Raw genomic sequence first — 55,383 nt, forward strand, 5'->3', positions numbered from 1 at the left:
ACCTGCAGGTCGGATCGATCGCTATCGCGGGGCAAGCCCGCTCCCACGCAGCCGCGTTCACGTAGTCACCCTCACGTAGTCGCGTTCACGTAGTCGCGTTCACGGAGCCGCTCCCACGCAGTCGCCTTGATCGCTACAGATCAGATATCCAGCACCTGCGATGCAATCCCGAAGTAGATCAACACCCCCACCGCATCGGCAATCGATGTCACCAGCGGTCCACTGGCCGTAGCCGGATCGAGCTTGAGCCGGGTGAACATGAACGGCAGGCTCATGCCAATCAAGCTGCCGATCAACACGATCACCAACATGCTGCTAGCCACGATCAGCGCGATCTCCGGTCCGCCGCGCAGTACCCCCAGCGATGCCACCGCCACGGCCATGGTCGCACCCAGCGCCAACGCCACACCGCACTCACGCCCGAGCATGCGCAACCAGTCGCGCATCATCACCTCGCCCGTAGCGATCCCACGCACCATCAGCGTCGCCGACTGCGCGCCAGCATTGCCGCCGCTATCGACCAGCAGCGGCAAGAAGAACACCAGTGCGATATGGGCTGAGATAGTTTCCTCGAACGCCGCGATGCCTGCACCCGAGAACAGGTTGCCGAACACCAGCAACACCAGCCACAACACCCGCTTGCGATAAAGCAGACCGACGGTGGCATCGCGCAAATTGCCAATGTGGGTGGTGATCAACGCGCCTTTATGAAAGTCTTCGGTCGCCTCTTCCACCACCACATCCAACGCATCGTCGCAGGTGACGATACCCACCAGCCGCGCCAGTTCATCGAGCACCGGCACAGCCAGCAGGTCATGCTCACGAATCAGCCGGGCGACTTGCTCCTGGGCGGTACCGGTGGCCACGCAGATGACCCTGCGCTGCATGATCTGCTCGATGGGTTGGTCTGGGGCGGCCAGAATCAGCTCACGCAGCGAAACCGTGCCCAGCACGTTGCGCCGCTCATCGAGCACATACGACTGATAGATGGTTTCGGCATCGGCCGCCTCGCGACGCAGCATGTCGATTGCCTGACTGGCGCTCAGGCCATTGTCCAGGCTCGAATATTCGCTGGTCATCAAGGCCCCGGCGGTGCCTTCGTTATACAGCCCAGCCTGCAACAGGCCGTCTCGCCGAGCCTGGGCGGCTTCGCGCAGGTGGGCGTGTGCAGCGAGAAAATCAGATGAATAGTGCATAAGGTTCTCCAGGCGCCGACGCAGGCGCCCGCAAACCTCAGCCGCGTGGGCTCAAGCCTTCGGATGCCCTGGCGACAGCGCGCTCAGTGCCAGCGTGCAAGTTCGTGATGAACTGAAAACTGGGAAGGTCCATTGAGGATGTATCTCGTCAAGCCGCACATGCGGCGCGGGGATAATAGGCAGCGCGGGGGCAGGCGTCAGCAGGAAAAACGCGCCAACGAGGTATTTGGGAAGCGTCCTACGACAATTCGGCCATGCCAGGCTTACATCCCACCGGGCACATCAGCATTCCCTCGCGGCGCCAGCGGTGTAGAATCGGCGTATTCATCGCCAGACATCCCCCGGCGGGTTTATGAGCTCTGGTCGAGCCTGCGGCGATCCCGCAGTGTGTTCGACCTCATCCGTGCCAGCGGCAACCGGCCTAGGGCACTAAGGACAAGAGAAGCTCACTTCCCTATTTGTTACTGACCTGATTCAGCCGCCAGGAGTGCTTCATGCCTGATTATCGTTCCAAGACTTCCACCCACGGCCGCAACATGGCCGGTGCCCGAGCCCTGTGGCGCGCTACCGGGATGAAGGACGACGACTTCAAGAAACCGATCATCGCCATCGCCAACTCGTTCACCCAGTTCGTCCCAGGTCACGTGCACCTGAAGGACCTGGGCCAACTGGTCGCCCGCGAGATCGAACGCGCCGGTGGCGTGGCCAAGGAATTCAACACCATCGCGGTCGACGACGGCATCGCCATGGGCCACGACGGCATGCTCTACTCGCTGCCAAGCCGCGAGATCATCGCCGACGCCGTGGAATACATGGTCAACGCCCACTGCGCTGACGCCATCGTGTGCATCTCCAACTGCGACAAGATCACCCCCGGCATGCTGATGGCCGCCCTGCGCCTGAACATCCCGGTGATCTTCGTTTCTGGCGGCCCGATGGAAGCCGGCAAGACCAAACTGGCCAGTCACGGCCTGGACCTGGTCGACGCCATGGTCATCGCTGCCGACTCGTCGGCCTCCGACGAGAAAGTCGCCGAGTACGAGCGCAGCGCCTGCCCGACCTGCGGTTCGTGCTCTGGCATGTTCACTGCCAACTCGATGAACTGCCTGACCGAAGCCCTGGGCCTGGCCCTGCCGGGCAACGGCTCGACCCTGGCCACCCACTCCGACCGCGAGCAGCTGTTCCTCACCGCTGGGCGGACCATCGTCGAGCTGTGCAAGCGCTATTACGGCGAAAACGACGAATCGGTGCTGCCGCGCAACATCGCCAACTTCAAGGCGTTCGAAAACGCCATGATGCTCGACATCGCCATGGGCGGTTCGACCAACACCATCCTGCACCTGCTGGCCGCTGCCCAGGAAGCCGAGGTCGACTTCGACCTGCGCGACATCGATCGCCTGTCGCGCAAAGTGCCGCAGCTGTGCAAGGTTGCGCCGAACATCCAGAAGTACCACATGGAAGACGTCCACCGCGCTGGCGGCATCTTCAGCATCCTCGGCTCGCTGGCCCGTGGCGGCCTGCTGCACACCGACCTGCCGACCGTGCACAGCGCCAGCATGGAAGAAGCCATCGCCAAGTGGGACATCACCCAGACCGACGATGAAGCGGTGCACACCTTCTTCAAGGCTGGCCCCGCCGGTATCCCGACCCAGACGGCCTTCAGCCAGTCGACCCGTTGGCAAACCCTCGATGACGACCGCGCCGAAGGCTGCATCCGCAGCGTCGAGCACGCCTATTCGCAAGAAGGCGGCCTGGCGGTGCTGTACGGCAACATCGCCTTGGATGGCTGCGTGGTGAAAACCGCTGGCGTCGACGAGTCGATCCACGTGTTCGAAGGCAACGCCAAGATCTTCGAGAGCCAGGACAGCGCGGTGCGCGGGATTCTTGCCGACGAAGTGAAGGCCGGCGACATCGTCATCATCCGCTACGAAGGTCCGAAAGGCGGCCCGGGCATGCAAGAGATGCTCTACCCGACCTCGTACCTGAAGTCCAAAGGCCTGGGCAAGGCCTGCGCCTTGCTCACCGATGGCCGTTTCTCAGGTGGTACCTCGGGCCTGTCGATTGGTCATGCCTCGCCGGAGGCCGCAGCGGGTGGTGCCATCGGCCTGGTGCGCGATGGCGACAAGATCCTGATCGACATTCCCAACCGCTCTATCAATCTGTTGGTCAGCGACGAAGAGCTGGCGCAGCGTCGGGTTGAGCAGGACCAGAAAGGTTGGAAGCCGGTTGAAGTGCGTCCGCGCAAGGTCACCACCGCGCTGAAGGCCTATGCCCTGTTGGCGACCAGTGCTGATAAAGGTGCTGTGCGTAACAAAGCGATGCTCGATGGGCTGTAAGGCTTAGCGAGAGATAGAAAACGGCGCCTGGTGCGCCGTTTTTTTATGCCTGGGGCGACCTCATCGCGGGGCAAGCCCGCTCCCACGCAAGCCGCGACTGGCCGCGCCGTTGAGCAATCACCCACGGCCTCGTGGGAGCGGGCTTGCCCCGCGATTGACCCTTACTGAATCTGCTCAGGGGTAACGATCACCCAGTTCTTGTCGGCCGTCACCGGCAAGCCTTCCTTGGCCTGAGCCGCCGCATGCTTGGCGATCATGCCGTTAAGCTGATCCAGGTACTTGGCCTTGCGATTTATCCACAGGTGAATCCCGCCCTTGCCGACATCGACCCCATGGAACTGCATGTAGCCATCGCTGGTAGGGGTATCGCCCCCCACCAGCACCGGTTTCTTCCATTCATCGATATAGGTCAGGATCGCCGCCTGCTTGCCGGCCATCCAGGTCGCCGGGGTCCACAGATAAGGGGTCAGCTCCAGCGACTCATTGGCCTTGGGATCATAGTGCCCAGCCGAGATCTGCTTACGTGCCGTGGTCAGCTGACCGCTGTCGCGATCCTTGAGCAGCAAACTGACGCCAATGACGTTCTCGGGCTTCACGTTGTAGCCGTACCTGGGATCGGCAGCGACCATGCGCACCAACTCTTCGGAAGCGGCGGAAATCACATAGACCTCGATGCCGTTCTCCATCAACTTGTTGAAAAGCTCGGTCTGGCCAGTGAACACCTTGGGCGGCTGCACCTCGATCGCCTTGACCTGATCCCCCTCAAAATAGGTGCTAGGCACCGGCTTGCCCGAGGCCATCAGCGCATCGACCTGCACCTTCAGCTCCTTGAGGGTAAAGCCCGCGAACACCTGGGCGACCCAGGGATAGCAGACCATGTCGTCGATCTCACAGAGCCGGTAGTAATAGCTGAACAAGCTCTCCTTGTGCTCGGCGGTATCTTTGAACGGCATCAGCTTCAACGAAGGGTCGAGCTTGTCCCGACTGAGCAGGCCTTTGTTCTCCATGAACGGCAGCAAAGCTTCTTCGAGGTCGAAGCGGTAGCTGGTGTTGTCCATGTCGAACACCGCGTAATTACCCTTGTGGGCATTGGCGGCGATCATGCTGTCCAGTTGCTTGGCGGCCTCAGTGGGCCAGTGCTTGAGCTCGGTGGCCCAGGTGTCGAGGCTCAGGGCCAGGGCCAAGCCTGCCGCGAGCATCTTCGCAGCGTTCGTCATGTGCAACTCTCCTGAAAGGTTGGCCCAACAACGCTAGCCAACAATCCGCGCAGGGGATGGCCCACAACGACCTCAAGACAGCTCGAAGCGCCGCCTTGATTGCTCAATAGCGACAGCGCGTTATTCCAATAACGACTAAGCACATTCCATTTGAATATAAATTCGTTTGTTTTCAGGCTGTTAGCATTTGCGTTCGCAATCGCGCACAGACGCGACGCCTTGTATTCGATTCTGGAGCTTCAATGAACCTGCCGCTGTCACTCAATCTGCTGGCATTGCTGGCCCTGTTGCTGGGCCTGGCACAAACCCGCCGCACCCAGTGGAGCCTGGCCAAGAAAGTCTTGCTCGGTCTGGTGCTGGGCGTGGTGTTCGGCCTGGTCCTGCACACGATCTATGGCGCCGGCCATCCGGTGCTCAAGGCCACCATCGGCTGGCTCGACTTGATCGGTAACGGCTATGTCGGCCTGTTGCAGATGATCGTCATGCCGCTGATCTTCGCCTCGATCCTCAGCGCCGTCGCCCGTCTGCACAACGCCTCCTCGCTGGGCCGGATCAGCGTTCTGAGCATTGGCACCCTGCTGCTGACCACCGCCATTGCCGCGCTGATCGGTATCGTCCTGACCAACCTGTTCGGCCTCAGCGCCGAGGGGCTGGTAGCGGGCGTGCCGGAAGCGGCGCGCCTGCAAGCGATCCAGAGCGACTACGCCGGCAAGGTCGCCGACCTCAATATCCCGCAGCTGCTGCTGTCGTTCATCCCCAGCAACCCGGTAGCGGATCTGGCCCGGGCCAAACCGACCTCGATCATCAGCGTGGTGATCTTCGCCGTGTTCATGGGCCTGGCCGCGCTGCAGTTGATCAAGGACGACAAAGACAAGGGCGAGCGCGCCCTGTCGGCCATCGACACCCTGCAAGCCTGGGTGATGCGCCTGGTGCGCCTGGTGATGACGCTCACTCCTTACGGCGTGCTGGCCTTGATGACCAAGGTGGTCGCCAGCTCCAACCTGGACGACATCCTCAAGCTGGGCAGTTTCGTGCTGGTGTCCTACCTCGGCCTGGGGCTGATGTTCGTGGTTCACGGGGTGATCCTGGCCGCTACCGGCGTCAGCCCGCTGCGCTTCTTCCGTAAGGTCTGGCCAGTGCTGACGTTCGCCTTCACCAGCCGCTCCAGTGCGGCGAGCATTCCCCTGAACATCGAAGCGCAAACCCGCCGCCTGGGTGTGCCGCAGTCGATTGCCAGCTTCAGCGCCTCGTTTGGCACCACCATCGGCCAGAACGGCTGCGCCGGTCTGTACCCGGCCATGTTGGCGGTGATGGTTGCCCCAGCGGTGGGCATCAACACCTTCGACCCGCTGTGGATCGCCACGCTGGTGGCCATCGTCACCTTGAGCTCGGCAGGGGTCGCCGGGGTTGGCGGGGGTGCGACCTTCGCTGCGCTGATCGTGCTGCCGGCGATGGGGCTGCCGGTTGAACTGGTGGCGCTGTTGATCTCGGTAGAACCGCTGATCGACATGGGCCGCACGGCGTTGAACGTGAGTGGGTCGATGACCGCGGGCGTGGTGACGAGCCAGTTGCTCAAGCAGACCGATCATCACGTGCTGGGTGATGATCAGCATGCGCAGCTGAGTCATTCCTGAGCATTTTGGGGCCGCTTTGCGGCCCCCTGTCTCAACGCTTGTCCCACACCTCGAAATGATAAGCCGGCTTGTCGCCTTCGCTTGTCTGCGCCTGGCTGGAGGCCAGCGCCCACTGCGCCTGGTCGAACTCAGGGAACCAGGCATCACCTTCTGGCGACAGCTCGACCCGCGTCAGGTACATGCGGCTGACCAACCCCTGCTCCAGCGCCAGCGCGTACAGCTGCGCGCCGCCAATCAGCATCAGCTCATCGACGCCCTGCTGCTTGGCCCACTGCTCGGCGCGTTGCAGTGCCTGCTCCAGCGACGCGAACACTTCAGCGCCTTCAAGCTGCAACCCCGGCTGACGGCTGACGACGATGTTCAGCCGGCCTGGTAGCGGCCGGCCCAGCGAATCCCAGGTCTTGCGACCCATGATGATCGGCTTGCCCAAGGTGGTAGCCTTGAAGTACTTGAAATCCCCCGGCAGGTGCCAGGGCATGGAATTGTCGATGCCAATCACGCGGTTCTCGGCGCACGCCGCGATCAGGCTGAGGGGGAGTGATGTATTCATGTCGGCGAGGATAGCAAACCAAGCCTGGGTTAAGCTTGTGCCCTGACCTGTGCAATGGAAGACCTTGTGACTGCACCGACTCCACTCGACAAGCGCTGGCTCACCGAAGCGGTGCGCCTGCGCGAGGAACACGCCGGGCCCCTGGAAGACCAGGAAGCCAACCGCCGTGCCCGCCAGCTGGGCGGCGACCTGGCGGCACGCATCGAGAGCCGCGCCCTGTGGCTGGCCGAGCGCGATGGCATGGCCGAGGCCCTGCGCCACTGGAAGCAGGGCGCGCGCCTGGCCTTGCTGGCGCTGCTGCTGTTTGCCCTGTTCAGCGGCGCAGGCCTTGGCCTGGCGGCTTTGGGCGATGGCCAACGACCGGTGAATGTGTTCTGGGCACTGGGCAGCCTGCTTGGGCTGAACCTGCTGATGCTGATCGGCTGGGCCGTCAGTTTCATCACCGCAGGTGAACAAGGCGCAGTGCTGGGCCGCCTGTGGCTATGGCTCAGCGAGCGCTTTGCCCGCGATGCCAAGGCCGCACAACTGGCGCCGGCGTTACTGATTCTGCTGCAGCGCCAGCGCCTCAACCGCTGGCTACTGGGCGCGCTGGTCCATGGCTTGTGGCTGCTGGCGATGATCGCCGCATTGCTGATGCTATTGGCGTTGCTGGCGACTCGGCGCTATGGCTTCGTCTGGGAAACCACCCTGCTCGCCGCCGAGCCCTTCATCAGCCTCACGCATGCCCTCGGCGCCCTGCCCTCGCTGCTGGGCTTTGCCGTGCCCGATGAAGCCATGATCCGCGCCAGCGGCGACACGCTGCCGGCCCTCGACCTGGCGCGTCAGGCCTGGGCCAGTTGGCTGCTCGGGGTAGTGCTGGTGTACGGCCTGCTGCCGCGCTTGTTACTGGCGCTGCTGTGCCTGTGGCGCTGGCGCCAAGGTCGCGAGCGCTTGACGTTGGACTTGAGCCTGCCCGGCTATGCCCAACTGCGCGATGCATTGATGCCGCGCAGCGAACGCCTTGGCGTACAAGATGCGGCGCCAGATGCCCTGCCGCATTTCCAGCCGGGACAACTGGAGTCAGGTGCCAGCGGCGCGTTGCTGGTAGGGCTTGAACTGGACGACCAGCGCCCCTGGCCGCCCAAGCTTGCCCCAGGCGTAACCAACGCTGGCATCCTCGACAGCCGCGAGTCTCGCAACAAGCTGCTCGAACAACTGAGCCGCTTTCCACCGGCGCGCCTGGCCATCGCCTGCGACCCACGCCGCTCGCCGGACCGCGGCAGCCTGGCGCTGCTCGCCGAGCTTGCCCGCAATGCCGGCGCCACGCGTATCTGGCTGCTCCAGGCGCTTCCCGGCCAAGCACTGGATGCGGCGCGCCTGGGTGACTGGCACGAAGCCCTCGACCGCCTCGGCCTGCCTCACGCCGATACCTCGCCCCTGACCTGGTTGGAGCATGGCCATGACTGAGCCGCTGAAACTGGCCGTGGTCGGCCACACCAACGTCGGCAAGACCTCGCTGCTGCGTACCCTGACCCGTGACGTCGGTTTCGGCGAGGTGTCGCACCGCCCCAGCACCACCCGCCATGTCGAAGGCGCACGGCTGTCGGTGGACGGCGAGCCGCTACTGGAGTTGTACGATACGCCAGGGCTGGAAGACGCCATCGCCCTGCTCGATTACCTGGAACGGCTGGAGCGCCCTGGTGAACGGTTGGACGGGCCGGCGCGTCTACAGCGCTTTCTTCAGGGCAGTGAGGCGCGCCAGCGCTTCGAGCAGGAAGCCAAGGTGCTGCGCCAGCTGCTGGCGAGCAATGCCGGGCTGTATGTGATCGATGCCCGTGAACCGGTGCTGGCCAAGTACCGCGATGAACTGCAAGTGCTGGCCAGCTGTGGCAAGCCGCTGCTGCCGGTGCTCAACTTCGTCGCCAGCGGCCAACACCGCGAGCCCGAATGGCGCGAAGCCCTCGCCCGCCTTGGCCTGCACGCGTTAGTGCGATTCGACAGCGTTGCCCCTCCTGAAGACGGTGAGCGGCGGCTGTATGAAAGCCTGGCCCTGTTGCTGGAGGATGCGCGCCCCTCGCTCCAGCGCCTGATCGACGACCAGCAGGCTCAGCGCCTGGCCCGCCAGCACAGCGGCAAACGCCTGATCGCCGAATTGTTGCTCGACTGCGCCGCCTGCCGACGCAGTGTCGAGGCCGAGCCTGCGGCTGAAGCCAAGGCCATCGAAGCGCTGCGCCAGGATGTACGTCAGCGTGAGCAGCGCTGTGTCGAAGCATTGCTCAAGCTGTATGCGTTTCGCCGCGAAGACGCCAATGCCGGCGACCTGCCGTTGCTGGACGGGCGCTGGGGAGATGATCTGTTCAACCCGGAAACCCTCAAGCTGTTGGGCGTGCGCCTAGGCAGCGGAGTTGCCGCAGGTGCTGCGGCCGGCGCCGGTGTGGATCTGTTGGTCGGCGGCCTGACCCTTGGCGCTGCCGCGCTGGCCGGGGCCATCGCTGGCGGCGCATTGCAGACCGCGCGCAATTACGGCTCAAGGTTGATGGGCAAGTTGAAGGGCCAGCGCGAGCTGACCGTGGATGACAGCGTCTTGCGCCTGTTGGCGCTGCGCCAGCAGCAGTTGGTGCAAGCCTTGGAAAGCCGTGGGCATGCGGCGCAGGACAGCATTCGCCTGGGCGCAGCGGATGAAAAAGCCTGGCGCGAAGGCAAGCTGCCTGAGGCGCTGAACAAGGCCCGGGCGCATCCGCAGTGGTCGACGCTCAACCCTGGGGCGCGGGTCAACCAGGCGGAGCGCCAGGAGCAGTTGGAGGTGTTGGTTAGCCAGTTGTGATGGCGTCTTCTATGCCGGCCCCATCGCGGGCTCGTGGGAGCGGGCTTGCCCCGCGATAGGGCCGGCACAGCCCCCGCCCCCTTTCACAGCAACGCCAACGCCTTGCCCTTCAACACCTGCAAATCGATCACCGGCACGCCCACCTCCTTGGCCTGCTCATCCCACAGCACGGCGCCGACGACTACATCGGCGAGGCCATCACTCAGCTCGAACATTCTCCTGGGCAATTGGTTATTGGGGCCGCTTTGTGGCCCCAGGCACCTTTACTGCTGGGCCACTTTCTCCGACTTGCCGTCATAGCGCTTGCGCCATTCAGCCAGGATCTGGTCGCGGTTCTTTGAGGCCCAGGCAAAGTCATTCTTGATCAAGCGCTGCTCGTAGTCCGCTGGCAGCTCGGTCTGTGGCTTGGCGATCCCTGGCGCGGCCAGCACTGCAAAGTTTTCTTTGTACAGCTCCATTGCCGCGGGGCTTGCGGAGAAGTCAGCCAGACGCTTGGCCGCCTCTGCCTTCGGCGTGCCCTTGATCACTGCAGTCGCTTCGATTTCCCAGCCTAGACCTTCTTTGGGCAGGATGATGTCCAGCGGCGCCCCTTGGCGCTTGAGCTGCACCGCCGGGTACTCGAAGGAAATACCAATCGGGAATTCACCCGAGGCTGCCAGCTTGCAGGGCTTGGAGCCGGAATGCACATACTGGCCGATGTTCTGGTGCAGCCCGTCCATGTAGGCCCAGCCCTGCGGCTCGCCAAAGGTTTGCAGCCAGGCGCTGACGTCCAGGAAGCCGGTGCCGGAGGAGGCCGGGTTGGGCATGACGATCTTGCCTTTGTACTCAGGTTTGGTCAGGTCCTGCCAGCTGACGGGCTTGCTCAGGCCCTGCTTTTCGGCCTCGACGGTGTTGAAGCAGATAGTCGCGGCCCACACGTCCATGCCCACCCAGGCTGGCGGGTTGGCGGCGTCGCGGTAGTTCTTGGCGATCTTCTCCAGGTCTTTTGGCGCATAGGCTTCAAGCATCTGGTGCTGGTCGAGAATGGCCAGGCTGGAGGCCGCCAGCCCCCACACGGCGTCGGCCTGCGGGCGGTCTTTTTCCGCCAGCAGCTTGGCGGTGATGATGCCGGTGGAATCGCGCACCCACTTGATCTCGATGTCCGGGTTGGCCTTTTCGAAGGCCTGCTTGTAGCTCTTGAGCTGCTCGGCCTCCAGGGCGGTGTAGACCGTCAGCTGGCTCCCGGCGGCCGTAGCCTGCAGGCTGAATACAGCGGATACGGCAGCGGCAAGTGCAAAGGGCTTGAACATGTTGCGGTTCCTTTCAGGGTTGGCAGTCGGTCAATGGCCGGGGGCGCGTTGGCGCCAGGCCTGGGAGCGGCGCAGCAGGCCGCGAGAAGCTGCGGCTAGCAGCAATGAGGCGGTCGCACTGGTTAGCAGGATCAGGGTCGACATGGCGGCAGCGCCGCCGACGTTGCCGGCGTCGTCCATGTTCAGCACGGCGACGGCCGCAAGGATGGTGTCGGGGCTGTAGAGGAAGATCGCCGCCGACACCGTGGTCATCGCCGAGACGAACAGGTAGCGAATGATGTCCAGCAGCGCTGGCAGGCAGATCGGCACGGTCACCCTCAAGAAATGCCGATAAAGCGGCGCCTTGAGCGACAGCGCTGCCGCCTCGAACTCGCCGTCGAGCTGGCGCAAGGCGGTGGTCGCGGTCATCTGCGCGGTGGTCAGGTAGTGGGCGATGGTGCACACCACCAGCAGCGCCATGCTGCCGTAGAACACATGCAGCGGGTTGCCATTGAGATTGAAGAAGAACACGTAGCCCAGGCCCAGGACCAAGCCCGGCACCGCCATCGGAATGAAGCTCAGCAGCCGCAGCGATTGGTTGAGCAGGCGCTGGCCTTGGGTCTTCTCCATCAAGTAGGCACCAGCGAAGATCACCACGCTGCCGATCAACGCCGCGCACAAGGCCATGGTCACGCTGTTGCGGTAGGCCAGCCAACCGCCGCCAGCGGTGTCCTCGAACCTGTAGTGCTTGAGCGACAGCGACAGGTTGTACGGCCAGAATTTGACCAGCGACGAGTACACCGCCATGCCGACGACCGCCAGCAGCACCGCACAGATCAGCAGCACGATGGCCAGGAACACGCCGTCACGCAGCCGCGATGGCTTGGGCTCGAACACCTGCGCACGGCCACTCAGCGCCTCGCCCTGGTGCCGACGCAACCAGGCATCGACGGCAAAGCTCAGCAGCGCTGGCACCAGCAGGACCATGCCAATCAGTGCGCCACGGCCGAACTGTTGCTGGCCGACCACCGCCTTGTAGGCCTCCAGCGCCAGCACCTGATAATCGCCGCCGACGACGACTGGCACGCCAAAGTCGGTGATGGTCAGGGTGAACACCAGGCAGAACGCGGCGAACACCGCCTGACGCGTGGCCGGCCAGGTGATGCTGAAAAACGCCCGCACCGGGCCTGCGCCCATGCTCGATGCCGCATCGAACAAGCGCGCATCTGCCAGTGACAGCGCCGACAGCAGAATCATCAGGGCATGTGGAAAGGTGTAGATGGCCTCACCCAGGACGATGCCCCAGAAGCCATAGATATTGTCGCTAAGCAGCCCGCGCAGCAGGCCTTGGTTACCGAACAGATAGACCAGGGCGATGGCCGGCAGCATCGACGGCGCCAGCAGCGGCAGCAGGGAAACCCCTCGCCACAGGCCTTTGCCGGGGATCAGCGTGCGCTGCAAGGCGTAGGCGAACAGATAGGCCAGCGGGATGACGATCACCGCCACCGTGAATGCCACCGACAAACTGTTGCCGAGCAGCCAGTGGAAGTTGTCGCTGGCAAACAGCTCGCGCGCCGCCAGCAGGCCGCCGCCTTGGCCTGCGTCAGCGCTCAAACCTCGCCAGAAGATCGCCAGCAGCGGCATCAGTACCGCCAGTACGAGCAGAACCAGCAGCAGGCTCTTGCCGCCGACCACGAACAACCGGTCACCCAAGGCGACGCCATTGCCCGGCGCCGCCTTGGCTTGCTTGAGCGGCAAGGAGATTGGCGCGGCCATCTTAGGCAAACACCTGCAGGCTCTGTGGTGGCAGGGCCACCCAGATGTCTTGCGAACCCAGGCGCGGCATGGCTTCTGGGGCAATTTCCGCGAGCAGGGTATGCCCTGGCAGGGTTTTCAGCTCGAAGCTCATTCGGCAGCGGTTGCCGAGGAAGGTGATCTCCTGGACCTTGGCCGCGAACAGGTTTTCCTCATGCACCAGCGGGTTGACCGTGATCGCCTCCGGGCGGCAGAACAGCCGACCGCTGCTGGCGCGGGCCGCGTTTGGCCCCAGGCGCATGTTCATCCCGCCAACCTGGGCGTGGCTGTCGCCGCTGCGCTGGAACGGCAGCCAGTTGCCCTGGCCGACGAACTCGGCAACGAACGGCGTCGCGGGTTTGTCGTAGATTTCTTGCGGCGTGGCGTACTGCTCGACCTGACCGTTGTTCATCACGGCGATGCGGTCGGCCATCAGCATGGCCTCGTCCTGGTTGTGGGTAACCATCAAGGTGGTAATGCCGAGCTGGCGCTGCAACTGGCGTAGCTCAGTGCACAGATGCTCGCGAACGCGCGCATCCAGCGCCGACATCGGCTCGTCGAGCAGCAGCAACGAAGGGGCCGGAGCCAGGGCGCGGGCCAGGGCCACGCGCTGCTGCTGGCCACCGGAAAGCTGCCCGGGGTATTTCTTCTCGCTGCCCAGCAGGCCAACCAGTTCGAGCATCTCGGCCACGCGCTGGCGGGCTTGCTCACGGCTGGAGCCGGTCAGGCCGTAGGCGATGTTGGCTTCGACCGTGAGGTTGGGGAACAACGCGTAGGACTGGAACAGGATGCCGTAATCACGCGCCTGCGGTGGCAGCTCGGAGATGTCCCGATCACCGATGTACAGCGCCCCACGGTCCTGCCGTTCGAGGCCGGCGATGCAGCGCAGCAGGGTGGTCTTGCCACAGCCCGACGGGCCGAGCAGGCAGACCAGCTCGCCAGCGGCGATATCGAGGGAGACATCGTTGAGCGCGGTAAACGCGCCGAAGCGCTTGTGGATACCGCGCACTTTCATCTGTGCGCCTGGGGTGGCGATGGCGTGGGTCATGACAGGGCCTCGTCGAAGAGATGCAGGCCATGCTAAGAACCCAATGCGAAGCTTATGTGGCTTTAGGGCAAAAGCCGGTGATAGTGGTATTGGTGGATTTTGTAGTGGCCAAGTTCAGTGTCGACTGCAGGCGCGATTGCGTGGGATTGGGCTTGCCCCGCGATGACGTCCTTGTGCTCACCATCGCCATCGCGGGGCAAGCCCGCTCCCACGAGGCCCGTGTGTAGCTCGCAGACGCCCCGATGGCGCGGCATCGCCTACAGCCCCGCCACCTCTTGCGCCACCCCGAGAAACGCCGCCGGTAACCTGGCCTGGCGCCGCTCCTTCAGGCAGTACAGGTACTCATGCATCACCGGCGCATTCTCCAGCACCAGCACCCGCAGTTCAGGGTTATGCGGCACCTCATGGCGAGCAATGATGCTGATGCCGATGTTGCGCAACACCGCCTCGCGAATCGACTCGCGGCTGCCAATTTCCAGCAACGCACCGATCTTGACCCCGGCATCGGCGAGCATCTGCTCGGTCAGCTTGCGGGTGGTCGAGCCCTGCTCGCGCATCAGCAGGCAATGCCCGGCCAAGGCGTCGATGGCCACCACCTGGCGATTGGCCAATGGATGATTGCGGTGCACCGCCACCACCAGCGGGTCAGTGCCGAGCACGCGGCGAATCAGGCGCGCATCTTCGAGCAGCTGCGATGACGCAGCAATGTCCACCCGATAGTCTTCGAGCATCTCCAGCACCTGCTGGGAGTTGCCGATCTCCACCGCCACGTCCACTTGCGGCAGGCGCTCGCGGAAGATCTTCACCAGGTCGAGGATGTAGTACGGCGCCGTCGCGGCAATGCGCAAACTGCCCTGGGCCTGGCCACTGTTGCGCAGCTCGAATTCGATGTCGGCTTCCTGCTGCAGCAAGGCCTTGACCATCGGCAACAGCCGCGCGCCCTCCTCGCTCAACACCAGGCGCCGACCGCCGCGGTAGAACAGCTCAACCGCGTACTGGCTTTCCAGGTTGCGAATCTGCGTGGTCACCGTCGGCTGGCTGAGCCCGAGCTTCTTCGCCGCCAAGGTAATGCTGCCCAGGCGGGCCACCATGTAGAAGGCTTTGAGCTCGGCACTCAGCATGCAGGTTCCTTATTTGCGCAAAAGGCGCAGGCCGTTGAACACCACCAACAGGCTGACGCCCATGTCGGCGAACACCGCCATCCACATGGTGGCCATGCCGGCAAAGGTGATCGCCAGGAAAATCGCCTTGATCCCCAACGCCAACACGATGTTCTGGGTGAGGATCGCCGCACTTTGCCGCGACAGCCTGACGAAGGCCGGGATTTTGCGCAAGTCATCGTCCATCAGCGCCACGTCGGCGGTCTCGATCGCAGTGTCGGTGCCCGCCGCGGCCATGGCAAAGCCGATTTCGGCGCGCGCCAGGGCCGGCGCATCGTTGATCCCGTCGCCGACCATGCCGACCCGGTGTCCTTCGGCGTACAGCGCCTCGATGGTGTTGAGCTTGTCACTGGGCAGCAAATTGCCTTCAGCTCGGTCGATACCGACCTGGGCGGCAATCGCCTGGGCGGTGTGCGGATTGTCGCCGGTGAGCATGACCGTCTTGATGCCCAGCTCATGCAACTCGGCGATGGCCTGACGGCTGCTGTCCTTGACCGTGTCGGCGACGGCGAACAACGCCAACGGGCCGCTGCGGTCGAGCAGCAAGACTACGGTTTTACCCTGGCGCTCCAATGCATCGAGCTCGGCTTCCAGTTCAGGCGAGCACAACCCCAGCTCCTCGACCAGGCGATGGTTGCCCAGGTGATACAGCTCCCCGTCGATCTCGCCACGCACGCCACGCCCAGCCAATGCGGCGAACGCGCTGACCTCGCTCAGCGCCGTACCCTGTTCCTTGCCGAACTGGGCAATGGCACGGGAAACCGGGTGATCAGAACGCTCGCCGAGGCTTGCCGCCAGCGCCTGGGCACGGCCTTCGAACAGCGGCTCAAGCAGCTTGAAGTCGGTCTGTACCGGCTTGCCATAGGTGATCGTGCCGGTCTTGTCCAGGGCAAGGAAGTCCAGCTTGCGCCCCCCTTCGAGGTACACGCCGCCCTTGATCAGAATGCCCTTGCGCGCAGCGGCGGCCAGGCCACTGACGATGGTCACCGGCGTGGAGATCACCAAGGCGCATGGGCAGGCCACCACCAGCAGGACCAGGGCGCGGTAGATCCAGTCGAACCAGGCACCCGCCATGAACAGTGGCGGGATGATCGCCACAGCCAGCGCAACGGCGAACACCACCGGGGTGTAGATGCGCGAGAAGCGATCGACGAAGCGCTGGGTCGGAGCGCGGGCGCCCTGGGCCTCTTCCACGGCCTTGATGATGCGCGCCAGGGTCGATTGCCCGGCTGCAGCGCTCACCCGATACTCCAGCGCCCCCTCCTGGTTGATGGTGCCAGCGAACAACTTATCGCCTTTGTTTTTCTCCACAGGCAGGCTTTCGCCGGTGATCGGCGCCTGATCGACGCTGGACTGGCCATTGACCACCTCGCCATCCAGACCGATCCGCTCGCCGGGACGTACCCGCACCACCGCACCGAGGGCCACCTCACGGACATCGACCTCACGCCACTGGCCGTCCTCCTGCTGCACGGTGGCCATGTCCGGGCTGAGCTGCATCAGGCCACTGATCGCGTTGCGGGCGCGGTCGAGCGAGCGCGCTTCGATCAGCTCGGCAACGGTGAACAGCACCATGACCATGGCCGCTTCTGGCCATTGGCCGATCAGCACGGCGCCGGTCACGGCGATGCTCATCAGCGCGTTGATGTTGAGATTGCGATTTTTCAGGGCGATCCAGCCCTTTTTGTAAGTGCCCAGGCCACAGCCAAGGATCGCCGCCAGCGCCAGCGCAGCGACCAGCCAACCAGGCGCAAGCGCAGTGAAATGCACCACCTCGGCAGCGATCGCCGCCACCCCGGACAGCGCCAGCGGCCACCAACGGGTCTTGGCTGCGGGGGCCGGGGCGGCTTCATCGGCATCGGTCAGCGGCTCGGCCTGCATGCCAAGGCTAGCGATGGCTTGCTCGATTGCGTGGGTACCGCTCAAGGTGTGACGCACACCGAGCACCCGGTTGATCAGGTTGAACTCCAGCTGCTCGACGCCGGCCATCTTGCCCAGCTTGTCCTGGATCAGGGTCTGCTCGGTAGGGCAGTCCATAGCCTGGATGCGGAAGCGGCTGAGCTGCGCATTGCTGCTAGCCTTCTCGGTCAGTTGCACCAAGGCTGGCGCAGCGGCAGCAGAGCCACAGCAGCTGTGCGCGTGGGTGTCGTGGCAAGAGGCTTTGCCGCCATGCTCATGGTCGTGAGCATGGGCGTGGTCGTGCGAGTGATCGGGGCTGACAGGCTGGTTCATGGATTCGTCCTTAAAGAGAGCCTGTTGCCAAGTGAACACCCTATAGCCACTATAGGGTCAAGCCATCTGCTGGAGATTCGTCATGAAGATCGGAGAATTGGCCAAAGCCACCGATTGCGCCGTCGAGACCATCCGCTACTACGAACGCGAGCAGCTACTGCCAGAGCCTGCCCGTAGCGAGGGCAACTACCGGCTGTATACCCAGGCACATGTCGAGCGGCTGACCTTCATTCGCAATTGCCGAACACTGGACATGACCCTCGATGAGATCCGCAGCCTGCTGCGCCTGCGTGACAGTCCGCAAGGCCAATGCGGCAGCGTCAATGCCTTGATCGATGAGCATATCGCGCACGTGCAGGCGCGCATCGATGGCTTGATGGCCCTACAGGCACAATTGGTGGAGTTGCGCCAACGCTGCACGGCACCCGGCGCTGAGTGCGCGATCTTGCAGCAGTTGGAAGTGAATGGGGCGGTATCGGTGCCGGAAACCGAGCATTCACATGTGGGGCGCAGCCACGGGCATTAGCTTCGGAGCCGCAAAGCGGCCCCGAAATTGTTGGATCAAACTGCCATCGGCGCAGTCATCGGCGCATGGTGTTCATACCCTTCCAGGCTGAAATCACTCGGCTCGATCTTCTCCAACCACTCAGGCTCATACTTGCCGGTCTTGGCAAACTCCGGCACGCGACCACTGATCACCAGCTTCGGCGCCGCCAGCGGCTCGCGCTTGAGCTGCTCGTTGAGCATGTCCAGGTGGTTCTCGTACACATGGGCATCGCCGATGAAGTAGGTGAACCAGCGCGGGGTGTAGCCCGTCAGGCGGCCGAACAGCGACAGCAACGCGGCGCCTTCGGTGAGGTTGAACGGCGTGCCCAGGCCCAGGTCGTTGGAGCGGATGTAGAGGGTCAGGGAGATTTCCTTGGTCTCGACATTGGGGTGGAACTGGTACAGCAGATGGCACGGCGGCAGGGCCATTTCATCGAGCTGGGCGCAGTTCCAGCCGTGGAACAGGATGCGCCGGCTGCCTGGATCGTTGGCGATGGTGTCCAGGCACTGGCGCACCTGGTCGATGGCCTTGTAGAGGATGACGAACGCCTGGCCGTCTTCCTCGTCCTGGGCAATCTTGCGAAAGCCTTGCTTCTCAGCCATCTCGATGGCGGCCGGGTTGCTCAGCGGCACGCGCTTGTAACCTGGCCACTGGCGCCACTGCACACCGTAGATCTCGCCCAGGTCGTCATGCCCCTGGCGGAACGGGTTGGCCAGCCACTGGGCGTTCTCGTTGGCGTTCTGGTCCCAGACCTTGCAGCCCAGTTCGCGGAACTCACCGGCGTTCTTCACCCCACGCAGGAAGCCGACCATCTCGCCAATCGCCGACTTGAACGCCAGCTTGCGGGTGGTGATGGCCGGGAAGCCCTTCTGCAGGTCGAAGCGCAGCATGGCGCCGGGCAGGCTGATGGTGCGGATGCCGGTACGGTTACCCTGCAGGGTGCCGTTTTCGATAACGTCGCGGACCAGATCTAGATATTGTTTCATGGCTTACCTGTAACAAGAACGGCAGGGGGATCGCCCCTGCCGTGAAAATCAGACGGTGGCCTTGGCCGTTGGTTTACGGTTGTAGGCCCACCAGATCAAGAAGATGCCCGCAGCGATCATCGGCACGCAGAGCAACTGACCCATGGTCAACCAGCCGAAGGCAATGTAGCCAAGCTGGGCATCGGGTACCCGCACGAATTCGACGATGAAGCGGAAGATGCCGTAGAACAGCGCGAACATGCCGGAAACGGCCATGGTCGGGCGCGGCTTGCGCGAGTACAGCCAAAGGATGACGAATAATGCCACACCTTCCAGGGCGAACTGGTACAGCTGCGACGGGTGACGCGGCAACTGCGCCGGGTCGCTGAACGGCGGGAAGACCATCGCCCAAGGCACGTCGGTGGCCTTGCCCCACAACTCGGCATTGATGAAGTTGCCGATGCGCCCGGCACCCAGGCCAATCGGCACCAGCGGGGCGACGAAGTCCATCAGTTCGAAGAACGACTTGTTGTTGCGCTTGCCGAACCACAGCGCCGCCAGCATCACGCCGATGAAGCCGCCGTGGAACGACATGCCGCCTTTCCACACCTCGAAGATCAGCGTCGGGTTGGCCAGGTAGGCCTGCAGGTCATAGAACAGCACGTAGCCCAGGCGTCCACCGACGATCACCCCCATCGACAACCAGAACACCAGGTCGGAGAGTTTCTCCCGGCTCCAGGTGGCATCGAAGCGGTTCAGCCGGCGCGAGGCCAACAGCCAGGCGCCGCCGATGCCGATCAGGTACATCAGGCCGTACCAGTGAATTTTCAGCGGCCCGAGCGCTACGGCGACGGGGTCGATCTGCGGGTAAGGCAGCATTGCGGTTCCTCTCGATCAAATCAGGAAGCTAAGCCCGACGCAAAACAGCAGCGCGGCGAACAGACGTTTAAGCAGGCGCGGCGACAGCTTGTGCGCCAGCCGCGCGCCGTAGCGGGCGAAGAACATGCTGGTCACGGCGATGCCGAGCAGCGCCGGCAAGTACACATAGCCCAGGCTGTGCGCCGGCAGGTGGCTTTCGTGCCAGCCCAGCAGCATGAAGCTCAAGGCGCTGGCCAGGGCGATCGGCAGGCCACAGGCCGAGGACGTTGCCACCGCCTGCTGCATGGGCAGGCTGCGCCAGGTCAGGAACGGCACGGTCAGCGAGCCACCACCGATGCCGAAGATTGCCGAGGCCCAGCCGATCACCACGCCGGCGCCGGTTAACCCAGGTTTGCCAGGGATGCCGCGACTGGCCTTGGGCTTGAGGTCCAGGGCCATCTGCACGGCGATCACCAGGGCGAACACGCCGATGATCTTCTGCAGCATCGGCCCCTGGATCAGCGAGGCGGTCTTGGCACCGATGCCGGCACCGATGAGGATGCCGAGGGTCATCCAGGCGAAGATCGGCCAGCGCACCGCGCCCTTGCGCTGGTGTTCACGCACGGCATTGATCGAGGTGAAGACGATGGTCGCCAGTGAGGTGCCCACGGCCAGGTGGGTCAGCACCGAGGGATCGAAGCCTTGCAAGGTGAAACTGAACACCAGCACCGGCACGATGATGATCCCGCCGCCCACGCCGAACAGCCCGGCCAGGACGCCGGCGCAAGCGCCCAGCAGCAGATAGAGTACGAACTCCATTCGTCGACCCCTTGAAATTCAATCCGGCATGGTAACGGAAGCCGGGGTCTGGGCTCTAGTGAACTCTATGACAGACACTGGTGAACACTGTGACAGGATGGATCAACCGCCCCCCAGTGGGTAGAGTGAGGCAAAACACAGAGGCCAACCTATGTGTCTGATCGTATTTGCCTGGCGGCCGGGGCACGCCCTGCCGCTGATCGTCGCGGCCAACCGCGACGAGTTCCACGCTCGACCGACCCAGGCGCTGGCGGCTTGGGAAGATGCGCCAGGCGTCTATGCCGGGCGCGACCTGGAAGCGGGCGGGACCTGGCTGGGTGTCGGGCCGGGCGGACGCTTTGCGGCTTTGACCAATATCCGCGACCCACGCCAGCCGCTTGGGCCGCGTTCGCGTGGCGAGCTGGTGGCGGCGTACTTGCGAGGGGAGCTGGCGGTCGAGGCTTACCTAAATCAGGTGGCCAGCCGCAGCGCCCAGTATTCAGGGTTCAATCTGTTGGTGGGCGATGCTGAGCAGCTGGGCTACTTGCACGCACATGAGCCCGCGCCGCGCCTGCTGGAGCCTGGGGTGTACGGGCTGTCCAACGCAGGGCTGGATACGCCATGGCCGAAGCTGGTGAAAACCCGTGAGGGGCTGGCGCGGTTACTGGATGATCCTGATCCACGGCAACTGCTGGGCTTGCTTGCCGATGGCGAACCTGCGGCGGATGCCGAGCTGCCGGACACCGGGGTTGGCTTGGCGACCGAGCGGCTGCTGTCCAGTGCGTTTATCGCCAGCCAGAACTACGGGACGCGGGCGAGTACGGTGCTGATTGTCGACAAGCAGGGCCGGCGGCGGATGGTCGAGCGCAGCTTTGGGCCGTTTGGCGGGCATCTGGGGGAAGTCGAGCTGACAACCTGAGACCCCAGCGAGGTACGGGCTGGTTGGGAGCGGGCTGCGTGGGAGCGGGCTTGCCCCGCCATAGCGATGCCGAATGCACTTGGCGCTAGGGGGGGCCCCCCCCGCTCCCACGAGTCGATCACGAATCGATCACGAGTCGATGTCTTTCCAGGCTGACTCAGAGGGTCTTGTTCGCCCCAGGCCCGATCATCCGCGCTAGCCCCAGGTTCTTCAGCGCCAGCTGCAGCGAGCTGTGGATAACTTGCGGGTTGTCATGGCTCATGGCATCGGCGAGCAATTCCTTGGCCTTGCTCATGTTGATCTGGCGCAGCATCCACTTCACCTTCGGCAGGTTGGTGGCGTTCATCGACAGGCTGTCGAAGCCCATCGCCATCAGCAGGATCGCCGCCGCCGGATCACCGGCCATCTCGCCGCAGATACTCACCGGCTTGCCCTCGGCATGGGCATCGCGGACCACAGTCTGCACCGCCTGCAACACCGCTGGGTGCAGGTAGTCATACAAATCGGCGACCCGCGGGTTGTTGCGGTCGACCGCCAGCAGGTACTGGGTCAGGTCGTTCGAACCGACGGAAAGGAAATCCACCTGCCGCGCCAGCTCCTTGGTCTGGTACACCGCAGCCGGAATCTCGACCATCACCCCCACCGGTGGCATCGGCACGTCGGTGCCCTCATCGCGCACCTCGCCCCAGGCCCTGTGGATCAGGTGCAGCGCCTCTTCCAGCTCATGAATACCGGAAATCATCGGCAGCAGGATGCGCAGGTTGTTCAGGCCTTCGCTGGCCTTGAGCATGGCGCGGGTCTGCACCAGGAAGATTTCCGGGTGGTCCAGCGTCACGCGAATACCGCGCCAACCGAGGAAGGGGTTTTCTTCCTTGATCGGGAAATACGACAGCGACTTGTCACCGCCGATATCCAGGGTCCGCATGGTCACCGGCAGCGGATGGAACGCCGCCAGTTGTTCGCGGTAGATCGCTAGCTGTTCTTTCTCGCTGGGGAAGCGCTGGTTGATCATGAACGGCACTTCGGTGCGGTACAGGCCGACGCCTTCGGCGCCGCGCTGCTGGGCGCGGGCGACATCGGCGAGCAAGCCAGTGTTGACCCACAGCGGCATGCGATGGCCGTCCGGGGTCACGCAAGGCAGCTCGCGCAGCGCGTCCAGGCCCTGGGCCAGCTGGCGCTCCTCCTCGACGACGTCGCTGTACTGCTTGCGCAGCACGTCGCTGGGGTTGGTGAACACCTCGCCCTTGTAGCCGTCGACGATCATCTCGATGCCGTCGACCTTCGAATACGGCAGGTCGACCAGGCCCATGACCGTCGGGATACCCATCGCCCGGGCCAGAATCGCCACGTGCGAGTTACCCGAACCCAGTACGGACACCAGGCCCGCCAGCTTGCCTTCCGGCACTTCGCCGAGCATCGCCGGGGTCAGCTCTTCGCTGACCAGGATGGTGTTTTCAGCGTACACCAGCGACTGCGAGCGGGCCTCTTGCAGGTAGGCCAGCAGTCGCCGGCCGAGGTCTTTGACGTCCGAGGCGCGCTCACGCAGGTAGTCGTCGTCCATCAGTTCGAAGCGATTGACGTGCTCGCCCACCACTTGGCGCAGGGCGCCCTGGGCCCATTGGCCAGTCTTGATGACTTCGACCACTTCGCCACCCAGGGCGGCGTCTTCGAGCATCATCAGGTACACGTCGAACAATGCCCGCTCTTCCGGACGCAGCTGGGTGGCGAGTTTGGCCGACAGCTTGCGCATGTCGGCGCGCACCCCTTCCAGGGCGTTGTTGAACAGTTTCAGCTCGGCGTCGATGTCATCGACGGTTTTATCGGGCACCACTTCCAGGTCGGCCGGCGGCAACATGACCACGGCGCGGCCGACCGCAGCGCCGGGCGAACCCGGCACGCCGACGAAGCGCGCCTCCTGGATGCCCTTGCCTTGGCGGCCCAGGCCACGAATCGAGCCGGTCGCCTCGGCATGGGCGATGACCCCGGCGAGCTGAGCGCTCATGGTGACTAGAAACGCTTCTTCACCTTCATCGAACTGGCGGCGCTCTTTCTGCTGGATGACCAATACCCCGACCACTCGCCGGTGGTGGATGATCGGTGCGCCGAGGAAGGAGGCGAAGCGCTCTTCGCCGGTTTCGGCAAAATACCGGTAACGCGGGTGATCGGCGGCGTTTTCCAGGTTCAGCGGCTCTTCGCGGGTACCGACCAGGCCGACCAGACCCTCGTTGGGCGCCATGCTGACCTTGCCGATCGAGCGCTTGTTCAGACCCTCGGTGGCCATCAGCACGAAGCGGTTGCTTTCCGGGTCGAGCAGGTAGACCGAGCAGACCTGGCTGCCCATGGCCTCCTTGACGCGCAAGACAATGATCCCCAACGCCGTCTTGAGATCTTTGGCGGAGTTCACTTCCTGGACGATCTTGCGCAGCGTATTGAGCATGGCTCGGGGTCGAACTCCGTCGTCAGTCGCGCGTCAGCAGGCGCGGTGCTAGCTCTTTCAGGGCGCGACGGTAGACCTCGCGCTTGAATGTCACCACCTGGCCCAGCGGATACCAATAGCTGACCCAGCGCCAGCCGTCGAATTCCGGTTTACCGGTCAGGTCCATCCGTACCCGCTGCTCATTGGTGACCAGGCGCAGCAGGAACCATTTCTGTTTCTGGCCGATGCACAGCGGCTGGCTGTGGGTCCGCACCAGACGCTGGGGTAAACGATAACGCAACCAGCCACGGGTGCAGGCAAGAATTTCCACATCGTCGCGCTCAAGGCCGACTTCTTCATTCAGCTCGCGGTACAGGGCGTCTTCTGGCGTCTCGTCGGGGTTGATGCCCCCCTGGGGAAACTGCCAGGCATCCTGGTTGATCCGCCGAGCCCATAGCACCTGCCCGGCATCATTGGTCAGAATGATGCCGACATTAGGGCGAAAACCATCCGGGTCGATCACGGCAGCAACCTCGCAAACGCATGTCACCGCATTGTTCCACAAAGCTCACAAGCGCAGCAACGCGCCCGCCACGCTTATGTGCAGCGAGGTGAAAACTCCGTATTCTGCGGGGCCACCCTGTGCCTTAAGCGAGTGACCTTGATGCGCCTGGCTTTATTCGACCTGGACAATACCCTCCTCGGCGGCGACAGCGATCACGCCTGGGGTGACTACCTGTGCGAACGGAGCATTCTTGACCCTGTCGCCTATAAGCAGCGCAACGATGCGTTCTATCAGGATTACCTCAACGGCACCCTGGACCTGCAGGCCTACCTGGCCTTCTCGATGGAAATCTTCGCCGCCACCGAACCGGCCCAGCTCGATCAGTGGCACCGCGAATTCATGCGCGACTGCATCGAGCCGATCATCCTGCCCAAAGCCCTGGCCCTGCTGCGCCAGCACCGCGAGGCGGGCGACAAACTGGTCATCATCACCGCGACCAACCGCTTCGTGACCGCCCCCATTGCCCGGCGCCTGGGTGTGCGCACCCTGCTGGCCACCGAGTGCGAACGCGAGGGCGAGCGCTACACCGGGCGTAGTACCGATATACCGTGCTTTCGTGAAGGCAAAGTGACGCGGCTCAAGCGCTGGATGCTGGAGAATGGCTATGACCTGGAGGACAGCTACTTCTATAGCGACTCGATGAACGATGTGCCGCTACTGGAGCAGGTGACGCATGCAGTGGCGGTAGACCCAGACCCAAAGCTGCGTGCCCATGCCGAGCAGCGTGGCTGGCAGGTTATTTCCCTGCGCGATTGATCCCAGCTATCGCGGGGCAAGCCCACTGCCACGCTGGTTACGCAGGTTGCGTGGGAGCGGGCTTGCCCCCCGATCGGCTACACCCTCAGACTGGCTTGGCGCCCATCAGCCCGGCGATGGACAAGAAACACACACCACTGAACACCGCCAACGCCAGAGTAAAGCGCAGCCCAGTAGGCTCAGCCCGACGCAGCCGGTTCAGCCGCACCAGCAACCACCAGGCACTGAACGCGCCAAAGGTATAGATGACGCTGGAGGCCAACACCCAGGTCTGCCCCAGCGGCCAACCGATCAGGTGCACCAGCCACCAGCCGGTAAACGGCATGCTCAGCAGGCACACGCCCATCAACAGCCAGACGAACAGCAGCGGGCGGCGCAGCAGTTGGCTGTAGACCGTGGCGTCACCGCGCCGACGCGCACGCCAAGTCCAGATCGCCAGGCCCAGGGCGCTGGCGAGCAGCAGCACGGTGGCGATGATGTGGGCGGCCTTGAGGGTAGTCAGGTATTCCATTTTCGAGTCCTTGGTTGGGCTTGCGGGCTTCATCGCGGGGCAAGCCCGCTCCCACGATAGTGCAACCGTTACACAGGCTTGGCGTGGGAGCGGGCTTGCCTTGCGATGAGGCCTTTGAAGCCTAGCTTAGCCCTTTAGCCCAAAAACAACCGGTAAGCCGGGTTCTCGGTCTCATCCCAATATGGATAGCCAATCTTGGCCAATGCCGCTGGTACCAGGTGACGCTCGTCTTCCGGCACTTGCAGCCCCGCCACCACCCGGCCATCGGCAGCGCCATGGTTGCGGTAATGGAACATCGAGATATTCCAGCGCCCACCGAGCTTGTTGAGGAAGTTGAACAATGCCCCCGGCCGCTCGGGGAACTCGAAGCGCAGCACGATCTCATCACTGGCGCCCGCCGAATGCCCACCGACCATGTGGCGAATGTGCAATTTGGCCAGTTCGTTGTCGGTCAGGTCGGTAACCGGGAAGCCTTGCTCGATCAACTGCTGAACCAACATAGCCCGCGGGTCGTTCTCCGGATGGGTCTGCACGCCGACGAAGATATGCGCCTCGTCCGAGGTGTGCTTGCGGTAGTTGAACTCAGTGATCTGGCGTTTGCCGATGGCTTCGCAGAAGGCCTTGAAGCTGCCTGGACGTTCTGGGATGGTCACGGCGATGATCGCTTCGCGCTTTTCGCCCAACTCGGCGCGCTCAGCGACGTGGCGCAGGCGGTCGAAGTTGACGTTGGCGCCCGAGTCGATAGCCACCAGGGTATGGCCGGTCACGCCGGTCATCTCAACGTATTTCTTGATCCCAGCAACGCCCAAGGCGCCAGCAGGTTCGGTGATCGAGCGGGTATCGTCGTAGATATCTTTGATTGCCGCACAGATCTCGTCAGTGCTAACGGTGACCACTTCATCGACGTGGAGCTTGCAGATATCAAAGGTATGCTGGCCGATCTGCGCCACTGCCACGCCATCGGCGAACAGCCCGACTTGCGGCAGGACCACCCGCTCACCAGCGGCCATAGCCGCTTGCAGGCAGTTGGAATCATCTGGCTCGACGCCGATTACCTTGATTTCCGGGCGCAGGTATTTGACGTAGGCAGCGATACCGGCGATCAGCCCACCGCCGCCGACCGGGACGAAGATCGCGTCCAGCCGGCCTGGGTGCTGACGCAGGATTTCCATGGCCACGGTGCCCTGCCCGGCGATGGTGTGCGGGTCATCGTAGGGGTGGATATAGACGAAGCCTTTTTCCTCGACCAGCTTCAACGAATAGGCCAGTGCCTCGGGGAACGAGTCGCCATGCAGCACGACCTTGCCGCCGCGCGAGCGCACTCCTTCGATCTTGATCTCGGGGGTGGTCTTGGGCATCACGATGGTAGCCTTGATGCCCAGCTCGCGGGCCGCCAGGGCAACGCCCTGGGCATGGTTGCCGGCCGAGGCAGTGACCACGCCACGGGCCAGTTCTTCCGGGCTCAGCTGGGCCAGCTTGTTGTATGCCCCGCGGATCTTGAACGAGAACACCGGCTGTAGGTCTTCGCGCTTGAGCAGGATCTGGTTGCCCAGGCGTTTGCTCAGCTGGCCGGCGCTGTGCAGCGGGGTTTCGACGGCGACGTCGTAGACGCGCGAGGTGAGGATCTTCTTGACGTACTGTTCGAGCATCGGGAAAGCATCACTGGGCCGCGGGACAAGGCCTGCGAGTCTACCCCAGCGCTACGTCGGCGGACCACAGCAAAGCCGAGGTTTTGCCGGCGCTTGCCGCTATACTATGCGCCTCTCGAAACTCCCCAGCCCCACTCGGAGCCCGCATGACCCAGGACCAACTCAAACAGGCCGTCGCCCAGGCCGCTGTCGATTTCATTCTGCCCAAGCTGGATGATAAAAGCGTTGTCGGCGTCGGCACCGGTTCGACCGCCAACTTCTTCATCGACGCCCTGGCTCAGCACAAGACGGCGTTTGACGGCGCGGTCGCCAGCTCCGAAGCCACTGCCCAGCGCCTGAAGGGCCATGGCATTCCGGTGTACGAGCTGAACACGGTCAGCGAACTGGAGTTCTACGTCGATGGCGCCGACGAGAGCGACGCGCACCTGAACCTGATCAAGGGCGGTGGCGCGGCCCTGACCCGCGAGAAGATCGTTGCGGCCGTGGCCAAGACCTTCATCTGCATCGCTGACGGCAGCAAGCTGGTGCCGGTGCTCGGCGCCTTCCCGCTGCCAGTCGAAGTGATCCCGATGGCGCGCAGCCATGTCGCCCGTCAGTTGGTCAAACTCGGTGGGGATCCGGTGTACCGCGAGGGTGTGGTAACCGACAACGGTAACGTGATCCTCGATGTGTATAACCTGCAGATCACCAACCCGGTGGAGCTGGAAAGCCAGATCAATGCGATCGTGGGTGTGGTGACCAATGGCCTGTTCGCGGCGCGTCCGGCGGATTTGCTGTTGCTGGGGACTGCTGAAGGTGTGAAGAGCCTCAAGGCCGAGTAATGCATCGCGGGGCAAGCCCGCTCCCACGTACTGCGCTGCGCCCAGGAAGTTGAACACCAATCCATTTTCTTGGGGCAGCTCACTTACGAAGTGGGAGCGGGCTTGCCCCGCGATAGAGCCCTCAAGGGCAATCATTCAGCCGGCTGTTTGAACACATAGAACAGGTTCGGCTCGCTTACCAGGTAGATCGTCCCCGCATCATCCATGGCGATCCCTTCTGCCTGCGGCACGGTCTTCTTCAAGCCTTGATAACCCTTGCTCAACGACAAGGTGCTCAATGGCTTGCCCTTCACATCCAACTCGACCACCAAGCGCGATTCATCGGACAGCGCCAGCAAGTGCCCGCTACGCTCATCGAACTGCAAACTCGACAGATCACGCACGAACAAGCGTGAATCGCGCTTGCGATCCTGCACCACGTGCACCGCATAGGGCTGCTCTGGGTTTTCATGGGGGAAGCCGTGAACCTCGTAGATCACCATCGGGTCACGTTCCTTGGCGACGAACAGGCGCTTGCCCGCCGAGTCGTAGGCCAGCCCCTCAAAACCCTTGTTGCCATTGAGGCCGATGCCCAAGGTCAGCTGCTCGGCATCGTTGGCGTCGAGAAACAGCGTGTCGTCATCCAGGCGAACCCGGATCAGCCGCTGCTGACGCTCGTCGGTAATCACGAAACTGTTCGAGCCGACATACTCCACCGCCTCCGGATCACCGAAGCCGGTCAGGGGGACGCGGCGCAGAATGCGCCCATCCAGCGACAGCTCGATCAGCTCGGAACGTTTGTTGGTAACGCTGAACAGGGTCTTGCGCTCAGGATCGTAGGTGAGCGCCGAGATGTCGTCGTCCAAGCCCTCAATTGGCTGGGCCTCTAGGACCACCTGGTAACGCCCAAGTCCAATGCCTTGCTCGGCAGGCTGCCACCAGGTCTTGAGATTGAACCAGCCGCGCTCGAACAGGCGAAACTCATGCGCCGCCAGGCCAATCACCAGCAGCGAGGACAAGCCCAGAAACAGCAGTAACAACGGCAAGCGAAAATAACGGCGCATGAAGGCAGACTCGGCGAAAGGGAGGCGAATCTAACCACGATCAGCTGAAGTAAAGCTTAATGCCATCACTGTCGCCTGAGCAGACGGCCGTCAGTGCTTCTTGAATCGATAGAACAGGTCGGGCTCGCTGACGATATACAGGGTGCCCTGGTCATCCATGGCCACACCTTCGGCACGCGGCACCCGATTGTTGAGGCCATTGAAACCGCCAAGCAGGGTCATGAAGCTGACTTGCTCGCCGTTCTCGTCCAGCTCCAGCAACATGTTCGAATCCGCCGACAAGGCCAACAGGTGGCCGGTGCGCGGATCAACGCCCAGCGCCGACAGGTTGCGCAAATCAAGCTGATCGTTGGGCAGCGGCTGCTTGTCGCCGGTCAGCGGGCTGCGGCCATCGGTGTTCCAGGTGAACAGCTTCGGGGGCCGCTCCTCGCCGATCACCAGGCGCTGGCGTACGGGGTCCCAAGCGATCGCCTCGAAACCTTTGTTGTCGTCGGCGGACTTACCCAAGTCATAGCGCTTGAAATCGTCGCGTTTGAGCGAAGTGGTGCTGGCGTCGACCTTGACCAGGGTGAGGTCATGACTGCGCTCATCGACGATTGCGATCTGGCCATCTTCCAGCACCGCCACGCCTTCGGGGTTGTCCCAGCCCAGTAGCGGCATCTTGCGCAGGACGTCGCCATCCAGGCTCAACTCGACCAGGAACGGGTTATTGCCCATGACGGCGAACAGGGTGCGGGTATGCGGGTTGAACGCCAGGTCCGAAGCTTCGTCATCGGCCATGCCAGGCAACACTTTGGCATCGATATCGGCAATGTAGTCGGGCAGCCAGACACTTTCACTGCGCTCGGCAGTGCTTTCGAAGCGCTCTTTGATCCACAGTTGGCCGCGATCGTCCCAGTGCATGGCAACTGACAAGCCATAGCCGATGACCGCCACCACGCCCAGCACGAAAGGCCAACGCAGGAACAGGCGACGCTTGCGCGGTGGAGGAAGTGAAGCGCTGGAGGGCGTTGCCATAGAGGTAGTGATCCTGGGGATGCCGCGTTTTTCCTAACGCCGGCGAATGGACGAAATTGCGTGCATTATCCGGATTGTTTGTGAAAAAAACGCTAATTGCTGCCAGGACAGGTGGCTCAGTCATGGCCTCTTCGCGGGCAAGCCCGCTCTCACAGGTTTGTGCAGCGCTGCAAGGTGCTGTGAGGCGGTTTTACCCGTGAAGAAGGTGCGGCGGTATCAGATCAGAGCACCCGGCTCTCGAAGCGGACCACACCCGGCAGTTCCAGCACCAACTCATCACCGACATTGAACGGCCCGACACCCGCTGGAGTACCGGTCAAAATCACATCCCCCGGCTGCAGCGAGAAATGCGAGGCAATGTGCTGGATGATCGGCACGATCGGATTGAGCATCAGCGCGCTGTTGCCATCCTGGCGCACTTCGCCGTTGATGGTCAGGCGCACCGGAATGTCCTTGAGGTCTTCAAAGGTGCCGGCAGAAACGAATGGCGGCAGCACGCAGGCGCCGTCGAAGCTCTTGGCCAGTTCCCACGGCAGGCCCTTCTCCTTGAGTTTGGCCTGCAGGTCGCGCAGGGTCAGGTCCAGCGCCGGGGCGAAACCGGAGATGGCATCGAGCACCTCTTCTTCCGAAGGATGGGCTGACAGCGGCTTGCCCAGCAGCACGGCGATTTCCGCTTCATAGTGCACCGAGCCACGCTCAGTCGGGATCTTGAAGCCACCTTCCAGCGGCACCACGCAACTGCCCGGCTTGATGAACAGCAGCGGCTCGGTCGGAATGGGGTTGTCCAGTTCCTTGGCATGTTCGGCGTAGTTGCGCCCGATGCACACCACTTTGCCCAGCGGGAAGTGAATGCGCGTGCCGTCTACGTACTGGTGCTGGTAACTCATGGCCGACTCCTTCTGCTTACTGCTTTTATTCAGGAGCGAAGATCTTACCCGGATTCATGATGCCGTTAGGGTCGAAAACGGCCTTTATGGCTTTCATGCAGGCGATTTCATGCGCTGAGCGGCTATAGCCCAGGTAGTCGCGCTTGGTCATGCCCACGCCATGCTCGGCGGAAATCGAGCCGTTATAGCGCTCGACGATCTCGAATACCCACTTGTTGACCTTGGCGCAGGAGGCAAAGAAGTCGTCCTTGCTCATGTCGTCGGGCTTGAGGATGTTCAGGTGCAGGTTGCCATCGCCAATATGGCCGTACCAGACCACTTCGTAATCGGGGTAGTGCTGGCCGACGATCGCATCGATTTCGCGCAGAAACGCCGGCACCTTGGAGACGGTGACGGAGATGTCATTTTTGTACGGGGTCCAGTGGGAGATGGTCTCGGAAATGTACTCGCGCAGCTTCCACAGGTTTTTCAGCTGGGTTTCGCTTTGGCTCATCACCCCGTCCAGCACCCAACCTTGCTCGACGCAATGCTCGAAGGTGGCCAAGGCGTCGTTGGCTACATCTTCATTGAGGGCCTCGAACTCCAGCAGCGCATAGAACGGGCAATCAGTAGCGAACGGCGGCGGTACATCGCCACGACCCATGACTTTGGCCAGGGCCTTGTCGGAGAAGAACTCGAAAGCGGTCAGGTCAAGGCGACCCTGGAAGGCATGCAGCACCGGCATGATCGAGTCGAAGTCCGGCGTGCCCAGCACCATCGCGGTGAGGTTGCGCGGCGCGCGGTCAAGACGCATGGTCGCTTCAACCACAAAGCCCAATGTGCCCTCGGCACCAATGAACAGCTGACGCAGGTCGTAGCCCGTGGCGTTCTTGATCAGGTCTTTGTTCAGCTCCAGCAACTCGCCCTTGCCGGTAACCACTTTCAGCCCAGCGACCCAGTTGCGGGTCATGCCATAGCGAATCACCTTGATTCCGCCGGCATTGGTGCCGATGTTGCCGCCAATCTGGCTGGATCCCGATGAGGCGAAATCTACTGGGTAATAAAGGCCGTTATCTTCGGCAAACTGTTGCAGCTGACGGGTCACCACACCGGGTTGGCAAACCACCGTGCGGTCGAATTCATTGAAAGCCAGAATCTGGTTCATGTAATCGAACGCAACGACCACTTCACCATTGGCCGCCACCGCACCTGCCGAGAGCCCCGTTCGTCCGCCAGAGGGCACCAGTGCTACCTTGTGCTTATTGGCCCAGGCGACGATAGCCTGCACCTGTTCGGTGGTCTTGGGCAGCACAATGGCGCTGGGCGCGGGAGGGTAATGCTTGGTCCAGTCCTTGCCGTAAGCCTCGAGCGAAGCGGGATCGGTAAGGACCTTGCCAGGGTCGACCAGGGTCATCAGCTCATCAATTACCGCAGGGTGGGTCATCGCTGGAACTCTCGACTTATTCATAGTCACCCTGAGCACTCTTCACCTGTCGGTATGGGCTCAGATTGTGTCGCGTATGCTAGCATAGCCCTCCCGCTGTTCGTGCTAAGGCCGACGCCGCGCCGCTTTACCCCCTCGCCATTTTTTCTCCGGGATACAGGTTTACGCAGATGAGCAAGACTTCTCTCGACAAGAGCAAGATCCGGTTCCTTCTTCTTGAAGGTGTGCACCAGAACGCGGTCGATACCCTCAAGGCTGCCGGCTACACCAACATCGAGTACCTCACGGGTTCCTTGCCAGAAGCAGAGCTCAAGGAAAAGATCGCCGACGCCCACTTCATCGGCATCCGCTCGCGCACCCAACTGACTGACGAGATCTTCGACTGCGCGAAGAAACTGGTCGCGGTCGGCTGCTTCTGCATCGGCACCAACCAGGTCGACCTGGAAGCGGCCCGCGAGCGCGGTATTGCCGTGTTCAACGCCCCTTACTCGAACACCCGCTCGGTGGCCGAGCTGGTGCTGGCCGAGGCCATCCTGCTGCTGCGCGGCATCCCTGAGAAGAACGCCTCGTGCCACCGTGGCGGCTGGATCAAGAGCGCGGCCAACTCGTTCGAAATCCGCGGCAAGAAGCTGGGCATCGTCGGCTACGGCTCGATCGGCACGCAACTGTCGGTCCTGGCCGAGAGCCTGGGCATGCAGGTGTACTTCTTCGACCCACTGACCAAGCTGCCACTGGGTAACGCCACTCAGGTCGCCAGCCTGAACGAGCTGCTGGGCCTGGCCGACATCGTCTCGCTGCACGTGCCTGAGCTGCCATCCACCCAGTGGATGATCGGCGAGAAGGAAATCCGCGCGATGAAGAAGGGCGCGATCCTGATCAACGCTGCCCGTGGCACCGTGGTCGAGCTGGACCACCTGGCCGCCGCGATCAAGGACAAGCACCTGATCGGCGCTGCCATCGACGTATTCCCGGTCGAGCCGCGCTCCAACGACGAAGAGTTCGAAAGCCCGCTGCGCGGCCTGGACAACGTGATCCTGACCCCGCACATCGGTGGCTCCACCGCCGAAGCACAGGCCAACATTGGCCTGGAAGTGGCCGAGAAGCTGGTCAAGTACAGCGACAACGGTACTTCCGTGTCGTCGGTCAACTTCCCGGAAGTTGCCCTGCCGGCTCACCCAGGCAAGCACCGCCTGCTGCACATCCACCAAAACATCCCGGGTGTGCTCAGCGAGATCAACAAAGTGTTCGCCGAGAACGGTATTAACATCTCCGGTCAGTTCCTGCAGACCAACGAGAAAGTGGGTTACGTGGTCATCGACGTAGATGCCGAGTACTCGGACCTGGCCCAAGAGAAACTGCAGCACGTCAAGGGCACTATTCGCTCGCGCGTATTGTTCTAAGTTCTCTGGCTGGATGAAAAAGGGAGGCCCTGGTGGCCTCCCTTTTTTCGTTGGGTCAGTTGCGGCGCAGGGACTGGCGTGGGAGCGGGCTGGCCCCGCGATGAGGCGTTAACTACCCCAGCCAATCCTGCTAAATGTTCATTACTTGACCGTAACAGTGATCTTCTGCGACTCAACGCCCGGTTTGAACGGCACGTGATACTGGTCACCCAGCACCAGCTGCAGGGTGTGCTTGCCCGGCGTCAGGGTGATGGTGGCTTCTGTCTGCGCCTTGCCGAAGTGCAGCACCTGCGGCCCAGCCGGCAGCGGCGCGTTATTCTCTGGCATCAGGCTAGTCGGCAGCGGCATGTCCTTGACCGGCTCTTTGTCGACATCCACCAGCAAGTGGTGATGGCCGCTGTGCGGGGTCTGGTCGCCCGCAGGTTTAAGCTCCATGCCCTCGATACCGAATTTGACGGTGAAGGTCTTGTCGACCGTAGCGCCATCGGCGGGGGAAACGATGAAGACCTTGGCGCCCGTCGGCGGCTCCTGGCTCTTGAGGGCATCCGCGGCACTGGCAAACAGCGACGCCCCCATCAGCAGACCGGCAACCGCAGCACGCGAAAATAGGCTGTTCATTCACTTCTCCTGTGATTCACTTCAATAACCGCTACCGAAACGAAAGGCAGCGGAAGTTCAACATAGACCAATTGTGGCCAAAGGTGTCTAAAACCCACGTTATAAAAAAATCAGGGCAGACTAAAACATTAATCGGGACACAAGGTCATAGCCTGCGTTCGACCGAGGCAAGACAGAAAGCCGCGGCGAATGAAATTCACCTGCCGAACCAGAAGGGGCTCTCATGCGTTTGACCATTGGCGTACTGCTGGCAGTACTGATCACTCCGTTGGCTCAGGCCGAGCTGATAGACGAAATCAACGACCGGGGCGAACTGCGCATTGCCGTACAAGCCGACACACCGCCCTATGCGTTCAAGGACGCAGAGCACCTGACCGGGTTCGATATCGAATTGGGCCAGGCACTGGCCAAGGAGCTGGACCTGCGCGCCGAGTTCATCGAGGCGCCGGCCGAAGAGGTGTTGCCGGGTGTGGAAAGCGGCAAGTTCGATATTGCCTTGAATCAGATGAGTGTCGAGCAGAAGGTCGAAGGAGCCCTGGATGTCAGCCAATCGTTTGGCAAAGCCAAGCGGGTTATTCCATTCCAGAAAGACAACCCGGCGTTCGAGAGCTCAGTGAACAACGCATTGCAGCGGATCAAGGATGACGGCCGCTTGGCGGCGCTGGAGAAAAAATGGCTTGAGGGTGGCGAGCAAGCTACGGCAGGTCAGTGACGCCCTCATCGCGGGGCAAGCCCGCTCCCACGAGCTCCCGACAGGCAGCGTGGGAGCGGCGTCGTGGGAGCGGGCTTGCCCCGCGATGAGGCCGGCACCTTCAGCGCATTAATGCCTGAACAGCCTGCTCTGCCTGATCCAGTTCCAGCTCACTGAACACCAACACCCCCTCGCGCCGCAGCAGCGCGGTGGTCACCCCTTCGCCCGGCACCTTCACCCCACTGAAGCTGCCATCGTAGGTCAAGCGGTTACCGCACGAAGGGCTGCCAGACTTGAGCACCGCCACCCGGATGCCATGCCGTCGAACCACCGCCAGGGCCAGCTGAGCACCCGCCAGAAACGCCTCGCTGACATCCTCACCCGACACCGCGATCACTCGCGCCTGACCGGCAAGTACCTGCGCGCCCTGCCCGCCCGGAATCTCCGCCGGCGGACGCGGGGTTGGCAGCCCACCGGCCACCTCTGGACACAACGGCACTACCCGGCCCTCGGCCTGCCAGCGTTGCAGCAAATCCGGATGGCCGCTGGCGCGCCCGTCATAGCGAACCGGCTGGCCGAGCAGGCAGGCGCTGACCAGCACCTTGGCGCACTCAGAACGGCTCATTGCCACGCCGCCGGAACCAGCCGGTCAAGGACAGTCGATCTCGCCTGGCTGCCAATACTTCGTGGGGGATATCCCCGGAAAGGAACACCACCAGGGTGCCCGCCGTAGGCTGCACATCGCGTACGACCTCATCGGCAAGGAACATGCGCAGCTCGCCACCATCGCCGGGCTGCCAGTTTTCATTGAGGTAAAACACCGCCGAGACCGCCCGTCGATCGTCATCACGGAAGCGATCCAGGTGCCGGCGGTAGAAGGCCCCTGGTGGATACAGGGCGAAGTGGCACTCGTAGTCCTCAAGACCGATGAACAACCCCTGGTTGATCGCCAGGCGCAGCTCATCCATGGCATCGAGGTACTGATCGCAGTCGTCAGACTCGCCAGGGTCGAGCCATAGGATGTGATCGCCACGGATCGCCTCGCGAACCTCTTGGGCAGCGCCGCGCCCAACCCCGGCAGGGTTGAGTTCGCCTTCGGCAGCGCGGCGTCGGCATTCGGTCGCCAGTGCGCGAACCAGGTCGGCAGGCAGAAAGTTGGCCTGCTCAGACCAGCCACGGGTGGCCAGGTCATCGACAACAGCCGACAGCATGGGAGATTCGAGAGTATTGTGCATGGCGCATCATATCCATTCGCCCTGCCCCCCTCCAGCGCCACTTGGCTGACGTTCGTCATTGCGTCTCGACAAACTCACGCCACGCCACGGACAATAGCGCACTGCCGACAGGAGTCCTGAATGCGCCGTTTGTTTTCCCTGCTCTTGCTGATGATCTGCACCATGCCTGTCTGGGCAGACACCCTCGATCAGCTGTACAAGGCCGCCGGCTGGCCAGACCAGCGCGCCCATTTCACCGATGCCGTGAGCGCCGCCCAACAGCGCTACCGCAATAGTCTGCCGCCTGCGGTTTACCAGGCGTTGGTGAGCAACAGCAACCAACGCTTCCAAGCCCAGGCCATGGACCAACGGGCCCAGGCCCAGCTGCGCAGCAACCTGAGCAATCCGGCGCCCGCCCTGGCCTTCTTCCAGTCGCCGCTGGGCCGCAAGGTGGTGGCCGCCGAGCTGCTGGCCACGCGCAAGGACCAGTTGGCGAAAAACGCCAAGGGCCTGCCGAAGATCCAGGCCAGTGACACCCGTCAGTTGATCATCGGCCACCTGGCCCAGGCCCTGCCGGCTCGCGAAGCCGGCGCTGAAGTCAGCCTGGCGATTGCCGGGGTCGCCGCCGACAGCCTGAGCTCGATGATTCCCGGCCTGTTTGGCGCAGGACAAGCCCAGGGCCTGCTCGACGGCCAGCGCCAGCGGCTGATGAACCAGATTGGCGAAGACCTCAACAACACCCTGCTGTACGTGTACCGCGACCTGAGCGATGCCGAGCTGGAACAGTTCTCGACCTTCGCCGAATCGGCAGAGGGCCAGGCCTACTACAAGGCCGCGCTGGCCGCAGTACGCGCAGGCCTGGCGGTCGGCCAGAGCGCCAACGACCTCAAGTGATCAGCCAAGGCGCTGATCGATGAAGTCGAAATAGCGCTGACGAATGGCCGGCAGCTCGTTGGCCAGATGATGCCGCGCCTCAGGCAGCATCAGGATTTGCGGCTCAGCGAACTTGGCCTTGAGCACCTTGAGGTTGTAGGGCCAGTCGACCGTACCATCGGCCTCCCCTTGCACGATCAACGGCCGCCGCGCACTGCGCGGCGCGGCCTCGATGCGTTTGACCCAAGCCATCAGCGCCCCGACCCAGGCCGTCGGCAGACGGCGCGGCTGCAGCGGGTCGGCTTGCAGAAATGGCAGGAATGCCGGGTCGTTGCTGTTCTCGCTGAAACGCCGCTCGATGCCGTTGACGAAGTGGCGCAGCACCCGATAACTGAGCTTCGACCAGCGCCAGGACTGTGGCCGTACCAGCGGCGCCAGCAGGATGACCTGGCCGTCCACCGGGCTGCGCTCGCCGCTGTAGAGCAAATGATCGACCGCAATCGCGCCGCCGGTACTCTGCCCGCACAGGTGCCAAGGGCGCGGCAGATCAAGGCCACGCGCTTGCTCGAACAAGGCGTCCAAGGTCTGCTGGTAGAGGGCAAAATCAGTGATGCTGGCCCGCTCGCCGCTCGATAGCCCGTGCCCTGGCAGGTCGCAACTGATCACCGCGTAGCCCTGGCCCAGTGCCCATTCGATCACGTGGCGATACAGCCCCATATGGTCGTAGTAGCCGTGCAGCAACAGCAGCGTGGCCACCGGTTGCAGCGGCAGCCAGACCTGCCCGACCAGTTCGAAGCCACCGGCCTTGAAGCCCCCCAACCAGCTCTGCGCCGGCAGGTCCAGGCCATAGAAGCGCTGATACTCCAAAGCCTGCGCCGATAACGGATGGCGCTCGGTCAAGGGGGCCAGACTGGCACGCAGCAGGTCGGGATGCAGTGAAGCGGGCATGGGGTAAATCCACAGCGATATTGACCTGTGATATTCAGCTTATGCTCGCGACATGGCAAGCTGAGCGCCCCTTAACAGACACCACCGCTCCTACAGGGTTCTGCGGCGGCCATTGGTCTACGGACAACCCATGCCGACACGATCCATCAAGATGCTGCTGGGCACGCTCATGGCAGTACTCTGCGCCGCCGTTGTCTGGTGGGCCTACGACAGCTTCCAATCCCGCTACCTACGTCCCTTCGACAATCAAACCACCCTGTTCGACGGCAGCTCGCTGCGCCTGCCCGCCGAGCTCGCCGGACCTGGGCCGATTCGCGTGGTGCACTTCTGGGATCCGGCCTGCCCGTGCAACGTCGGCAACCAGCAGCACCTGAGCGAACTGATCGAGCATTTCACACCGCTGGGGGTCAATTTTCATCTCGTGCAAAGGCCGGGCAGCCAGGGTCAGCTGCCCGCCGACCTTGCTCGTCTGCAGTTGATTGCCAACCTCCCCGGCAGCGAGCAACTACCCGCCAGCCCTGCCGTAGCCATCTGGGACCGTCAAGGGCGGCTGGCCTATTTCGGCCCTTACAGCGAAGGGGCGGTGTGCAATTCCAGTAACAGCTTCATCGATCCGATCCTCAAGGCGCTGCTGGAAGGCCGCCAAGTACAGGCCTCCAACACCTTGGCCATAGGGTGTTATTGCCCCTGGCAAATAGCCCGGACGCAATAAATATGTACCGCATTAGCGGCTGAGGGCGCACCTAGCTTAGGAACCTCCAAAACGAGGAGAACTGTATGGCTAGCCAACGCTTCAGCAATCTGTCCCCCGCTAATGCAAACCAGGATCGCTCTCGGGCAAATCAAAGCGAACGACAGCAGTCTCGGATCAACCGGCAGCTTGAACAGAGCGAACAAAAGCTCAATCAACTGCTTGTCACTCAGCAGCAATACCAACTGGCCCGCTCAAGCGTGGAAGATCTGCTCAGTACCCTCGACCGCCCATCTCAGCTTGCTCGCGAACTCGAGCAGCAAACCTCCGAGCTGATCAAGGCCCGCACCAGGTTGCGTGAGCTTTCGTTCGAAACGGTATTGCGCGCGCAGTTGCTGCAGAGCGAACCCGCCAGTATCGATTTAGCCCTGCGCCTGCAAAGACGCCCATTGCCGAACGACCGCAGGCAAGAACTCACTGAGCTCAGAGCTCGTATCACCAGCATCCTCGACAATCATCTGCGCACCTGGCCGAACGAGAACGAAGTGGCCGACGCCCTGCAAACAATTGCTGCTCGCGTGATCAATACGGCATTCGACCAGCAGTCATCGCTCGCAACGCAAAGCAGGGTCACCTTCAATGCCTGGACTGCCAGCACCTCCCATGCCTTGGTGCTGGCTACCTCACGTGGCGGCATCGCCCACTTCGAGTCGGTATGGGGGCGCCTCGGTGAGTCGCTGCAAAGCCTTGCCCCGCGCCTTCTAGAGCAAGCGCTAGATACCAATGACAGGCAGGCAAGCTTGATGCGCTACTCGGCGCGGTTGGGCGATGGTGGGCGCATGGGCGTCAGCGTACCGCTGTCCTACATGACCCCAGGCACAAACCTTGCCCAACAAGCTAACCAACTGATCGACCAAACCCTGGCTCTGCAGCTGCACATGACGGTTGCAGCAGTTGCCGAACAGACTGAGGTGGCACTGGTAGCTACCGGCAGCACGCGCGATGTGCGTGTACGTCAGGCACTGTGGGACGCTGACCTGGGCGCCTATCGCTTCAACACCGAAGGACCAGGCTTGGCCAGCATTCGGTGGCACCCGACGACACCGCCGTCCAGCCTGCCCACCATCGATCCCGAGACCGGCAACGCCATCGCACCGCCACCAATCGACGAGGATGTGCAAACCCACTTCCCAGGTAGCATAAGCGTGCCTCGCGAGCCGGAGATTCGCAGCGTGCTGCCAACGAGCGAGGCGCAGGTCGATGACTACGTCATCACCTTCCCTGCCGACTCGGGGCTGGCGCCGATCTATCTGATCCTGCGCAATCAGCTGTAACCACCCTCAGCCCTGCGACCATCACCGCAGGGCTGTACGCCTCACCCGCGCACCCGCGCCGGGTTACCTACGACCGTCGCCCCCGCCGGTACATCACGGGTCACCACGCTGCCAGCTCCGACCACGGCATTGTCGCCAATGGTCACGCCCGGCAGGATGATCGCCCCGCCGCCAATCCAGACATTATTGCCGATGGTCACCGGCCGTCCGCTTTCCAGCCCAGTGCGGCGCACTTCAGGGTCCATAGGGTGATCGGCGGTGTAGATCTGCACGCTGGGGGCAATTTGGCAGTCGTTGCCGATGCGCACCGGCAGGACGTCGAGGATCACGCAGTTGAAGTTCATGAAGGTGTTGGCACCCACACTGATGTTGTAGCCGTAGTCGCAAAAGAACGGCGGGCGGATAACCACCCCTTCGCCAACACCGGCAAAGTGTTCGACCAGCAATGCATGCCTGCCGTCGTTGAGCAGCTCGGCGCTGTTATTGTAGCGCTGCATCCAGTGTTTGTTGGCGATCTGCTCGGCCTGTAGCTCGGGGCAGCTGGCGTGGTAGAGCTGACCACTGAGCATTTTCTGTTTTTCGCTTAGGGACATGCTAACTCCTTTCGAGACTATTCTCTGATCGCGAATCCGTCGATGATCGGACCACAGTTTGCCCCCGAATGCACAAGGAGTCCTGATGAAACGCAGCCTGACCGTGTTGGCTATCGTCGTCGCCGTGGCCGCTGGCGCCGGTTACTGGTACGTGCAGGTCAAGCAGCCGCAGCGTACCGGCGAGGTGGTTATCAGCGGCCTGCAAGCGCCGGTCAGCGTGCGCTATGACGCCCGCGGCGTCCCGCATCTGCAGGCGCAGAATGAAACCGACCTGTACCGCGCACTGGGCTACGTGCATGCCCAGGACCGATTGTTCCAGATGGAGATCATGCGCCGCCTGGCGCGGGGTGAACTGGCCGAAGTGCTGGGCAGCAAATTGCTGCCCACCGACACCCTGTTTCGCAGCCTGCGCATTCGCGAGCAGGCTGAACGCATGGTCCAGCGCCAGGACCGTCAAGGCCCGGCCTGGAAGGGCCTGCAAGCCTATCTGGATGGGGTCAACCAATGGCAGGCCAGCCATCCCAAACCCATGGAGTTCGACATCCTTGGTATCCCTGCACGCCCCTTCACCGCCGAAGACACCCTGAGCATCGCCGGCTACCTGGCCTACAGCTTTGCCGCAGCGTTTCGCACCGAGCCTGCCCTGACCTACATTCGCGATCAACTGGGCCCTGAGTACCTGAAGATCTTCGACCTCGAATGGCAGCCCGATGGCGCCCTTGCAACGCCCCTGGCCAGTGCCGATTGGCGCAGCCTGGAGCAGTTGGCGCGGCTCAGTCACGACGCGCTGGGCGAGGTAGGCATCCCGCAGTTCGAGGGCAGTAATGCCTGGGCCATATCCGGCAGCCGCACGCGCAGCGGTAGGACGCTGCTGGCGGGCGACCCCCACATCGGTTTCGCCGTGCCAGCGGTGTGGTATGAAGCCGAGCTTTCTGCCCCAGGCTTCAGCTTGTATGGCTATTTCCAGGCGCTCAACCCCTTCGCGCTGCTGGGCCACAATCGCGACTTTGGCTGGAGCCTGACCATGTTCCAGAACGACGACGTCGACCTGATCGCCGAGAAGGTCAACCCAGCCAATGCCGAGCAAGTCATGATCGACGGCCAGTGGCAAACGCTGCAGCAGACCCAGCAGCAGATCGCGGTGAAAGGTGAGGCACCGGTGGATATCACCTTGCGCCGCTCGCCCCACGGCCCGATCGTCAATACCGTGCTGGGCGAAAACGCCGGACCTGCGCCAATCGCCATGTGGTGGGCCTTCCTGGAAACGGAAAACCCGGTGCTTGAAGGCTTCTACCAGCTCAACCGCGCCGATACCCTGGGCAAGATGCGTTTGGCGGCGGTGAAGATCCAGTCACCAGGGCTCAATCTGGTATGGGCCAACGCCGGCGGCGATATCGGTTGGTGGGCGGCAGCGCAACTGCCGATCCGTCCCGATGGGGTCAACCCGGCGTTCATTCTCGACGGCAGCAGCGCACAGGCACAAAAGCTTGGTTTCTATCCCTTCAGCGTCAACCCGCAACAGGAAAACCCAGCCAGCGGCTACATCGTCTCGGCCAACTACCAGCCACCTGCCGCCGTGCCGGTGCCCGGCTACTACAACCTGGCGGATCGCGGCCGCCAACTCGACCGTCACCTGGCCAACCCTGAGGTGAAGTGGGACGTGGAGAATAGCCAGGCACTGCAACTCGATACCGCCAACGATTATGGCCCGCGCACCCTAGCGCCGCTGCTGGCCACCCTGCGCAGCGTTGCCGAGGGCGATCAGGAGAAGGAGCTGGTTGAACAATTGGCAGCCTGGCGCGGCGACTACCCCGTTGACTCGATCACTGCCACGCTGTTCAACCAGTTCCTTTACGAACTGGCGTATGCAGCGTTGCATGACGAGCTGGGCGACAGTTGGTTCCCGGTGCTGATCAGCACCCGCGCCATCGACGCCGCCTTACCGCGCCTGGCCGCCGATGCCGAATCGCCCTGGTGGAATCAGCGCGGCGCCAACCAGCGTACCGACCGCGATGCCATCGTTCGTCAGGCCTGGGGCAAAAGCCTGACGCACTTGCGTGAGACCTTCGGCAAGGACCCGGCCAGCTGGCAGTGGGGCAAGGCCCACACCCTGACGCACGGCCATCCGCTGGGGGTGAAAAAACCGCTGAATCTGTTGTTCAACGTCGGGCCGTTTGCCGCACCGGGCACCCATGAGGTGCCGAACAATTTGTCGGCGAAGATTGGCCCGGCGCCTTGGCCGGTGACTTATGGACCTTCGACACGGCGGGTGGTGGATTTTGCCGATGCGGGGCAGGCGCTGAGCATCAACCCGGTTGGGCAGAGTGGGGTGCCGTTTGATCGGCATTATCGCGATCAGGCCGAGGACTATATCGAGGGGCGTTATCAGAAGGCGCAGATGGGGGTGATTCCGGCGCGCAGTACCCTGAGATTGATACCGGCTGAATGATTGTTGGGGCCGCTTGGCGGCCCCAACATCTTCAGATCACCCCTGCCACTTACCGCCTTCGACAATCACGCTCTCAGGCTTGGTGTCATCAGAAAGCTCTTTACGCACATACTGGTCATACAGCTTGAGCAGGAATTTCTCCTCACCCAACTTGGCCAGCTCGGCATTGACCCAATCGCGCAGCTCGGTGTTGCCCTTCTTCACCGCCGGCGCAATCGGCGCTTCCTCACCCAGCAGCTCCGGCAGCACGCGATAGCCCGGATTCTGCTTGGCCCAGCTGAACAGAATCAGGTTGTCCTGGGCGTAAGCATCGCCACGGCCGTTGGCCAGGGCTTGCAGCGATTCGCTGTTTTTCTCGAACTTGAGCAGTTTCCAGTCCGGATGGTTCTTGGTCAGCCAGATGTCAGCGGTAGTCCCCGTGGTGACGATGATGGTCTTGTCGGCCAGGTCATCGAGCTTCTTCACCGCGCTGCCGTCAGCCACGATGGCCTGCACCGCAACGCGCAGGTTGGGGTTGGTGAAATCCACCGCTTCCTTGCGCTCCGGAGTCACGGTCATGTTGGCCAGGATCAGGTCGACCTTGTCGCTCTGCAAAAACGGAATACGACTGGCCGGCTCGACCGCGACGAATTCCACCTTGTTCTCGTCGCCCAGCAGATCAAGGGCCAGACGCCGGCCGATATCGGTATCAAAGCCCACATAACGCCCGCTTTCATCGACGAAACCGAACGGCGGTTTGTCGGTGAACACACCGACGATCAGCTTGTCGCGGGCCTTGATCACTTCCAGGTAGCTGGTGGCCGGCGCCGGGGTTGCCGCGCCGGGTTTGGCCGGCTCTTCAGCCTTGTTGCAGCCGGCCAGCAGGGCCAGGCCGAACAACGGCGCCAGCAGTTTGGTGAGGTTGGCAGTTTTCATGACAGTTCCTTTTCTAATGTCTTCGGCAGGCTTTCGACGAAGGAGAATTTCTCCAGGAACTGCTGCGCGCGTGCGGTTCGCGGTTGGGTGAAGAAGCTCTCGGGGTCGCTTTGTTCAAGGATCCTGCCGGCCTCCATGAACACGATGCGGTCGGCCACCGCGCGGGCGAAGGCCATTTCATGGGTAACGATGAGCAGGGTCATGCCGTCGCGGGCCAACCCTTGGATAACTTGCAGCACTTCCTTGACCATTTCCGGATCGAGCGCGGCGGTGACTTCATCGAACAGCATCACCTGCGGATTCATGCACAACGAACGCACGATCGCGATGCGCTGCTGCTGACCGCCGGACAGCTGACGCGGGAAGGCGTCGCGCTTGTCCAGCAAGCCAACCCGCGCCAGCAGTGCTTCAGCCTGGGCCTGGGCTTCGCCGCGCTGGCGCTTCTGCACCTTGAGCGGGCCGAGCAGCAGGTTGTCGATCACGCTCATGTGGCCGAACAGGTGATAGCTCTGGAACACCATGCCGACCCGTTGGCGCACCTGGCGCCAGTCGGTGCCCGGTTCAAGCAGTTCTTGGCCTTCCAGGCGCAAGTGGCCGCTGTGGGCCTGTTCCAGGCCATTGAGGCAACGCAGCAAGGTGCTCTTGCCGCAGCCGCTGGGGCCGAGGATTACCACCACTTCGCCGGCGTGAACCTGCAGGTCGACATCTTTGAGTACCTGCTGCTCGGCAAAGTATTTGTTGAAGCCTTGGAATTCGATCAGTGCGTTCATGCGTGGGCCCAGCGACGTTCCAGCGCGCGCGAGGCGGCGGACAGCGGATAGCAGACAAAGAAGAAGAACAGGAACAGCGCGCCATAGATCAGCACCGATTCGTAGGTGCGTTCGATGATCTGCTGGCCGGCCTTGATCACCTCGACCACGCCGATCAGCACCGCCAGCGAGCTGGTCTTGATGATCCGCGTGTAGATGTTGATGGTCGGCGGGGTCATGCGCTTGAGCGCCTGCGGCAGCAGCACGTAGCCATACAGCTGCCAACTGGCCAGGCCAATCGACAGCCCCGCCTCACGCTGGCCACGCGGCAGCGACTGCAACGCACCGCGCACTACCTCCCCCACTTCGCTGGCGCCCCACAGGCCCAGCACCAGCACCGCGCACCAGAAGCTGGGGATGCTGATGGAAAAGAAGATCGGCAGGCCGAAAAACACCAGGTACAACCAGACCAGCACCGGGATCGCCCGGAACAGCTCCAGGTACACCTGCAACAGCAAGTTCAGCAGCCGGTTGCCAACTGTAGCGAGCACGCCATAAAGCACCCCACCCAGGGTCGCGAAGACAATTCCCAGCGCCGAAATAGCCAAGGTTTGCCCTGCCCCTGCCGCCAGTTGCGGCAGCGAGATCAGCAGCAGCTCAGGAGCCGAACTGGCCATGTTGCAGCCTCCTTTCGACATAGCGCAGCAGCAGCGACAGCGGCAGGAACAGCAACACGCAGAGCAGGGTCAGCACGGCCAGCATTTCGTAAGTCTTGTAGTACAGGGCGATGTAGTTCTTGGTGGTGTAGAGAATCTCCGGCACCGCTACCGCCGAGACCACGGTGGTCTCCTTGAGCAGGAAGATGAAGTTGGCGAACAGCGCCGGCAAGCTGAGGATGCCGGCCTGGGGCAGGATCACATGGCGCAGCAGCTGGCCCTCGGACAAACCAATCGAGCGCCCCGACTCCAGCTGTGCGCGCGGCACCGCCTCGACACCCGCCCGCAGGACTTCGGTCAGGTAGGCACCGCCCATGAACGTCATGGTGATGATTGCCGCGGCAAAGCCGGACACCTTCACCCCAAGGGTGGGCAAGGCGAAGTAGATGAAGAACAGCTGGATCAACAGCGGCGTGTTACGCGCCAGTTCCACGTAACCCTTCACCAGGCGCCACAGGTAGGGGGTGCGAAACACCAGGATGGTGGCGTTGATCACGGCCACCAGCAACGAGGTGGCGATAGCGATCAGGCCGACTTGCAAGGTCACGCCAACGGCTTGGAAAAACGCCGGCAAGGTGCTGAGCATGAACGCGGTGTCGAAGGTCATGGCTGGCGCCTCGACACGAGGTTGCAGGGGTACGGCATTGGAGTCATTCCCAGTCGGCGCGAGGGTCACTCGGCGTCGTTGTCGATCAAATCAGGGGGTGCGGGTAAGCACGCTGGGTAGACTCTAAAGGTATAAAAAACTTTCTCTAAATACCCTTATTGCATATTGATATCACTTGATGGGCTAACCAGAAATTTCCTACCTAAGCTTGGGATCTTTCATGGAAAAAGTGCCTCAAACAGGTTTCAAACTGTGACCTGCACGGCCCATCAAACTAACAAGGACGATAACGATGAACAGCCCTTGCACCCCTACTTCGAACGAACAACTTCAGTGGTTGCTGGCTTTGCGCAAGGCCCTTGCTGGACAGCGCTGATTCCTGTTTGTCAGGTTAGGCCCTATCGCGGGGCAAGCCCGCTCCCACGCAGTAATCCAACGTTTAAAACATCGCGTGGGAGCGGGCTTGCCCCGCGATAGCGCCGGCACTGACAACCCAGCACCCCCGGCACAAACAAAAACGCCGACGCAAATGCGTCGGCGTTTTTATACGGGATAACCCAGACGTATCAGAACGCCGGCAGCACCGCACCGCTGTACTTCTTGGCGATGAATTCCTTCACCTCTGGGCTGGTCAGGGCCTTGGCCAGCTTCTGGATGGCGTCGCTGTCCTTGTTGTCAGGACGCGCCACCAGGAAGTTCACGTAAGGCGAGTCGGCACCTTCGATCACCAGGGCGTCCTTGGCTGGGTTCAGGCCAGCTTCCAGGGCGTAGTTGGTGTTGATCATATCCAGGTCGACCTGGTCCAGCACACGCGGCAGCATGGCCGATTCCAGCTCGCGGAACTTCAGCTTCTTCGGGTTCTCGGCGATGTCTTTCGGGGTCGCCAGGGCGTTCTTCGGATCCTTCAAAGTGATCAGGCCAGCCTTCTGCAGCAGCAGCAGGGCACGGCCGCTGTTGCTCCCTTCGTTAGGGATGGCAACGGTGGCGCCTTCCTTGAGCTCGCTCAGGCTCTTGACCTTCTTCGAGTAGCCGCCGAAGGGTTCGACGTGCACGCCAATCACGGTTTCCAGGTGGGTGCCCTTGCCTTCGTTGAAGTTCTGCAGGTAAGGCAGGGTCTGGAAGTAGTTGGCGTCCAGACGCTTCTGGTCGACCTGCACGTTCGGCTGAACGTAGTCGGTGAAGACCTTGATCTGCAGGTCGACGCCTTCTTTGGCCAGGGTCGGCTTGATCAGCTCGAGGATCTCGGCGTGGGGTACCGGCGTTGCGGCAACCACCAGTTTTTCAGCCGCGTGGGCCAGGCCAGTCAGCGACAGGGCAGCAGCCAGGGCCGCAGTCAGCAGGGATTTCTTCATGGTGATCCTTAATCAAGCTGGGCCATCGGCGATGGCAATGTTGGGTGCCCAGCGCAGGCTGCGGTGGGCGTGAGGCGGACAATACCGGGATTTTTTATTCCGGAACAATATCTTTTGCTTAGCTGCTTATTCCAAAAACAAACTGCCATTACCGCATTTGCTTATGAGCGGCTACGCGCCGCTCTAGCGCGCAGGTTGCTCAAGGTTGGCCAAGGCGTTCTCCAGCAGCTGGCGCAGGGCGGCGGCGGTTTCTGGCTCGCGGCTACTGCTCAGTTGTGCCAGCTGGGCGGCGAGGCTGGCCAGCGGCGCGGTGTCGGGCAGATCGAGATGCTCGGGGAGAATTTCCTCGCCGTCGCTGACCAGCAACGCGAAGTGAATGACGTTTTCCAGCTCACGGGTATTGCCCGGCCAGCTGTGAGCTTCCAGCGCCTGTTGCGCTTGCTCGCTGATCAGCGGCAGCGGCCGCTCCAGGCGCACGCTATAGATCCCGACGAAGTACTCGGCCAACGGCAGGATGTCGCCGACCCGCTCACGCAACGCCGGCAACGCCAGTTCGCCTTCGTGGAGGTAGTGATGTAAGCGCTCATTGAAGCGCCCCGCCCGGACCGCCAGGCCCAGGTCGATGCTGGAGGCGGCGACCAGGCGCACATCCACTGGCTGCGGATGCTGCGCACCGACGCGGGTGACTTCACGATTTTCCAGGGCGGCGAGCAGCTTGCCCTGGATGGCCAGCGGCAGGTCGGCGATTTCATCCAGATACAGCGTGCCGCCATTGGCCGAGCCAAACCAGCCCGCGCGGCTGCTGGCGGTGCCGCCATGGGTGCCAGCGCTGTAGCCGAACAACTCGGCATCGGCGTAGGTGTGGCTGATGGCCGCGCAATTGACCGAAACGAACAGGCCGCCACGGTCGCTGGCCCGGTGGATCTGCCGCGCCAGCAGCTCTTTACCGGTACCGGTCTCGCCACGGATCAACACCGGCAACGGCTGTGGCGCCAGGCGCTCAAGGTCTTGGCGCAGCTGCTGCGAACGTGGGTCGACGAACACCAGCGCCTTGGCGCGGATGCTCAGCGGGCTTTTATCCAGTTCCGGGAAGGTCAGCAGGGGCTGGCCGAAAGGGCTGTGAAAAGTCATGACAAACTCCCGCCCGGGGCCGCTACCGGCCGGGCGTCTCAGGCATTGTGTGGATAACCGCCGGATCAGGCGCGGCGCAGTGCGCGTTGCTCGATTCGGCCCTGCAGGCGGTAGAGGTAAGCGAAACCCTGCTCCCAGCGCTCATGGCCGGACTTGACGTTGATATGCCCGGCATTGGCCAGCAGGCCAACCTCGGCACCCCACGACTGGGCCAGGTACAACGCTCGCGGCACGTTGACCGCCGGGTCGTTGTCGGAGCTGACCACTTGGCTAGGGAACGGCAGCGCCTGCATCGGGATCGGTGCGAAATTGCGCAGCGCCGGCGCGCAGGTGGGCCGCTCGACATCAGCCGGGGCCACCAGCAAGGCACCGCGTACTTGGCGCAACAAGGCTGGGCTGGCCTGCGCCGCCCAATGGGCAACCGTGATGCAACCCAGGCTATGGGCGATGAGAATCACCGGCGAGCTGTCGGCGCTGATCGCCTGCTCAAGTGCCTGCACCCAATCGCTGCGCAGCGGCGTCAACCAATCGTGCTGCTCGACCCTGGCGCTGTTGGGCAGGCTGCGTTGCCAGTGACTCTGCCAATGATTGTCTGGCGATCCTTGCCAGCCCGGCACAATCAGGTACCGAATCGACTCATTGCGCATGGGGGACGCCTCCTGGAAGTTTGCGTGCTTGCAGACAAGTATAGGGAGGGAGTTATATTCGTAAAGGAATAAGAAGCTATTTATTTATAACTTATTTTCAGGTTCAGCAAAAAAAAGAAGGGCCATCCCCTGCCAAGAGATATGGCCCTGAAGCACTTGCCTGAAGAAGGTTTGCCGATCAGCGCGCGGTAATCACCGCCAGCTTGGTAATGCCCGCACGCTCGATGGCCGCCATGGCCCGCGCCACCTCGCCATAGTTGACGCCATCGTCAGCCTGCAACTGCACACGCAGCTCGGCGTCCTTGGCCTTGGCATCCTTGAGGTTGGCTTCCAGCAGGTCGGGCTGGATTTCATCCTTGTTGATTAACAATTTGCCGCCGCCATCGATGCTCACCACCAACGGATCCTTCTGCTCCACCGGGGCTACGGCCTCGGTCTTGGGCAGGTTGATCGGAATGGCGTTGGTCAGCAGTGGCGCGGTGACGATGAACACCACCAACAGCACCAGCATGACGTCGACCAGTGGCGTAACGTTGATTTCACTGAGGACTTCGTCGCTGTCCTGGGTCGAGAAGGCCATATCAGGACGCCTCCTTCACAGGCTGGGTGAAACCGGTCTGGGCCTTGTGCACGGCAGGGTGGACCAGCACGCGGAAGGCACTCTTCTGCGCCAGGCTGTAGAAGTCGTGGGCAAAATCATCGAGGTCGGCGGCGGTCAGCTTGAGCCGGCGCAGGAAGTAGTTGTAGACCAGCACCGCAGGCACGGCGACGGCGATACCGACACCCGTGGCAACCAACGCCGCACCGATCGGACCGGCCACGGTTTCCAGGCTGGCCGAGCCTGCCGCACTGATGCCTTTAAGCGCTTCCATGATCCCCCACACCGTGCCGAACAGGCCGATGAACGGCGAGGTGCTGCCGATACTGGCAACCACTGCCAAGCCGGTTTCCAGCGAGCGGCGCTCGCGCACGATCTGTTGGCGCAGGGCACGTTCGAGGCGGTCCTGATGGTTGATCGACTGGCTCAGGTCGCTGGCATGGCCTGGCTCACCCACCGCGATAGCGGCGTAGCCGGACTGAGCGACACGGGCAGCAGGGCCGGGCAGCTCATGGCTGATTTCAGCAGCTGAATCGAGGCTTGAGGCGGCCCAGAATTGCTGATGGAAGCGTTTGTCCTGGTTCTTCAAGCGCACGAACTGCACCACCTTGACCAAGGCCAGGCCCCAGGTGACGACAGAGAAGCCAACCAGCAGCCAGATGACTGCGCTTTCTACGGATTCGAGAGGGGATGCCAACAGGCTCATGATGAGGTCTTCCTATGTTCTGCCAATGTTCTGTTCAGGTGCGTATTAACGAAGCTTGAAATCGATCGGGACACTGACCCAGCCGGACTGGGCCACATCGCCCTGCTTGGCTGGGACGAAGCTCCAGCGCTTGACCGCAGCCAACGCGGCGGCGTCCAGCGCATCGCGGCCGCTGCTCTTCTGGATCTGGATCTGCCCCGGCTTGCCGCTGGCCAGTACCTCGACCCGCAGCAGCACGGTGCCTTCCCAGCCGCGGCGCTGGGCCATCTGCGGATACTCCGGCGCCGGGTTCTTCAGGTAGGCGGCGTTGGCCGATGGCGGCGTGACCGGCGCTGGAGCAGGCGGCGCTACTGGCGCGGGCGCGGCGACGGGGGGCGGCGGCGTTTCGACCGGCTTGGGCTCGGGCTTGGCCACAGGCTTGGGCGCAGGCTTGGGTTTAGGTTTTGGCACTGGCTTGGGTGCCGGCTTGGCTGCCAACTCGTCGACTACCGGCGGCGGTGGCGGCTCGACGATTGGCGGCGCAGGCGCAGGAGGCGGTGGCTCGACCACCGGTGGCGCCGGTGCGGCGAACTCGATGGTCATCGGCGGAATCTGCGGCGGCACCACTGGCAACGGTGGGGTTGGCGACTGGCTGACCCAGTAAGCGGCGGCGCCGTGCAGGGCTACAACCAGCAAGGCCAGGGCCCATTTGTCGCGGCGCTTGAGGCCGCTGACCGGCGTGCGTTGCAGGCGCAGTTGGCCGAGTGGCAGGCGAAGCGTCCGTCCAAGCTCGACCAGGTCGCCCGGGGCCGGACGCCATGGCTGGTCGTAGGCCCTGACGGCCGACTGGACATTACCCATTGATCAAACTCCTGGGGTGTTGATTCAGGTCTTCAGCCCTCCTTGGGTGGGCCTCGTGGCTGAATCATCGACGCCAGACGCTTATCTCTGAAAGTAATGTTTAAAATTAAAGCTAGATCGTTATCGAATAAATGATTTTACTAATCTAGGCAAAGCCACGTCGTTGTTGGGCTGTGGCGAACCTGCGAAAATCCCATGCATTAGCGGCATGTGAAATATTCACGCAAGGCATCCCCGTCTTGCCTGAAACACGCTCCCACGAAGTAGTGGCCCAAAAAAAACCGGGCGTTCGCCCGGTTTTTCAACTCACTCAGATGCTCAAATATCCGCCACCTTCTGCCAGACCTTGGGCCGGAAGAACAACGTCTCCCCGCGCGCCAGTCCGGTCAGGCTGTCGTGATCCTTGACCACCTCGGCCTCGATCAGCTCGCTCTGCCCAGCCACTTTCAAGGTCACCCGAGTGGTCGCGCCCAACGGCCGAATATCACGCACCTCAGCCGCATGATGGCCCTCGGTCTCATGCCGCGACAGCGACACCTCGTGCGGGCGGAACAGCACGTGGTTACCCTCGCTCAAGGCCAGACGGTTCGAATCACCGAGGAAGTGATAGACAAAATCGTTGGCCGGCTGCTCATACACCTCACCCGGCGAGCCAATCTGCTCGATTACGCCCTTGTTCATCACCACGATGCGGTCGGCCACTTCCATCGCCTCTTCCTGGTCGTGAGTGACGAACACCGAGGTCAGGTTGATGTCCTCGTGCAGCCGCGCCAACCAGCGACGCAGCTCCTTACGCACCTTGGCATCCAGCGCGCCGAACGGCTCGTCGAGCAGCAGCACCTTGGGCTCGACCGCCAGGGCGCGAGCCAGGGCAATACGCTGGCGCTGGCCGCCGGACAGTTGCTCGGGGTAGCGGTCGGCCAACCAGTCGAGCTGGACCATGTTCAGCAGCTCATGGACCTTCTCGGCGATCTTGCTCTCGCTCGGCCGCTCGCCCTTGGGCTTCATGCGCAGGCCGAAGGCGACGTTGTCGAACACGCTCATGTGGCGGAACAGTGCGTAGTGCTGGAACACGAAACCGACGTTGCGATCACGCACGTCATGCCCAGAAACGTCCTCGCCATGGAACACGATGCTGCCATCATCCGGCGTCTCCAGGCCGGCGATGATCCGCAGCAGGGTGGTCTTGCCGCAGCCGGAGGGGCCGAGCAACGCCACCAGCTCACCGCTGTGGATATCCAGGTTGATGTTGTCCAGAGCCTGGAAGCTGTTGAAGCGCTTGCTGACGTTACGAACTTCGATCGACATGAATTATTCCTCCGCTGCGCTTTGGCGCAGGCGGTTAATACGGTTCTCGCTCCACTGCTTGAGCAGCAGGATGAAGAGCGCCAGGATCAGCAGCAGGCTGGCCACGCTGAAAGCTGCGACGTGGTTGTATTCGTTGTAGAGGATCTCGACGTGCAGCGGCAAGGTGTTGGTCACCCCGCGAATGTGCCCGGAAACCACCGACACCGCACCGAACTCGCCCATCGCTCGCGCAGTACACAGCACCACGCCATAGATCAGGCCCCATTTGATGTTCGGCAAGGTCACGTGCCAGAACATCTGCCAGCCATTGGCACCGAGCAGGCGCGCGGCCTCCTCTTCCTGGGTGCCCTGCTCCTGCATCAGCGGGATCAGCTCACGGGCCACGAACGGCACGGTGACGAAGATGGTCGCCAGGACGATCCCCGGCAGGGCAAAGACGATCTGGATATCGTGATCCTGCAGCCACGGCCCGAACAGGCCCTGGGCGCCGAACATCAGCACGTAGACCAGGCCGGCGATCACCGGCGAGACCGAGAACGGCAGGTCGATCAGCGTCACCAGGATGCTCTTGCCGCGGAAGTTGTACTTGCTCACGCACCACGCGGCGCTGACGCCGAATACCAGGTTCAGCGGCACCGAAATGACCACCGCCAACAAGGTGAGCTTGAGGGCCGACAAGGCATCGGGCTCGAAGATCGCTTCGAAGAACGTGCCAAAGCCATTCTTCAGTGCCTGCGACACGACGATGACCAGCGGCAACAGCAGGAACAACGCAAACACCAACCAGCCAAGGCCGATCAGCACACGCCGCGAAGTGGCGCTGCCACGGCGGGCGGCGTTGGCGGCGGCCGCCGCGCCAATAGTTGAACTAGACATGAGCCGGGCCTCCTTCAAGGGGTTTCGATGCGCCGCTGCAACAAGTTGATCAGCAGCAGCAGGATGAAGGAAACCACCAGCATCAACACGCCGATGGCAGTGGCGCCGGTGTAGTCGTATTGGTCGAGCTTGACCATGATCAGCAGCGGCAGGATCTCGGTCTTCATCGGCATGTTGCCGGCGATGAAGATCACCGAACCATACTCACCCACACCGCGGGCGAAGGCCAGGGCGAAGCCGGTCAACCAGGCCGGCAGCAGTGCCGGCGCAAGGATGTAGCGAAACACCTGCAAGGGTTTCGCGCCCAGGCAGGCAGCGGCTTCTTCGACCTCGCGCGGGATGTCCGCCAACACCGGCTGCACGGTCCGCACCACGAACGGCAGGGTGACGAAGGTCAGGGCCAGGGTGATACCCAGCGGGGTATAGGCGATCTTGAAGCCAAGGTCGGTGGCGAACTGACCGACCCAGCCAGCCGGTGCGTACAGCGCGGTCAGTGCAATACCGGCCACGGCCGTGGGCAAGGCGAACGGGAGGTCGATCATCGCATCGATGATCTTGCGGCCAGGAAAGGTGTAGCGCACCAGCACCCAGGCCAGCAGGGTACCGATCACGCCATTGATGATGGCGGCGAACAGGGCGGTGCCGAAACTCAGCTTGAGCGCGGCAATGACCCGCGGCGCACTGATGATGTTCCAGAACTGCTCCCAGGTCAGCTGCGAGGCATGAATGAACATGGCCGCCAGCGGTATCAGCACGATCAGGCTGAGGTACACCAAGGTGTAGCCCAGCGTCAGCCCGAAGCCGGGTATGACGGGGGAAATACGACGTGACATAAAGGTCCCTGGTTGAACGCACGAAGCCCGGGACGAGTCCCGGGCCAGTACAGGCTACTGAAGGGTGTTGCTCCCGAGAGGCACTGTAAGGGTGACTTACTGCGCCTGATAGATCTGGTCGAACACGCCACCATCGTTGAAGAACTTAGGTTGTGCAGTCTTCCAGCCACCGAAGTCCTTGTCGATGGTTACCAGATCGAGTTTGGGGAATTGCTTGCCAAATTCGGCGGCGACTTTCTCGTCACGTGGACGGTAGAAGTTTTCTGCGGCGATTTTCTGGCCAGCTGGGCTGTACAGGTGCTTGAGGTATTCCTCGGCGATCTTCTCGTTGCCCTTTTTCTGGGCGTTCTTGTCGACCACCGCCACTGGCGGCTCGGCGAGAATCGATAGCGAAGGCACGACGATTTCGAACTTGTCGCTGCCGCCATCTTCCTTGAGCGCCAGGAACGCTTCGTTTTCCCAGGCCAGCAGGACATCGCCCTGGCCGTTGTTGACGAAGGTGATGGTCGAGCCACGCGCGCCGGTATCGAGCACCGGTACGTGCTTGAACAGCTCTTGCACGTAGGCCTTGGCTTTGTCTTCGCTACCACCGGTTTTCAGGCCATAGGCCCAGGCGGCGAGGAAGTTCCAACGCGCACCGCCGGAGGTTTTCGGGTTCGGGGTGATCACCGAAACGTCTTTCTTGATCAGGTCGCCCCAATCCTTGATGCCTTTCGGGTTGCCCTTGCGCACCAGGAACACGATGGTCGAGGTGTAAGGGGTGCTGGCGTCCGGCAGGCGGCTCTGCCAGTTCTCTGGCAGGGTCTTGCCGAGCTTGGCGATTTCGTCGATGTCGCCGGCCAGGGCCAGGGTCACGACGTCGGCGCGCAGGCCGTCGATCA

The 55,383-nt window shown here is 62.6% G+C and carries 53 protein-coding genes (1 of these 53 only partly in view); 14 read left to right on the plus strand and 39 right to left on the minus strand.

Annotation, left to right across the window (positions count from 1 at the left end):
* Positions 1 to 140 precede the first annotated feature (140 nt).
* Positions 141 to 1,196 (minus strand): magnesium transporter, encoded by a 1,056-nt coding sequence (mgtE, locus tag AAZU54_RS20920; RefSeq protein ID WP_405129239.1) that lies wholly within the window; start codon positions 1,194 to 1,196, stop codon positions 141 to 143.
* Between the two features lie 494 nt (positions 1,197 to 1,690).
* Between mgtE and ilvD the strand changes: the two genes are divergently transcribed.
* Positions 1,691 to 3,532, plus strand: coding sequence for a dihydroxy-acid dehydratase (gene ilvD, locus AAZU54_RS20925; protein ID WP_186555918.1), 1,842 nt, complete (start codon positions 1,691 to 1,693; stop codon positions 3,530 to 3,532).
* A gap of 161 nt (positions 3,533 to 3,693) precedes the next feature.
* On the opposite strand, the gene AAZU54_RS20930 is transcribed toward ilvD, so the two are convergent.
* Positions 3,694 to 4,749 carry a haloacid dehalogenase-like hydrolase gene (locus tag AAZU54_RS20930; protein ID WP_434727627.1) on the minus strand — a complete coding sequence of 352 codons (1,056 nt, stop codon included), beginning with the start codon at positions 4,747 to 4,749 and terminating at the stop codon, positions 3,694 to 3,696.
* 242 nt (positions 4,750 to 4,991) lie between these two features.
* On the opposite strand from AAZU54_RS20930, the gene AAZU54_RS20935 reads away from it, so the two are divergent.
* Complete coding sequence (locus AAZU54_RS20935; RefSeq protein WP_186555916.1) at positions 4,992 to 6,383, plus strand: L-cystine transporter; 1,392 nt, start codon at positions 4,992 to 4,994, stop codon at positions 6,381 to 6,383.
* A gap of 31 nt (positions 6,384 to 6,414) precedes the next feature.
* Here the strand turns inward: AAZU54_RS20935 and AAZU54_RS20940 are convergent, their stop codons facing one another.
* Entirely contained in the window at positions 6,415 to 6,933 is a 519-nt protein-coding gene (locus AAZU54_RS20940) for a dihydrofolate reductase (protein WP_434727628.1), read from the minus strand.
* Between the two features lie 54 nt (positions 6,934 to 6,987).
* On the opposite strand from AAZU54_RS20940, the gene AAZU54_RS20945 reads away from it, so the two are divergent.
* Positions 6,988 to 8,379, plus strand: a complete 1,392-nt coding sequence (locus AAZU54_RS20945) for a DUF2868 domain-containing protein (RefSeq protein ID WP_434727629.1) — start codon at positions 6,988 to 6,990, stop codon at positions 8,377 to 8,379.
* A complete protein-coding gene (locus AAZU54_RS20950; RefSeq protein ID WP_434727630.1) occupies positions 8,372 to 9,736 on the plus strand; it encodes a GTPase/DUF3482 domain-containing protein in 1,365 nt (454 codons plus the stop codon). The genes AAZU54_RS20945 and AAZU54_RS20950 overlap by 8 nt, the downstream gene beginning before the upstream one ends.
* 83 nt (positions 9,737 to 9,819) lie before the next feature.
* Here the strand turns inward: AAZU54_RS20950 and AAZU54_RS20955 are convergent, their stop codons facing one another.
* From AAZU54_RS20955 to AAZU54_RS20980, 6 genes are all read right to left on the minus strand, one after another.
* Positions 9,820 to 9,951 (minus strand): hypothetical protein, encoded by a 132-nt coding sequence (locus AAZU54_RS20955; RefSeq protein ID WP_264235717.1) that lies wholly within the window; start codon positions 9,949 to 9,951, stop codon positions 9,820 to 9,822.
* 48 nt (positions 9,952 to 9,999) lie between these two features.
* On the minus strand, positions 10,000 to 11,025 hold the full coding sequence (locus AAZU54_RS20960) for a putative 2-aminoethylphosphonate ABC transporter substrate-binding protein (protein WP_312152634.1): 1,026 nt from the start codon (positions 11,023 to 11,025) through the stop codon (positions 10,000 to 10,002).
* 30 nt (positions 11,026 to 11,055) lie between these two features.
* Positions 11,056 to 12,780 (minus strand): putative 2-aminoethylphosphonate ABC transporter permease subunit, encoded by a 1,725-nt coding sequence (locus AAZU54_RS20965; RefSeq protein ID WP_434727631.1) that lies wholly within the window; start codon positions 12,778 to 12,780, stop codon positions 11,056 to 11,058.
* Between the two features lies 1 nt (position 12,781).
* Complete coding sequence (locus AAZU54_RS20970; protein ID WP_186555910.1) at positions 12,782 to 13,846, minus strand: putative 2-aminoethylphosphonate ABC transporter ATP-binding protein; 1,065 nt, start codon at positions 13,844 to 13,846, stop codon at positions 12,782 to 12,784.
* 257 nt (positions 13,847 to 14,103) lie between these two features.
* Positions 14,104 to 14,967, minus strand: coding sequence for a LysR family transcriptional regulator (locus AAZU54_RS20975; protein WP_186555909.1), 864 nt, complete (start codon positions 14,965 to 14,967; stop codon positions 14,104 to 14,106).
* A 9-nt stretch (positions 14,968 to 14,976) separates the two neighbouring features.
* Positions 14,977 to 17,238 carry a heavy metal translocating P-type ATPase gene (locus AAZU54_RS20980; RefSeq protein ID WP_434727632.1) on the minus strand — a complete coding sequence of 754 codons (2,262 nt, stop codon included), beginning with the start codon at positions 17,236 to 17,238 and terminating at the stop codon, positions 14,977 to 14,979.
* Positions 17,239 to 17,320: 82 nt separating this feature from the next.
* On the opposite strand from AAZU54_RS20980, the gene cadR reads away from it, so the two are divergent.
* The gene (gene cadR / locus AAZU54_RS20985) at positions 17,321 to 17,764 is read left to right on the plus strand and encodes a cadmium resistance transcriptional regulator CadR (RefSeq protein WP_186555907.1); all 444 of its coding nucleotides are present in this window, start codon (positions 17,321 to 17,323) and stop codon (positions 17,762 to 17,764) included.
* Positions 17,765 to 17,799: 35 nt separating this feature from the next.
* Here the strand turns inward: cadR and AAZU54_RS20990 are convergent, their stop codons facing one another.
* From AAZU54_RS20990 to AAZU54_RS21000, 3 genes are read right to left on the minus strand one after another with little or no spacing between them, the layout of a single operon-like run.
* Positions 17,800 to 18,771: a thymidylate synthase gene (locus tag AAZU54_RS20990; protein WP_186555906.1), complete on the minus strand. Its 972-nt coding sequence runs from the start codon at positions 18,769 to 18,771 to the stop codon at positions 17,800 to 17,802.
* A gap of 48 nt (positions 18,772 to 18,819) precedes the next feature.
* Positions 18,820 to 19,629 carry a prolipoprotein diacylglyceryl transferase gene (lgt, locus tag AAZU54_RS20995; protein WP_186555905.1) on the minus strand — a complete coding sequence of 270 codons (810 nt, stop codon included), beginning with the start codon at positions 19,627 to 19,629 and terminating at the stop codon, positions 18,820 to 18,822.
* A 15-nt stretch (positions 19,630 to 19,644) separates the two neighbouring features.
* Positions 19,645 to 20,427 (minus strand): sulfite exporter TauE/SafE family protein, encoded by a 783-nt coding sequence (locus AAZU54_RS21000; protein WP_186555904.1) that lies wholly within the window; start codon positions 20,425 to 20,427, stop codon positions 19,645 to 19,647.
* A gap of 151 nt (positions 20,428 to 20,578) precedes the next feature.
* Here AAZU54_RS21000 and AAZU54_RS21005 point away from each other — a divergent pair, with 151 nt between their 5' ends.
* Positions 20,579 to 21,325 (plus strand): NRDE family protein, encoded by a 747-nt coding sequence (locus AAZU54_RS21005; RefSeq protein ID WP_434727633.1) that lies wholly within the window; start codon positions 20,579 to 20,581, stop codon positions 21,323 to 21,325.
* A 157-nt stretch (positions 21,326 to 21,482) separates the two neighbouring features.
* Here AAZU54_RS21005 and ptsP read toward each other — a convergent pair whose 3' ends face one another.
* Both ptsP and AAZU54_RS21015 read right to left on the minus strand, forming a co-directional pair.
* On the minus strand, positions 21,483 to 23,762 hold the full coding sequence (gene ptsP, locus AAZU54_RS21010; RefSeq protein ID WP_186555902.1) for a phosphoenolpyruvate--protein phosphotransferase: 2,280 nt from the start codon (positions 23,760 to 23,762) through the stop codon (positions 21,483 to 21,485).
* Between the two features lie 22 nt (positions 23,763 to 23,784).
* Entirely contained in the window at positions 23,785 to 24,264 is a 480-nt protein-coding gene (locus tag AAZU54_RS21015) for an RNA pyrophosphohydrolase (RefSeq protein WP_186555901.1), read from the minus strand.
* Positions 24,265 to 24,405: 141 nt separating this feature from the next.
* Between AAZU54_RS21015 and AAZU54_RS21020 the strand changes: the two genes are divergently transcribed.
* Positions 24,406 to 25,062 (plus strand): HAD family hydrolase, encoded by a 657-nt coding sequence (locus AAZU54_RS21020; protein WP_434727634.1) that lies wholly within the window; start codon positions 24,406 to 24,408, stop codon positions 25,060 to 25,062.
* A gap of 85 nt (positions 25,063 to 25,147) precedes the next feature.
* Here AAZU54_RS21020 and AAZU54_RS21025 read toward each other — a convergent pair whose 3' ends face one another.
* Together AAZU54_RS21025 and ilvA are read right to left on the minus strand one after the other, a co-directional pair.
* Positions 25,148 to 25,573 (minus strand): DUF2269 family protein, encoded by a 426-nt coding sequence (locus AAZU54_RS21025; RefSeq protein WP_186555899.1) that lies wholly within the window; start codon positions 25,571 to 25,573, stop codon positions 25,148 to 25,150.
* Positions 25,574 to 25,707: 134 nt separating this feature from the next.
* Complete coding sequence (gene ilvA / locus AAZU54_RS21030) at positions 25,708 to 27,222, minus strand: threonine ammonia-lyase, biosynthetic (protein ID WP_186555898.1); 1,515 nt, start codon at positions 27,220 to 27,222, stop codon at positions 25,708 to 25,710.
* A 146-nt stretch (positions 27,223 to 27,368) separates the two neighbouring features.
* Between ilvA and rpiA the strand changes: the two genes are divergently transcribed.
* Positions 27,369 to 28,043 (plus strand): ribose-5-phosphate isomerase RpiA, encoded by a 675-nt coding sequence (rpiA, locus tag AAZU54_RS21035; RefSeq protein WP_186555897.1) that lies wholly within the window; start codon positions 27,369 to 27,371, stop codon positions 28,041 to 28,043.
* A 131-nt stretch (positions 28,044 to 28,174) separates the two neighbouring features.
* Here the strand turns inward: rpiA and AAZU54_RS21040 are convergent, their stop codons facing one another.
* The 4 genes from AAZU54_RS21040 to AAZU54_RS21055 all read right to left on the minus strand — a co-directional run bounded on the left by AAZU54_RS21040 (position 28,175) and on the right by AAZU54_RS21055 (position 32,413).
* On the minus strand, positions 28,175 to 29,086 hold the full coding sequence (locus tag AAZU54_RS21040; protein WP_186555896.1) for an SdiA-regulated domain-containing protein: 912 nt from the start codon (positions 29,084 to 29,086) through the stop codon (positions 28,175 to 28,177).
* Between the two features lie 90 nt (positions 29,087 to 29,176).
* Positions 29,177 to 30,103, minus strand: coding sequence for an SdiA-regulated domain-containing protein (locus tag AAZU54_RS21045; protein ID WP_186555895.1), 927 nt, complete (start codon positions 30,101 to 30,103; stop codon positions 29,177 to 29,179).
* Between the two features lie 221 nt (positions 30,104 to 30,324).
* Complete coding sequence (locus AAZU54_RS21050; RefSeq protein ID WP_186555894.1) at positions 30,325 to 30,990, minus strand: fumarylacetoacetate hydrolase family protein; 666 nt, start codon at positions 30,988 to 30,990, stop codon at positions 30,325 to 30,327.
* A gap of 25 nt (positions 30,991 to 31,015) precedes the next feature.
* Positions 31,016 to 32,413: an FAD-binding oxidoreductase gene (locus AAZU54_RS21055; protein WP_312153308.1), complete on the minus strand. Its 1,398-nt coding sequence runs from the start codon at positions 32,411 to 32,413 to the stop codon at positions 31,016 to 31,018.
* Between the two features lie 170 nt (positions 32,414 to 32,583).
* Between AAZU54_RS21055 and serA the strand changes: the two genes are divergently transcribed.
* Positions 32,584 to 33,813, plus strand: coding sequence for a phosphoglycerate dehydrogenase (serA, locus tag AAZU54_RS21060; protein ID WP_264235734.1), 1,230 nt, complete (start codon positions 32,584 to 32,586; stop codon positions 33,811 to 33,813).
* Positions 33,814 to 33,954: 141 nt separating this feature from the next.
* Here serA and AAZU54_RS21065 read toward each other — a convergent pair whose 3' ends face one another.
* Positions 33,955 to 34,431 (minus strand): DUF4399 domain-containing protein, encoded by a 477-nt coding sequence (locus AAZU54_RS21065; RefSeq protein WP_186555891.1) that lies wholly within the window; start codon positions 34,429 to 34,431, stop codon positions 33,955 to 33,957.
* Between the two features lie 223 nt (positions 34,432 to 34,654).
* Here AAZU54_RS21065 and AAZU54_RS21070 point away from each other — a divergent pair, with 223 nt between their 5' ends.
* Complete coding sequence (locus AAZU54_RS21070) at positions 34,655 to 35,143, plus strand: transporter substrate-binding domain-containing protein (RefSeq protein WP_186555890.1); 489 nt, start codon at positions 34,655 to 34,657, stop codon at positions 35,141 to 35,143.
* A gap of 100 nt (positions 35,144 to 35,243) precedes the next feature.
* Here AAZU54_RS21070 and AAZU54_RS21075 read toward each other — a convergent pair whose 3' ends face one another.
* Positions 35,244 to 35,747 (minus strand): DUF523 domain-containing protein, encoded by a 504-nt coding sequence (locus tag AAZU54_RS21075; protein ID WP_186555889.1) that lies wholly within the window; start codon positions 35,745 to 35,747, stop codon positions 35,244 to 35,246.
* Positions 35,734 to 36,357 carry a 2OG-Fe(II) oxygenase gene (locus AAZU54_RS21080; protein ID WP_186555888.1) on the minus strand — a complete coding sequence of 208 codons (624 nt, stop codon included), beginning with the start codon at positions 36,355 to 36,357 and terminating at the stop codon, positions 35,734 to 35,736. The genes AAZU54_RS21075 and AAZU54_RS21080 overlap by 14 nt, the downstream gene beginning before the upstream one ends.
* A gap of 120 nt (positions 36,358 to 36,477) precedes the next feature.
* Between AAZU54_RS21080 and AAZU54_RS21085 the strand changes: the two genes are divergently transcribed.
* Positions 36,478 to 37,230 (plus strand): DUF2059 domain-containing protein, encoded by a 753-nt coding sequence (locus AAZU54_RS21085; RefSeq protein ID WP_186555887.1) that lies wholly within the window; start codon positions 36,478 to 36,480, stop codon positions 37,228 to 37,230.
* Here AAZU54_RS21085 and AAZU54_RS21090 read toward each other — a convergent pair whose 3' ends face one another.
* Positions 37,231 to 38,157 carry an alpha/beta hydrolase gene (locus tag AAZU54_RS21090; RefSeq protein ID WP_186555886.1) on the minus strand — a complete coding sequence of 309 codons (927 nt, stop codon included), beginning with the start codon at positions 38,155 to 38,157 and terminating at the stop codon, positions 37,231 to 37,233. It abuts the gene before it with no gap.
* 130 nt (positions 38,158 to 38,287) lie between these two features.
* Between AAZU54_RS21090 and AAZU54_RS21095 the strand changes: the two genes are divergently transcribed.
* Both AAZU54_RS21095 and AAZU54_RS21100 read left to right on the plus strand, forming a co-directional pair.
* On the plus strand, positions 38,288 to 38,869 hold the full coding sequence (locus AAZU54_RS21095) for a DUF6436 domain-containing protein (RefSeq protein ID WP_434727635.1): 582 nt from the start codon (positions 38,288 to 38,290) through the stop codon (positions 38,867 to 38,869).
* Between the two features lie 65 nt (positions 38,870 to 38,934).
* Complete coding sequence (locus AAZU54_RS21100; RefSeq protein ID WP_434727636.1) at positions 38,935 to 40,182, plus strand: S-type pyocin domain-containing protein; 1,248 nt, start codon at positions 38,935 to 38,937, stop codon at positions 40,180 to 40,182.
* 41 nt (positions 40,183 to 40,223) lie between these two features.
* On the opposite strand, the gene AAZU54_RS21105 is transcribed toward AAZU54_RS21100, so the two are convergent.
* Positions 40,224 to 40,775 carry a sugar O-acetyltransferase gene (locus tag AAZU54_RS21105; RefSeq protein WP_264236791.1) on the minus strand — a complete coding sequence of 184 codons (552 nt, stop codon included), beginning with the start codon at positions 40,773 to 40,775 and terminating at the stop codon, positions 40,224 to 40,226.
* Between the two features lie 85 nt (positions 40,776 to 40,860).
* Here AAZU54_RS21105 and AAZU54_RS21110 point away from each other — a divergent pair, with 85 nt between their 5' ends.
* A complete protein-coding gene (locus AAZU54_RS21110) occupies positions 40,861 to 43,224 on the plus strand; it encodes a penicillin acylase family protein (RefSeq protein WP_434727637.1) in 2,364 nt (787 codons plus the stop codon).
* Positions 43,225 to 43,260: 36 nt separating this feature from the next.
* On the opposite strand, the gene AAZU54_RS21115 is transcribed toward AAZU54_RS21110, so the two are convergent.
* From AAZU54_RS21115 to AAZU54_RS21180, 14 genes are all read right to left on the minus strand, one after another.
* Entirely contained in the window at positions 43,261 to 44,139 is an 879-nt protein-coding gene (locus tag AAZU54_RS21115; RefSeq protein ID WP_264236795.1) for a transporter substrate-binding domain-containing protein, read from the minus strand.
* Positions 44,136 to 44,909 carry an amino acid ABC transporter ATP-binding protein gene (locus AAZU54_RS21120; protein ID WP_186555880.1) on the minus strand — a complete coding sequence of 258 codons (774 nt, stop codon included), beginning with the start codon at positions 44,907 to 44,909 and terminating at the stop codon, positions 44,136 to 44,138. The genes AAZU54_RS21115 and AAZU54_RS21120 overlap by 4 nt, the downstream gene beginning before the upstream one ends.
* Positions 44,906 to 45,565, minus strand: a complete 660-nt coding sequence (locus tag AAZU54_RS21125) for an amino acid ABC transporter permease (protein WP_186555879.1) — start codon at positions 45,563 to 45,565, stop codon at positions 44,906 to 44,908. Before AAZU54_RS21125 ends, AAZU54_RS21120 begins: the two co-directional genes overlap by 4 nt.
* Positions 45,546 to 46,211 carry an amino acid ABC transporter permease gene (locus AAZU54_RS21130; RefSeq protein ID WP_186555878.1) on the minus strand — a complete coding sequence of 222 codons (666 nt, stop codon included), beginning with the start codon at positions 46,209 to 46,211 and terminating at the stop codon, positions 45,546 to 45,548. Before AAZU54_RS21130 ends, AAZU54_RS21125 begins: the two co-directional genes overlap by 20 nt.
* Positions 46,212 to 46,777: 566 nt before the next feature.
* Positions 46,778 to 47,563, minus strand: a complete 786-nt coding sequence (locus AAZU54_RS21135) for a MetQ/NlpA family ABC transporter substrate-binding protein (RefSeq protein WP_186555877.1) — start codon at positions 47,561 to 47,563, stop codon at positions 46,778 to 46,780.
* 183 nt (positions 47,564 to 47,746) lie between these two features.
* Positions 47,747 to 48,694, minus strand: coding sequence for a sigma 54-interacting transcriptional regulator (locus AAZU54_RS21140; protein WP_434727638.1), 948 nt, complete (start codon positions 48,692 to 48,694; stop codon positions 47,747 to 47,749).
* Positions 48,695 to 48,759: 65 nt separating this feature from the next.
* Positions 48,760 to 49,341, minus strand: coding sequence for an alpha/beta hydrolase (locus AAZU54_RS21145; protein WP_405129251.1), 582 nt, complete (start codon positions 49,339 to 49,341; stop codon positions 48,760 to 48,762).
* A 178-nt stretch (positions 49,342 to 49,519) separates the two neighbouring features.
* On the minus strand, positions 49,520 to 49,921 hold the full coding sequence (locus AAZU54_RS21150) for an ExbD/TolR family protein (RefSeq protein WP_434727639.1): 402 nt from the start codon (positions 49,919 to 49,921) through the stop codon (positions 49,520 to 49,522).
* Between the two features lies 1 nt (position 49,922).
* Positions 49,923 to 50,645, minus strand: coding sequence for a MotA/TolQ/ExbB proton channel family protein (locus AAZU54_RS21155; RefSeq protein WP_186555873.1), 723 nt, complete (start codon positions 50,643 to 50,645; stop codon positions 49,923 to 49,925).
* Positions 50,646 to 50,690: 45 nt separating this feature from the next.
* The gene (locus AAZU54_RS21160) at positions 50,691 to 51,485 is read right to left on the minus strand and encodes an energy transducer TonB (RefSeq protein WP_405129252.1); all 795 of its coding nucleotides are present in this window, start codon (positions 51,483 to 51,485) and stop codon (positions 50,691 to 50,693) included.
* A 318-nt stretch (positions 51,486 to 51,803) separates the two neighbouring features.
* Entirely contained in the window at positions 51,804 to 52,793 is a 990-nt protein-coding gene (locus AAZU54_RS21165) for a sulfate/molybdate ABC transporter ATP-binding protein (RefSeq protein WP_186555871.1), read from the minus strand.
* 3 nt (positions 52,794 to 52,796) lie between these two features.
* Positions 52,797 to 53,669 (minus strand): sulfate ABC transporter permease subunit CysW, encoded by an 873-nt coding sequence (gene cysW / locus AAZU54_RS21170; protein WP_186555870.1) that lies wholly within the window; start codon positions 53,667 to 53,669, stop codon positions 52,797 to 52,799.
* A 14-nt stretch (positions 53,670 to 53,683) separates the two neighbouring features.
* Positions 53,684 to 54,502, minus strand: coding sequence for a sulfate ABC transporter permease subunit CysT (cysT, locus tag AAZU54_RS21175; protein ID WP_186555869.1), 819 nt, complete (start codon positions 54,500 to 54,502; stop codon positions 53,684 to 53,686).
* Between the two features lie 96 nt (positions 54,503 to 54,598).
* Positions 54,599 to 55,383, minus strand: the 3' portion of a protein-coding gene (locus tag AAZU54_RS21180; RefSeq protein WP_186555868.1) for a sulfate ABC transporter substrate-binding protein. The gene runs 223 nt beyond the window's last position; 785 of the gene's 1,008 nt are visible here — the last part of the coding sequence; its start codon lies beyond the right edge, outside the window; its stop codon occupies positions 54,599 to 54,601.

The organism is Pseudomonas sp. Je.1.5.c, assembly GCF_051129895.1.
Lineage (GTDB): Bacteria > Pseudomonadota > Gammaproteobacteria > Pseudomonadales > Pseudomonadaceae > Aquipseudomonas > Aquipseudomonas urmiensis.

Excerpts from the sequence above, each read along its gene's own strand:
- mgtE (WP_405129239.1), bottom strand. The coding sequence starts at position 1,196 with ATGCACTATTCATCTGATTTTCTCGCTGCACACGCCCACCTGCGCGAA.
- ilvD (WP_186555918.1), top strand. The coding sequence starts at position 1,691 with ATGCCTGATTATCGTTCCAAGACTTCCACCCACGGCCGCAACATGGCC.
- AAZU54_RS20930 (WP_434727627.1), bottom strand. The coding sequence starts at position 4,749 with ATGACGAACGCTGCGAAGATGCTCGCGGCAGGCTTGGCCCTGGCCCTG.
- AAZU54_RS20935 (WP_186555916.1), top strand. The coding sequence starts at position 4,992 with ATGAACCTGCCGCTGTCACTCAATCTGCTGGCATTGCTGGCCCTGTTG.
- AAZU54_RS20940 (WP_434727628.1), bottom strand. The coding sequence starts at position 6,933 with ATGAATACATCACTCCCCCTCAGCCTGATCGCGGCGTGCGCCGAGAAC.
- AAZU54_RS20945 (WP_434727629.1), top strand. The coding sequence starts at position 6,988 with ATGGAAGACCTTGTGACTGCACCGACTCCACTCGACAAGCGCTGGCTC.
- AAZU54_RS20950 (WP_434727630.1), top strand. The coding sequence starts at position 8,372 with ATGACTGAGCCGCTGAAACTGGCCGTGGTCGGCCACACCAACGTCGGC.
- AAZU54_RS20955 (WP_264235717.1), bottom strand. The coding sequence starts at position 9,951 with ATGTTCGAGCTGAGTGATGGCCTCGCCGATGTAGTCGTCGGCGCCGTG.
- AAZU54_RS20960 (WP_312152634.1), bottom strand. The coding sequence starts at position 11,025 with ATGTTCAAGCCCTTTGCACTTGCCGCTGCCGTATCCGCTGTATTCAGC.
- AAZU54_RS20965 (WP_434727631.1), bottom strand. The coding sequence starts at position 12,780 with ATGGCCGCGCCAATCTCCTTGCCGCTCAAGCAAGCCAAGGCGGCGCCG.
- AAZU54_RS20970 (WP_186555910.1), bottom strand. The coding sequence starts at position 13,846 with ATGACCCACGCCATCGCCACCCCAGGCGCACAGATGAAAGTGCGCGGT.
- AAZU54_RS20975 (WP_186555909.1), bottom strand. The coding sequence starts at position 14,967 with ATGCTGAGTGCCGAGCTCAAAGCCTTCTACATGGTGGCCCGCCTGGGC.
- AAZU54_RS20980 (WP_434727632.1), bottom strand. The coding sequence starts at position 17,238 with ATGAACCAGCCTGTCAGCCCCGATCACTCGCACGACCACGCCCATGCT.
- cadR (WP_186555907.1), top strand. The coding sequence starts at position 17,321 with ATGAAGATCGGAGAATTGGCCAAAGCCACCGATTGCGCCGTCGAGACC.
- AAZU54_RS20990 (WP_186555906.1), bottom strand. The coding sequence starts at position 18,771 with ATGAAACAATATCTAGATCTGGTCCGCGACGTTATCGAAAACGGCACC.
- lgt (WP_186555905.1), bottom strand. The coding sequence starts at position 19,629 with ATGCTGCCTTACCCGCAGATCGACCCCGTCGCCGTAGCGCTCGGGCCG.
- AAZU54_RS21000 (WP_186555904.1), bottom strand. The coding sequence starts at position 20,427 with ATGGAGTTCGTACTCTATCTGCTGCTGGGCGCTTGCGCCGGCGTCCTG.
- AAZU54_RS21005 (WP_434727633.1), top strand. The coding sequence starts at position 20,579 with ATGTGTCTGATCGTATTTGCCTGGCGGCCGGGGCACGCCCTGCCGCTG.
- ptsP (WP_186555902.1), bottom strand. The coding sequence starts at position 23,762 with ATGCTCAATACGCTGCGCAAGATCGTCCAGGAAGTGAACTCCGCCAAA.
- AAZU54_RS21020 (WP_434727634.1), top strand. The coding sequence starts at position 24,406 with ATGCGCCTGGCTTTATTCGACCTGGACAATACCCTCCTCGGCGGCGAC.
- AAZU54_RS21025 (WP_186555899.1), bottom strand. The coding sequence starts at position 25,573 with ATGGAATACCTGACTACCCTCAAGGCCGCCCACATCATCGCCACCGTG.
- ilvA (WP_186555898.1), bottom strand. The coding sequence starts at position 27,222 with ATGCTCGAACAGTACGTCAAGAAGATCCTCACCTCGCGCGTCTACGAC.
- rpiA (WP_186555897.1), top strand. The coding sequence starts at position 27,369 with ATGACCCAGGACCAACTCAAACAGGCCGTCGCCCAGGCCGCTGTCGAT.
- AAZU54_RS21040 (WP_186555896.1), bottom strand. The coding sequence starts at position 29,086 with ATGCGCCGTTATTTTCGCTTGCCGTTGTTACTGCTGTTTCTGGGCTTG.
- AAZU54_RS21045 (WP_186555895.1), bottom strand. The coding sequence starts at position 30,103 with ATGGCAACGCCCTCCAGCGCTTCACTTCCTCCACCGCGCAAGCGTCGC.
- AAZU54_RS21050 (WP_186555894.1), bottom strand. The coding sequence starts at position 30,990 with ATGAGTTACCAGCACCAGTACGTAGACGGCACGCGCATTCACTTCCCG.
- AAZU54_RS21055 (WP_312153308.1), bottom strand. The coding sequence starts at position 32,413 with ATGACCCACCCTGCGGTAATTGATGAGCTGATGACCCTGGTCGACCCT.
- serA (WP_264235734.1), top strand. The coding sequence starts at position 32,584 with ATGAGCAAGACTTCTCTCGACAAGAGCAAGATCCGGTTCCTTCTTCTT.
- AAZU54_RS21065 (WP_186555891.1), bottom strand. The coding sequence starts at position 34,431 with ATGAACAGCCTATTTTCGCGTGCTGCGGTTGCCGGTCTGCTGATGGGG.
- AAZU54_RS21070 (WP_186555890.1), top strand. The coding sequence starts at position 34,655 with ATGCGTTTGACCATTGGCGTACTGCTGGCAGTACTGATCACTCCGTTG.
- AAZU54_RS21075 (WP_186555889.1), bottom strand. The coding sequence starts at position 35,747 with ATGAGCCGTTCTGAGTGCGCCAAGGTGCTGGTCAGCGCCTGCCTGCTC.
- AAZU54_RS21080 (WP_186555888.1), bottom strand. The coding sequence starts at position 36,357 with ATGCACAATACTCTCGAATCTCCCATGCTGTCGGCTGTTGTCGATGAC.
- AAZU54_RS21085 (WP_186555887.1), top strand. The coding sequence starts at position 36,478 with ATGCGCCGTTTGTTTTCCCTGCTCTTGCTGATGATCTGCACCATGCCT.
- AAZU54_RS21090 (WP_186555886.1), bottom strand. The coding sequence starts at position 38,157 with ATGCCCGCTTCACTGCATCCCGACCTGCTGCGTGCCAGTCTGGCCCCC.
- AAZU54_RS21095 (WP_434727635.1), top strand. The coding sequence starts at position 38,288 with ATGCCGACACGATCCATCAAGATGCTGCTGGGCACGCTCATGGCAGTA.
- AAZU54_RS21100 (WP_434727636.1), top strand. The coding sequence starts at position 38,935 with ATGGCTAGCCAACGCTTCAGCAATCTGTCCCCCGCTAATGCAAACCAG.
- AAZU54_RS21105 (WP_264236791.1), bottom strand. The coding sequence starts at position 40,775 with ATGTCCCTAAGCGAAAAACAGAAAATGCTCAGTGGTCAGCTCTACCAC.
- AAZU54_RS21110 (WP_434727637.1), top strand. The coding sequence starts at position 40,861 with ATGAAACGCAGCCTGACCGTGTTGGCTATCGTCGTCGCCGTGGCCGCT.
- AAZU54_RS21115 (WP_264236795.1), bottom strand. The coding sequence starts at position 44,139 with ATGAAAACTGCCAACCTCACCAAACTGCTGGCGCCGTTGTTCGGCCTG.
- AAZU54_RS21120 (WP_186555880.1), bottom strand. The coding sequence starts at position 44,909 with ATGAACGCACTGATCGAATTCCAAGGCTTCAACAAATACTTTGCCGAG.
- AAZU54_RS21125 (WP_186555879.1), bottom strand. The coding sequence starts at position 45,565 with ATGGCCAGTTCGGCTCCTGAGCTGCTGCTGATCTCGCTGCCGCAACTG.
- AAZU54_RS21130 (WP_186555878.1), bottom strand. The coding sequence starts at position 46,211 with ATGACCTTCGACACCGCGTTCATGCTCAGCACCTTGCCGGCGTTTTTC.
- AAZU54_RS21135 (WP_186555877.1), bottom strand. The coding sequence starts at position 47,563 with ATGAAGAAATCCCTGCTGACTGCGGCCCTGGCTGCTGCCCTGTCGCTG.
- AAZU54_RS21140 (WP_434727638.1), bottom strand. The coding sequence starts at position 48,694 with ATGACTTTTCACAGCCCTTTCGGCCAGCCCCTGCTGACCTTCCCGGAA.
- AAZU54_RS21145 (WP_405129251.1), bottom strand. The coding sequence starts at position 49,341 with ATGCGCAATGAGTCGATTCGGTACCTGATTGTGCCGGGCTGGCAAGGA.
- AAZU54_RS21150 (WP_434727639.1), bottom strand. The coding sequence starts at position 49,921 with ATGGCCTTCTCGACCCAGGACAGCGACGAAGTCCTCAGTGAAATCAAC.
- AAZU54_RS21155 (WP_186555873.1), bottom strand. The coding sequence starts at position 50,645 with ATGAGCCTGTTGGCATCCCCTCTCGAATCCGTAGAAAGCGCAGTCATC.
- AAZU54_RS21160 (WP_405129252.1), bottom strand. The coding sequence starts at position 51,485 with ATGGGTAATGTCCAGTCGGCCGTCAGGGCCTACGACCAGCCATGGCGT.
- AAZU54_RS21165 (WP_186555871.1), bottom strand. The coding sequence starts at position 52,793 with ATGTCGATCGAAGTTCGTAACGTCAGCAAGCGCTTCAACAGCTTCCAG.
- cysW (WP_186555870.1), bottom strand. The coding sequence starts at position 53,669 with ATGTCTAGTTCAACTATTGGCGCGGCGGCCGCCGCCAACGCCGCCCGC.
- cysT (WP_186555869.1), bottom strand. The coding sequence starts at position 54,502 with ATGTCACGTCGTATTTCCCCCGTCATACCCGGCTTCGGGCTGACGCTG.